A 57,671-nucleotide genomic window follows, 5' to 3' on the forward strand; every position below is an offset into this window, starting at 1 on the left:
TCCCATTCTTTCATTTACCGGTGATGATGGGACAAAATACCCCAGGAGCTTTGATTCTCCTGGGGCTTTCTTATTCTTCATTTTCTGATCTGTTTGGATTCATGGGACACCGGCTGCAATCCCGGCTGTCGCTCCTGCATATGGAATGGTCCCCTACCCGGTATGGAGACGACCCCCATTCACTTTTCGGTATGCCGCAAGGGCCTACCAGGCCGGAGGGAACCGCAAGGCGACCGTTTTTCTGGAATAAATCTCCACCATCACTTGCAGGCAGAATTTCCGTAACCGCGCTATTATTTTGTTCCCCAGCCCATGTCCAGGCATTTTTACCAGAAAGCGCCATCTCTATCCTCCTATTAACTTTACAAAAGTACGATTTTAATGCTACAACACCAACATAGCATCCCCGAAACTGAAAAAACGATACTGCTCTCTGACTGCCTCCGCATAAGCGTTCAGTACGTTCTCCCGGCCGGCCAGAGCTGACACCAGCATCACCAGGGTGGATTCCGGCAGATGGAAATTCGTAATCAGAGCATCCAAAACCCGAAAACGGTAGCCCGGATAGATAAAAATGTCTGTGTCACCACTGCCGGCCTGTACGACTCCCTTCTCATCGGCGGCGCTCTCAAGCGTACGGCAGCTGGTGGTTCCCACACAGATAACGCGGCCGCCTTCCGTTCTGGTGCGGTTTATGAGAGTTGCTGTTTCCTCCGGCACCTGATAATATTCCGAATGCATATGGTGATCCAGCACATTCTCTTCCTTTACCGGTCGGAAGGTTCCCAGCCCCACATGGAGTGTGACAAAAGCAATCCTGATTCCTTTTTCCTCAAGCTGTGCCAGCAATTCCTGCGTAAAGTGAAGGCCCGCCGTTGGCGCCGCCGCAGACCCTTCCTCTCTGGCATATACTGTCTGATAACGGTTCTTGTCCTGAAGTTTATGGGTGATATAGGGAGGAAGCGGCATTTCGCCCAGACGGTCCAGCACTTCCTCGAAAATCCCTTCATATGCAAATCGAATCAGACGATTTCCCTCTTCTGTCACTTCCAGAATTTCCGCCCCAAGCAGTCCCTCCCCAAAGGAAAGCTTTGCCCCGGGACGGCATTTTTTCCCGGGCTTTACCAGCGTCTCCCAGACATTGCCTTCCTGCCGTTTCAGCAGAAGCACTTCCACATGAGCGCCTGTATCTGCCCGCACGCCCAGAAGCCTGGCGGGAATGACTTTGGTATTGTTCAGCACCAGGCAGTCACCCGGCCGCAGAAATTCCCCAATGTCCCGGAACACACGATGAGATACCGCCCCGGTATGTTTATCCAGCACCAGAAGCCTGGAGGACGAGCGGTCCTCCAGCGGGTCCTGGGCGATCAGCTCCTGTGGCAGTTCGAAATAATAATCTGATTTTGGCATTACGCCGTCCATTACATTGATGCTCCTTCCGCAAACGCCATATAGCCGCGATATGTCTCGTATACGTCAGCCTTACTGGTGGCTTCCCAGGGAGCGTGCATATTCAGAACTGCCACTCCGCTGTCAATCACATTCATGCCGTACAGAGCCAGAATGTAAGCGATGGTTCCGCCGCCACCCACATCTACCTTGCCCAGCTCGGCAGTCTGGTACATAATTCCCCGGTCTTCCAGGACTTTGCGGAGATGAGCTATATACTCTGCATTCGCATCATTGGAGCCGGACTTTCCTCTGGATCCGGTAAATTTATTGAACACCATGCCTTTTCCGAGATAAGCGGCATTTTTCTTCTCAAAGCAGGAAGCATAAGAAGGATCATACCCTGCGCTGACATCCGAGGACAGCATACAGCTGCGGGCAAGGCATCTGCGCACGTTCAGTTCGCTGTATTCGCCGCTTAAATTCATCAGTTCCGCCACCGCATTTTCGAAGAAACGAGACTGCATGCCCGTTGCACCGACGGAGCCGATTTCTTCCTTGTCTACCAGAATGCAGCAGATTGTCCTGTCTGTATCCTTTACATCCAGCATGGCCCGCATGGAAGTGTATGCACATACTCTGTCATCCTGTCCATAGGCAAGAATCATACTGCGGTCAAATCCGGCTTCCCTTGCCTTTCCGGCGGGAACAATCTCCAGCTCCGCAGAGACAAAATCTTCTTCCTCAATATCGTAGGTCTCCTTCAGAATGTCCAGAATGCCTGCTTTCACGGCCTCTTTTGCCTTATCCTTCTGCTCATCCCCTTCTTTTTCCTTCTCACCTGCCTTTATCACAACAGGTCTGCTCCCCACAATCAAATCCAGCGCTTCACCCTCGATTACTTTTGAAGCCTTCTTCTCCAGCTGTTCACCCGCCAGATGAATCAGCAGGTCAGACACAAAGAATACAGGGTCATCTTCGTTTTCGCCCACATTCAGTTCCACTGTGGTACCGTCCTTTTTTACCACCACGCCGTGAATGGCCAGCGGCAGAGCAACCCACTGATATTTCTTCACGCCGCCGTAATAATGGGTATCCAGATAGGCAAACCCGCTGTCCTCATAAAAAGGATTCTGCTTCACATCCAGTCTGGGGCTGTCAATATGTGCTCCCAGGATATTCATACCTTCCGTCAGCGGCCTGTGGCCCATCTGAAACATCACGATGGACTTGTTCATGCATACGCTGTAAACCTTATCCCCTTTCTGAATCCGGGCGCCTTCTTCCATCAGTTTCTCCAGTTCCCGATACCCTTCCGCCTCAATGGTATTCACAATGGTGTCAATACACTCCCGCTCTGTCTTGCCGTGGTCCAGAAATTCCCGATACTCCCGGCTGATTTCTTCCATTTTCTCCAGTTGTTTTGCATCATAATTTTCCCAGGTGATTTTTCTTTCCATTTTTCTATTCCTTTCTTATTTAAAATTCCGCAACTGCCGATTTACAGTTCCTGGATTGTTCTTCTACTGGCGGAGTTCAATGCCCATCTGCTCCAGTCCATGCAGAATCTTCTTCATGGAAGCGCTGACATCCCCTTCCTCCAGCGTCCTGTCTTTTGCCCGGAATGTGATGGAATATGCCATTGACTTATATCCTTCTCTGATCTGCGCCCCTTCGTAAATATCAAACAGCTGATAGGACTCCAGGATTTTACCGCCTCTCTGGGCAATCAGCTGCTCAATGTCCCCTGCCAGAACTGACTTCGGCACCACCATGCTGATATCGCGGCTGACGGCAGGATATTTTGCAAGGCCCTCGTACTTTCGATCAAATGTGGTAAAAGGAATCACATTGGGCAGATCCAGCACCGCCACATAAGCCTTTACCCCGATTTCATAATTGTCCAGCACTTCCGGATGTACCTCTCCCAGATATCCCACAACCACATCCTCATAGCGAATCAACGCCTGACGGCCGGGATGCAGGAAAGGCTTTTCCGCTTCCGGGTCATAGACCGGCTTCTTCCGCATACCAACGCCGGTGAAGAACTCTTCTATCACACCTTTCATTGTAAAGAAATCGCCTTCCCCGTAAAAGCCCAGCGTAAACTGCATTCTCTCGTCGGGCAGTTCCGTCAGAGGCAGCTCCTTCGGCAGGTAAATATTCCCCAGTTCATACAGCCTTACATTTTTATTCCTTCTGTTATAATTGGTGGCGAGGCTGCTCAGCATTCCATTCAGCGTGACTGTTCTCATGATGGAGAAATCTTCCCCCAGGGGATTGGATATGGTAATGGCCCGGCGCAGCCTGCTGTCCCCAGGCAGCAGTAACCTGTCAAACACCTTCGGGCTTTCGAAAGAATAACTCATTCCCTGAGAGAAACCGCAGTATTCCGCAATATCCTCCGCTTTCTGCTCGATGCGCAGCTTATAGGAAAGTCTGCCTGCAGTGGCTTCTCCCGTTGGCAGAGTGGTGGGAATCCTGTCATATCCGTAAAATCTTGCCACTTCCTCCGCAATGTCCGCATCACAGTTTAAATCCTGGCGGAAATACGGAATCAGCAGATTTGTATTCCCCTCTTCGTCCTCCACGGCTTCTATCTCCAGCCGTTGGAACATTTCCAGCATTTCCTCCGGGCTGACCTGTGTTCCCAGCAGTCTGTTATACTTCTCAGGCTGAAAGAGAAGTCTCTTTCTGCTGTCCGCAGACTGCAGCGCAGGCTGAGCCACATCCACCATGCCGCCAACCACTTCGCCGCATCCCAGCTCTTCAATCAGCTGGCAGGCCCGGTTGACGGCTTCTTCGGCATTGTGAAGCTCCAGTCCCTTCTCGAATTTTCCGGAAGAATCCGTGCGAAGACCGATTCTCTTGGCCGATTTCCTGATATTGGGGCCATGAAATACAGCGGCTTCAAAGAGGACAGTGCTTACTTTGTCCGTAATCTTCGTATCTTCTCCGCCCATGATACCGCCGATTGCAACTTCCTTTTCCCCATCGCAAATCATGAGCACTTCACTGTCAAGCCTGCGCATCTGGCCGTCCAACGTCTGGAATTCGTCCCCGTCTTTCGCCCGACGCACAATAATCTTATGTCCGGCAATGGTATCCAGATCAAAAGCATGCATGGGCTGACCGTATTCCTCCATCACATAATTGGTGATGTCCACCAGATTATTGATAGGGCGGATGCCGCTGGCAGCCAGTCTGCGCTGCATCCATTTCGGCGAAGGCCCTATCTTGATATTCCTGCAGACTCTGGCACAGTACCTGGGACACAGATCCGGATCCTGCACCTCCACGCTGATATAATCATTCACATCTTCACCATTGCCTGTGGCCTTTACCACAGGGGGAACGAAGGGTTTCCTGAAAGTGGCTGCCGCCTCTCTCGCCACCCCCAGCACGCTGTAACAGTCCACGCGGTTGCTGGTAATCTCATATTCGAATACTGTGTCATGCAGCCCCAGCAGTTCCACAGCATCGTCTCCCGGCCGGGCCTCCTCCCCAAAAATGTAAATCCCTTCTTCCGGCGCTTCCGGATACATATTTCTGTCGGATCCAAGCTCTTCGATAGAGCACATCATGCCGTTTGAGGGGACTCCTCTCAGCTTTCCGGCTCTGATGGCAATCCCCTCCTCCGGAAGCGGACCGCCGTCGTGACCTCCCGCCACCTTTCCTCCATCCAGAACCACAGGAACCTTGTCGCCCACTTTTACATTGTGCGCCCCGGTCACAATCTGCACGGTCTCAGCGCCGATATTTACCTGGCATACAATGAGTTTATCCGCGTCGGGATGTGCTTCAATGGAAAGGATTTCACCCACGACAATTTTTTCCAGATTCCTGTCCCGTCTCTCGAATCCCTCAACCTTTGTGCCGGACATAGTCATCGCATCGCAGTACTCCTGATCCGTACATTCCAGTTCGGGTACATATGCTTTAATCCATGATAATGCTGTATTCATGTATCTTCATTCCTTTCTATCTTAGTTCCGCTGCCCTTCTCACAGAGCCTCTTCCATGGAAGGATTCCCGGACGCTTCCTCGTCCCTGAATCCTTCCGGGCCCTGTGAGAAGGGCTGCTGTCTTAGTTCCGCTGCCCTTCTTACATGGCCTCTTTCCACAACCCCTTTTAAAATTGCCGCAGGAAGCGTATGTCATTCTCGTAAAGCAGGCGCATGTCGTCGATTTCATATTTTAAAAGTGCAATGCGTTCCAGGCCCACGCCAAACGCAAATCCGGTGTATTCCTCCGGGTCAATGCCGCTCATTTCCAGCACATGCGGGTGTACCATGCCGCAGCCCAGAATCTCAATCCATCCGCTGCCCTTACAGAAACGGCATCCTTTTCCACCACATTTAAAGCAGGTTACATCCATCTCCGCGCTGGGCTCTGTAAAAGGGAAATGATGAGGTCTGAATTTCACCTTCGTCTCTTCTCCGAACAATGCTCTGGCAAATTCTGCCAGTGTCCCCTTCAAATCCGCAAATGTTATATGTCTGTCAATCACAAGCCCCTCAATCTGGTGGAAACAGGGAGAATGTGTGGCATCCACTTCGTCCGAGCGGAATACTCTGCCGGGGGCAATCATTCTGATGGGCAGTTTCCCCTTTTCCATCTCATGGACCTGGACACCTGATGTCTGTGTCCGCAGCAGAATGTCTCCTGTGATATAAAAGGTATCCTGTTCATCCTTAGCGGGATGATCTGCCGGAATATTCAAAGCCTCGAAATTATAATAATCCCGCTCCACTTCCGGGCCTTCCACCACTTCATATCCCATGCCCACAAAAATTCTCTCCACTTCCTCCAGCGCGATGCTGTCAGGATGTCTGTGCCCCAGTTCCCTTCTGTCGGCGGGCAGGGTCACGTCAATCACCTCGGCCTTCATTCTGGCCTCTCTCAGAGCTTTCTCAAGCTTTGCCTTCCGCTCTTCCAGCAGTTTCTCAATCTCTGTCCTGGCCTCGTTCACCATCTGGCCCACCTTCGGCCGCTCTTCCGGCTGCACATCCTTCATGGATTTCAGCAGATCAGTGAGCTCTCCCTTTTTCCCGAGAATGCTTACCCTGATCTCATTCAGTCTGTCCGTGGTATCGCAGTCCGTAATCTGTGACAACACCTTTGCTCTGATTTGCTCAAGTTTACTTTTCATGTTCTCCCTCGTTTCTGCGCTGCACATGCTGCATATATCCTGTAAGCGGAACTTCTGTTATCTGCGGCGCAGCGCCGCCGCTTTTCGTCAGATTTCTCAGTGACTCATTGTACCGTCAGGGCACAGAGCCTTCCTGCCCTCCGCACACCCCGGCAGACAGATAAACATGCCTTTTTCTGACAGTTCCTCCGCCCCGGATCTGCACAAAAAAATCCCCTGCAGTTCCGTATCCAAAACTGCAAGGGACGAAATATTCATTCCGCGGTACCACCCTGCTTCCTGCTGTCCTCTCAATTGTCGGACAGTCAGACTCTTCTTTTGCGCATAACGGACGCTCCCGGCCGATCTACTTGCGCGAACCACATTTCTCCCCTTCGAATACAGGTGGTCCTGCGTGTTCCATCAGGCGACTCCGGTGGGAAATTCGACATTCATCCGAACTTAAGGAAGCTTTCAGCCGGTAACTTCCCCTCTCTGCAAGAAAATGAATCTCTACTGTGCACCATCCATGCCTTTACCATCTACTGATACCTAATCATACTGATTTTCTCCTGAAATGTCAAGGAAAATTTTCAGGAAAGCAAAAAGCAAGCAAACAGTGGCAGCTGTATACTCAGATATCCAGCTCCGCATCCGTCGCATGGTTATAGATAAAAGTCTTTCTGGGCGGTACTTCCGTGCCCATAAGCAGCTCGGTCACCTCAGATGCCATTCTTGCATCCTCGATCTCCACCAGTTTCATCCTTCTCGTCTCAGGGTTCAAAGTAGTCTCCCAGAGCTGCTCCGCATCCATCTCTCCCAGACCCTTATATCTCTGCAAAGTAAACGGCCCCTTATGGGTCCTGCGGTATCTTTCCAGCGCCTTATCGTCATAAAGATACTGTTCCGCCCCCTTTGCCCCAAAAGCCTTATAAAGCGGCGGCATAGCGATGTATACATGTCCCTCGAAAATCAGCTCCGGCATAAAGCGGTAGAACAGGGTCAACAGCAAAGTGGAAATATGCGCTCCGTCCACATCCGCATCCGCCATGATAATAATCTTATCATAGCGCAGCTTCGAAATATCGAAGTCATTGCCATACCCTTCTGAGAATCCGCAGCCGAATGCGTTGATCATGGTCTTAATCTCCGCGTTGGCCAGCACTTTGTCAATGCTGGCTTTCTCCACATTCAGAATCTTGCCCCGAATGGGAAGGATAGCCTGGAACATGCGATTTCTCGCGGTCTTTGCGCTGCCGCCTGCGGAATCTCCCTCCACGATGAAAATCTCGCATTTGGAGGGGTCTTTCGACTCACAGTTGGCAAGCTTTCCGTTGGAATCAAAGGAGAACTTCTGCTTTGTCAGCATATTGGTGCGGGCCCGCTCTTCTGTCTTCCGGATTTTCGCCGCCTTTTCCGCACAGGAAATCACATTTTTCAGCGTCTCCAGATTCCGGTCGAAGAAATGAACAATCTCCTCCCCCGTCACCTTTGACACCACTTTCGCCGCATCCTGATTGTCCAGCTTCGTCTTCGTCTGTCCTTCAAATCTGGGGTCCGGATGCTTGATTGACACCACCGCCGTCATGCCGTTGCGCACATCAGCCCCGGTAAAGTTGGCATCCTTCTCCTTTAAAATCCCCAGCTGTCTGGCATAAGTATTGATGACATTGGTGAACATGGTCTTAAAACCGGTCAGGTGGGTTCCGCCCTCCGAATTGTATATATTGTTGCAGAATCCCAGCACATTTTCATGGAATTCATTAATGTACTGCACAGCTACTTCTACGGAAATCCCCTCGCTCTCCCCCCTGAAGTAAATGACATCATGCACCGGGTCCTGGGACTTATTCATATCCTTCACAAAGCCTGTAATGCCGTCCGGCTCGTGAAAAGTAACCGTCTCCCTGTCTTCCCGGCGCCTGTCTTCAAAAATAATCGTCAGATTGGGATTCAGATAGGCCGTCTCATGAAGCCGGCTTTTCACATCATCCTCCTTGAATCTTGTCTTGTCAAAGATGGTATCATCCGGAAGGAAATTAATGATGGTTCCCGTCTCTCTGGTCTTTCCGATGACCGGCAGCAGGCCGTTCTCAAGAGGAATCACAGGATTTCCCCTCTCGTATTTGTCCTCATAGATAAAACCGCCTGTCTTGACTGTGACAGTCAGCCTGGTGGACAATGCGTTGACCACCGAAGATCCCACTCCGTGTAACCCTCCGCTGGTCTTGTAAACCGAATTGTCAAATTTCCCCCCCGCATGGAGGGTGGTAAATACCAGCCGCTCCGCACTGATTCCTTTTTCGTGCATCCCTACCGGAATCCCTCTTCCATTGTCGGTCACCGTGGCAGAACCGTCTGCCTCCAGAGTGACGCGAATGGTATCACAGAATCCCGCCAGATGTTCATCCACGGAATTGTCTACAATCTCATATATCAGATGATTGAGACCTTTTGTGGAAACACTGCCGATATACATACCCGGACGCTTCCGCACTGCCTCAAGTCCCTCCAGCACTGTGATACTGGAGGCATCATAATTGCCTGTATTCGCCATTTGGTAAAACACTCCTTGTTTTCTATATCTCAAATTCCCGGAATTCATCGTGGATTTCCTCTTCCGAAATCCCGCCCCGGGCCATCTCGAAGCTGTTGTCCCCCAGGACCTCCGCCGCTTTCTTCTCAGGGTTCTGCTGCAGAATGTTAATCAGTTCAATAAAATCGCGGATAATTTCCCGGGGTGTAATGTGGCTCTCCGCACCCACACGATTATACTCCACCGTCAGAAAATAAACAAGATCTTCCTGCGTCATGGCCGGAGTATAGTGGTATAATCCCCCATGGATATTCAGCAGTTTCTCCACAAGAATATACATCTCCTCCTGTGTCAGCATCTGCAGACGGATAATGGGCGCCGACAAATCACGCAGGCCCTCGCCGGCAAAGTGTCCCTCCGCCAGCCTGGAGCGCAGTGCCTCATAGCTGAATACGCCTTTATATTTATCCTCAATGCACTGGGGGGTTCCTCCCATGAGGAATCCGATATGCCTGGCCTTTCCCTGCAGGACATCATTGTACATGGTCAGTATCTTTTCATAATTATTGGCCCTGGTGATGGAATTGGGTATCTTGAAAATATTCACCAGCTCGTCAATGATGACCAGCATTCCCTTATATCCTGCTCCCACCAGAAATGCCGCAAACAGCTTCAGGAAATCATACCAGGTCTCGTCCGTCACAATGAAATGAATTCCCAGGTCCTCCTTTGCCTCCTTCCGGGTAGGGTATTCTCCCCGAAACCACCGGAGTACATTGGATTTCAGCGCCGCATCATCCTCTCTGTACGCCTTCCAGTAAAGCACCACCGCTTTGGCAAATTCAAATCCGTTTACCATCCCTTCCAGAGAAGCGGCCACTTCATAGATTTCTCTCTCCACCTGTTCGTCGAAGTCTTCCCCCTCTTCAACCCCCCGCATGCGCACGGCGGTCCGGATACCGGAAATCCATTTCTCCAGCACCAAAGGCAGCGCACCACCGTCCGGCTTCGATTTGGTGGAAAGATTCTTCATCAGTTCCTTGTATGTGGCAAGGCCCTGTCCCTTTGTCCCGGCAAACCGACGTTCCGGAGACAGGTCCGCATCCACCACTGCAAATCCCTTTGCCGTTGCGTAATTTCGGATTGTCTGAAGTAGAAAGCTCTTCCCGCTGCCGTATTTGCCCACAATAAATCGGAAGGAAGCACCGCCCTCCTCAATCATCTCAATGTCGCGGAGTATCGCTGAAATTTCCTGTGTACGTCCCACCGTGATATATTCCAGTCCTGCGCGGGGCACCACACCGCCTTTCAGGGCGTTAATCAGAATATTTGCTATTCTTGCAGGTACCTGTCCGGTCATCTCAATCCCACCATTTCCTTCACTTGTTCTGCATAGTCATCATAGACTGCCGCTTCGTCATCCAGAATACTGTCCCCTGTGTAGTCCATTGCCTTCTCATTGATTCCGTCTATCAGCACCTCGACCATGATTCCGTGTTCATCTGCCAGATTCTTTATCTCTCCCTCTCCTGTCAGTATCATGGCCAGGGCTTCCAGCTCAATATCTGTCAGATTCTCTCTCAGCTCCGCCCAGCTGTCGGAGACTTCATACCGGTCCGGTTCCGGCAATGAAGCTTCCTGCACAACAGGAGTCGGCGCTGCTTCCTCCGGCACAATCAGCTTCTCCTGGATTACCAGCGCCTCCTGACGGATTTGCTCCAGACGGCCGGGATTCACCCTGACAATGGTCCTGGTCTCCTCCCTGTAAAATGCCGTCACCGCATCCGCAACCAGCTTTTCCGGGAAAATTCCTGCTTTCTCCAGCTCGTCCGCCATCACATCGCTGAGCAGACTGCGGTTCGCGGAAAGCTTGTGTCTGTACTTCGTCAGCTTCCTCAGCAGGACTTCCATTTCCTTCATCACATAGCCCACCAGCCGCTTTCCGCTCTCTGCGGTGATCACCGCGCTGAACGTCCACTGATTACCGCTGCACACATAAATTTCCCGCTGGGACAATACCACCTTCCTGTCTGCCTGCCTCCGGGACGGATAAAACAACGCATCCTGAAATGGTGTCCACACCGCCATTTTTCTGACCGGACAGAATACAAGATCATCAAAGGATTTTCCTTTCTCCGAAAAAGCCTCCCGCAGATGCTCCAGCACAGCACAAAAGCATCTCTGAATCAGGTCCTTATTATCATCGTTATAAAAAACGGAATTCTTAATATCATACTTTGAAACAGAACAAAAAAGAGCAAACTGATCGTCAGAATCCGACAGATTCGGATAATATGCGGCAAGGCCGTTCTCTTTCACAAAATCCGGAAACGACTGCTCCAGGCTGTAATAGATGTGATAATCCTTCAGCCATTTCACCACATACCTGTCCACTGTCTCATCATAGACCCTGTAGGCATCCCAGAACAGCATCAGTCTCTCCAGACCCTCCCTGGGATTGTCCACGCCGATATTATTAAGTAATTCATAGAGGTATACAAAGGCGTAAGACAAGGACAGATGCGTGATATTTCCCTGCCGGATCTGAGTCCTCCAGGTAAAATAAGTCCTGAGCTGATCATATCCCATCATCTGATAATCGGAAAAATAAGAAGAATACGGGACCTTCTTCTCGTATTCATCCTCAAAATCCTTCATCATCATTCCCTGCCGATAGAAGATTCCGGCATTTTCCCGCTGCATTTTCCTGTCGAAAAATCTGCGGCTGCCGAAATTCAGATACCGGTCCTCCCGCGCGATATCACGCATGCGATTAAAGAGCTCCCGAATCTCATCCTTCGGCCGCTCTTCCATTCTCTCCGGTATCAGGTGAGATGCCTGCAGCTGTACATCGGCATTCTCTCCCCGGACAGGAGTCGAATCATACTCTATCTCACAGTAAATATCTTCATTCAGAACCACTTCTTCCGGCGCAACAGCATGTTCTGCAGGCAGCAGAGCCTCTTCCTTCTCATCCTGTATCTGTTCGAACAGCTGAAACGCCTCATACTCCTTATCATATCGATTTCCCGTGCTCCCTGACATGGTCCCCGGCGCCCTTCTTCCGACTCACTGTTCCCGCATTTATGTTCCAAACATCTGTTCCATTGTAGCAAAAACGGATATAATAGTCAAGTCCGATCTTCAGCGCATTTTGACCGGCAGTCTCCCGGCAGCAACTAATCAGCTCCGGCCCGAAGCTGTCTCTTTCTCATAAACCCAGATATTCTTTATCTGCTTTTTAATTCTCTCATAAGCCCACTTTTCCCGACTTCTGGCCACACAATTAGAGTCATTGACATAAAAGCCCTCGGAATCATATCCGTATATCACGATGAAATGCCCACCTGCCGTAAAATCCCCCGGGCCCATGGAACAGATAATGATATCACCTCTGTCCAGAGCGGCCTTCATATTCTTTTCGGAGGTGGACGGCTGCGTCACATTGATACCATACTGCGTCGCCACATCTTCCAGCAAGGCCCATGCCGTCCCGGTTCCTGCCATATAGAAACCATTCTCCATACTGTACTCTGCTATTTTATCCGGGGTGAGTTCTTCGTTTCCCAGGAGATAATAAAGAACCATGGACAGACATGTGGGGCCACAGCCTGACAACCCCACATTGCTGTTGTCACCATATTCCGCATATCCCCATCTGGGGTCCCACTGCAGAAAGAGCGGATAGTCCTGCCCCTTTTCCAGCTCTGTCAGCTGTGGCTGCTGAACACCTCTCTGTATCTTCCCATCTTCCGTCAGATAATTGCTCACAAAATCAGCCATTTCCGGATTGTTGGCCAGCGCCTCCAGCATATCTTCCGGATAGGAATATCTGTTCTCATAGATACCCGCAATGATCTCGTCATCCGCCGCCAGTGCATTCAGCCGTTCCAGCACCTGTTTTTCAGTTCTTTTCATGGGCTTCTCCACCTCCGGCAGACCGCACAGACTTACGTAATCCACCGCCGGTTTCTGAACAGGTTCTTCCGGCTGAGAAAAGTATTCGGAATTGGGAACCGTATTTCCTTCCTCTTTCCGGATTTCTCCTTCGTTTCCCGCTATCTGGCTCACCGTCAGTCTGTTCAGCACCTGCTTTAAAGCGCTGTTGATATTCTTAACCTGCATCTCCAGCATCAGCATAAATATCATATTTAAGAACAGAAGCACACCTATAATCATCAGGGAAGTCTCTTTTTTCTTCCCCCCTGTCCTGTTTCCCCTGTATGGTGCACCGTTTCTGTTGTCTCTTCTCTCCATTCTTCTGTCGTCCCTTACCTTTCCGCTTTTGTTACTTATTTCCGCAGCAGACTTGTCATCCCGGCCGTCCCTGCCTTCTTTCTCTCTTCTTCTGACGACTTTACTCCAAAATTGTTTCAAAGCTACATCAAAACTGTATCATTCTGTAAAAAAACTGAAAAAACAATAGAAAGAACGCATTGCGAACTTTCTATTGTCATCACGCAAACTCTATGGCTTATGCAGAATCTCTTTGTCTGCGGCAATTCCGCTTTCAATAATTTCCTGTACTCTCTATCCCACAAGACGCACTGTTTCCCTTGCAATGGCCAGTTCCTCATTTGTGGGAATCACCATAACCGTGGTTCTGCAGCCGGGAACGGTAATTACAATGTCTTCTCCTCTCTTCCGGTTGGCCTCCTGGTCAAGCTCCACACCCAGATATCCCAGATATTCACACACAAAATTCCGTACCAGAGGCGCATTTTCTCCCACACCCGCAGTAAAGCAGATAACATCCACGCCATTCATGGCCGCCGTATAGGCCCCGATATATTTGGCCACATGATAGCTGAAAGTTTTCATGGTGCGGACAGCATTTTCATCTCCTCTGTGATATCCGTCCTCAAGATCGCGGAAATCAGAAGAAAGATTATCGGAGAGTCCCAATACCCCCGATTTTTTATTCAGCACTGTCATGATCTCGTCGATGCTTTTTCCTTCCTTATGAGCCAGGAACTCGATGATGGCAGGGTCGATATCACCGGAACGGGTTCCCATAATCAGTCCTTCCAGCGGGGTCAGACCCATGGAAGTATCCACACATTTCCCGTTCTTCACAGCGGAAACGCTGGCTCCATTGCCCAGATGGCACACAATAATTTTCAAGTCTTCGTAAGGTTTTCCCAACACTTCCGCAGCTCTTCTGGAAACATAGGAATGACTTGTCCCGTGAAAACCATATCTTCTGATTTTATATTTCTGATAATACGCATAGGGAAGTCCGTACATATAGGCCTCTTCCGGCATGGTCTGATGAAAAGCAGTGTCGAATACACCTGCCATAGGCGTGGAGGGCATCAGCTTCCTGCAGGCATTGATTCCAATCAGATTGGCCGGGTTGTGTAAAGGTGCAAGATCGTTGCATTCTTCCACCGCCGCCATGACTTCTTCATCAATTATCACAGACTGTGCAAACTTTTCTCCCCCGTGTACCACACGATGGCCCACAGCGCCGATTTCGTCCAGACTCCTGACCACGCCGGTCTTCGGATTGGTCAGTGCCTCCAGCACCAGACGAATGGCCTCGGTATGGTCCGGCATGGGAGTAACCGTTTTCTCCTTCTCTCCCCCGTCCGGTGTATAGGTAATCATGCTTCCTTCTATCCCGATTCTCTCGCAGAGCCCTTTGGCAAGACACTGCTCGGACTCGGAATCAATCAGCTGAAATTTCAGGGAAGAGCTCCCGCAGTTAATCACTAATACTTTCATGGTTTATATGTCCTTTCATATTTTAGTTCCGCAGCTCTTCGGTCAGTGCCATTTTTAGGAAGGAAGTTCTGCTGTTTTTAGTTCCGCAGATCTTCAACCTCTATCCTATGTCAGCTGCGCCTGTACGGCGGTCAGAGCCACCACACCCACAATGTCCTGCCAGGAACAGCCGCGGGACAGATCATTGACCGGCTTCGCAATTCCCTGAAGCATGGGCCCATAGGCTTCCGCCCCGCCCAGTCTCTGTACCAGCTTGTACCCGATATTACCGGCATCCAGGTTGGGGAATATCAGAATATTCGCCCGGCCTGCCACGGGGCTTCCGGGAGATTTGGATTTGGCGACGCCGGGAACCAATGCCGCATCCAGCTGCAGTTCTCCGTCCAGAGTCAGATGAGGATATTGTTCCTTTGCAATCCTTGTGGCCTCCACCACCTTGTCCACCATCGGATGCTTCGCACTTCCCTTCGTGGAATGGCTCAGCATGGCAATGACAGGTTTGGGGCCAATCAGGGATTTGAAGCTTCTGTAAGAAGTCTCCGCGATGGCGGCCAGCTCCTCGGCCGTGGGATCCTGATTCAGACCGCAGTCTGCAAACAGGAACGCACCGTTATCTCCCTGATCTTTAAACTGGGTATCCATAACAAAAAATGCGGAAACAAGCTTTACACCCGGAGCAGTCTTCAGAATCTGCAGTGCAGGTCTCAGCGTATCTGCTGTGGAATGACAGGCTCCGGCTACCATGCCATCCGCATCATTTGCCTTCACCATGACAATGCCGAAAGTCAGGTAATCATTCAGGAGAATCTCTCTGGCCTTCTCCTGTGTCATTCCCTTTGCCTTTCTGGTCTCATACAGAAGATTTACATATTCGTCAAGCTTAGGAGTATTGGCAGGATCTAAGATTGTCACACCGGACAGATCAACCTCCAGCCAGCCGGCACCGTCCGTAATCTTTTCCTCGTTGCCGATCATAATGATATCGGCGATTCCTTCTTCCACAATCTTAGCCGCCGCCAGCAATGTTCTCTTATCCTTCGACTCCGGCAGTACGATTGTCTTCCTGTCAAGTTTGGCCCTCTCCTTAATCTTGTCAATATATGACATATCTCTTCTCCTTTCCAGCACTTTTCTTTGTATTATTTTTTACTTAACAAATTGTATTATCCATATTATACTAAAAGAAGAAATAATGTACAAGGATAAATATGCGATTAATTGTATATTTTCAGATACACTGAATTTTTTTAATCTCTGATTTTTACTGATATTTAGCTGATGTAAATGCTTACATGGTATGTTATTTTTTTCACATTACCTTTTTATATTTTTGCACGAAATAATGATTATCATTGAGGATACGGGAATTTATATGAAAGTAAACGGAATCATTGCAGAATACAATCCTTTCCATAATGGACACAACTATCAGCTGAAAGAATCTCTCCGCCTCACCGGAGCAGATTTTACAATTGTCGTCATGAGCGGAAATTTTGTTCAGCGAGGCGCCCCTGCCCTTCTAGACAAGCATACCCGTGCGGAAATGGCCCTGCGCTGCGGCGCAGACCTGGTCCTTGAACTTCCGACGCTGTACGCAGTCTCCAGCGCGGAGTATTTCGCCGGGGGTGCCGTCACACTTCTGGATCAGCTGGGAGTCGTCACACATCTTTGCTTCGGCAGCGAATGCGGCAGGACAGAGTCACTTTGTCAGATTGCCGCCTGTCTCTCAGAAGAGCCCGCGGAATACAGTGCCGCCCTCCGACGCTGCCTGAAAAGCGGTCTCCCCTACCCTTTGGCCAGAGCCAGAGCTCTGGCGGAAGTACACACCCTGCTGCCGCAGAATTGCCTGTGCCTTCCGGAAACGGACGAATCTGTCTCCGGAAAGGGTCCTCTGCTGCCGGAAGCCTTTGATTCAATTCTTTCCTCCCCCAACAACATACTGGGAATTGAATATATCCGTGCGCTGTTGAACAGAAAAAGTTCCATGATTCCCATTACGGTAAAACGGCTTGGCGCCGGATACCATGATAAATTTATCTCCGGTTCCGATTGCCTGTGTTCAGCGCTTGCCATCCGGCAGGCATTATATAATGCTTCCCCAAAAGGGCCTCTCCTGCATATGCCGCCGGAATCTGAAATGCTTCTCCGGGCATGGCTGCGGGAATACAGGCCTGTCTGTTCCGACGCTTTTTCTTCTGCGCTGTATTATAAACTGCTGATGGAAAAAGAATCGGGATATGAGAAATATCTTGATGTGCCGGCCGAGCTGTCCAATCGAATCCGGAAGCAGCTGAACAGCTTCGCCGGCTATGAAAGCTTCTGTCATCTGCTGAAGACGAAAAATATGACTTACACAAGAATCAGCCGATGTCTGCTGCACATTCTTCTGGACCTCAAAAAGGAGGATATGATTACTGCAAAAGCACTGGATTATGTCCCTTATGCCCGGGTGCTGGGATTCCGCCGGGCGGCAGAGCCGCTCCTGGGCGCTGTCAGAAAATGCGCGTCCATCCCATTGGTGACCAAAATAGCAGACGCGGAAAAAAGCCTGTCCGCTGACGCATACAGGCTTTTGAGGCAGGATATTCAGGCCGGTGACTTCTTCCGCTGTGTTGCCTTCGAAGGTTCCGGAAAAGCTGTGGGAAGCGAGCTTTCTCTGTCACCGGTCATTGTGTAAATTATCCGCTAATTCTTGAAACTGTGTATCGGCGCGGGAATTCTTCCCTTTCGACTGACGAAAGCCTCACAGGAGAAGGAATTCACCGGCATAATCGGCGCATACCCCAGCAATCCGCCGAATTCCACGGTCTCTCCCACGCCTTTGCCGATGACCGGAATGATGCGGACTGCTGTGGTCTTCTGATTGACCATGCCGATTGCCATCTCATCTGCAATGATACCTGAGATGGTGGACGCCTTTGTATCACCGGGAATGGCGATCATATCCAGGCCCACAGAGCAGACGCAGGTCATGGCTTCCAGTTTTTCCAGTGTCAGCGCTCCTGCCTGCACCGCATTTATCATCCCCTGGTCCTCGCTGACCGGAATAAATGCGCCGCTTAAGCCTCCCACATAGGAGGAAGCCATCACCCCTCCCTTTTTCACCTGATCGTTTAAAAGTGCCAGAGCCGCCGTTGTTCCCGGTGCGCCTGCATATTCCAGTCCAATCTCACAGAGAATATCCGCCACGCTGTCGCCGACAGCAGGGGTGGGAGCCAACGATAAATCCACTATGCCGAAGGGAACCTTCAGCAATGCGGAAGCCTCCTGTGCCACAAGCTGCCCCACACGCGTCACTTTGAATGCCGTCTTCTTGATGGTCTCGCACAATATTTCAAAGCTCTCTCCGCGGACTTTTTCCAGCGCAGTTTTCACCACGCCCGGACCGCTGACTCCCACATTGATAACCTTATCCGCCTCCGTAACCCCATGGAAAGCACCTGCCATAAACGGATTGTCATCCGGCGCATTGCAGAACACCACCAGCTTTGCACAGCCAAGGGAGTCATTCTCTCTGGTATATTCCGCAGTGGAGCGGATGACTTCTCCCATCAGTCGCACCGCATCCATATTGATACCCGTCCTGGTAGAGCCCAGGTTCACCGAGCTGCACACTCTCTCCGTGGTAGAAAGCGCCAGAGGAACAGAGCGAATAAGCAGCTCATCCGCAGGTGTCATCCCCTTACTCACCAGCGCCGAGTATCCGCCGATAAAATTCACCCCCACGTCCGTGGCCACACGGTCCAGCGTCCGGGCCACAGAAGCAAAATCTTCCACGCTGTTGCACGCTGCTCCCCCCACCAGTGCTATGGGCGTCACAGATATCCTTTTATTGACAATGGGGATCCCGAATTCTCTGGATATCTCCTCCCCTGTCTTCACCAGGTCCCTGGCAGCATCGTATATTTTACGGTAAATTTTCTCATTCAACCTCTGCAGATCAGAATCAATACAATCCAGAAGGCTGATGCCCAGCGTAATCGTCCTGACATCCAGATTCTCTTCTGAAATCATTTTGTTCGTCTCTGTCACTTCATATAAATTTATCATAGATACTCCCTCTGCAATTTATCGGCTCAAATTTCACAGACTGCCTGACATGCCGGCTCTGCCCTCTATCCATCCTGCTTTCAGGCAGAGGTCAGATTCTGTGCATTTTATCGAAAATTTCTTCTTTCTGGCATTTAATCACCACGCCGATTTCTTCTCCCAATGCCGCCAGTTCATCAGCCATATCGCCAAATTGCTTCTTCATGCCGGCTGTATCCACAATCATCATCATATTGAAATATCCCTGTACAATGGTCTGGGATATGTCCAGGATATTGATTCCGTTCTCTGCCAGCCAGGTACAGACTTTCGCAATGATACCCACTGTATCCTTTCCCACCACAGTAATAATTGTTCTCTTCATCTTTTCACCCTTCCCGCGTTATCCATTATTTGTTTCCTAACTGATATGTATCACCGGACTCAGTTCACTGCGTCCCGCCACCCTGATATCAAAGTCTCCGGCCGCATAAGGATTGTCACCCATATTGATCTCCATCCGCACAGACTCAAAAGCCAGCTCCGGCAGGTTATTCTCCTTACTGAGATGCCCCAGCAGCACGGTCTGCAATTCGTCATGCAATATCCGGCTCAGAAGTCTTCCCGCATTTTCGTTGGACAGATGTCCTCTGTCCCCCAGTATCCGCTGCTTCAGATAATAGGGATAAGGGCCTACCTGCAGCATATTCACGTCATGATTTGCCTCCAGCAGCAGTGCATCCATACCCTTCAGGCATTCCACCGTATATTCGTTATAGACACCGAGATCTGTACAGACTGCCACCTTTTTGCTTCCATAGGCAATCCGGTACCCTACCGGCTGAGCCGCATCATGAGATATCCGCATGGAATTCACGGTCAGATCTTTAATGGTGAACTTCCTGTCCTCCTGTATCGTCTGGAACAGCTCCCCGTCCACTTTCCCAAGCCCTTCGCAATCCTTTATGGCCCGTATGGTGCCTTCCGTCGCATAGACAGGAATCTCGAATTTCCTGGCGATAACGCCCAGTCCCTGTATATGATCCGCATGCTCATGGGTAATTAATATTCCGTCGATGTCTTTTCCCGTGAGCCCCAGCTCTCTCAGGCCTTTCTCTATCCTCTTTCCGCTGATTCCCACGTCCACAAGCAGGTGAGCCGCCTCCGATCCCACATAAATACAGTTTCCGCTGCTTCCGCTTGCTATACTGCACAGTCTCATCTTTGTTCTCTCTTCCATGTATACTGTTCCGGTGTCAGATATAATGGCAGCCCAGCTCTGCCAGTCTCCTGTCAACCTGCAGGCAGCTCTCCTGAAAAGAACCGCCGTTGTCTATCACCAGGCTGCAGCTTTCCCGGAAACGTTCCTCCGTCAGCTGACTGGCAAAAATCCGGGATATTTTCTCGTCGCTGTACCCTCTGAACTCCTGCAGGCGCTTCCTTCTGACCACCTCATTCGCATAAATATACCACATTTCATCCACCAATGCAAGATAGCCGCCTTCAATCAACAGCGCTGCCTCCACAAAGAAGAGCTCTGTCTCTCCTCCTTCCTTCGCATGCTGCAGCTTATCCAGCAGCCAGGTCTTCACTGCCGGATGAATGATTTGATTTACCTGTTCCAGAAGAGCAGGGGATGCAAATATCCTATCCGCCATTTTCCCCCGGTCAATGGTTCCGTCTGCTCCGGTCACTTCCTGCCCCAGAAGCTTCAGCAGTCTCCCATAGGCAGGACTCCCCGGTTCCTTTACCAGATGGGCCACCTCATCCGCCAGGTAGATTTCACATCTGTAATGTTGTCTTATATAGTTCAATACTTCCGACTTTCCGGCCCCAATTCCGCCGGTAATTCCGATAAAGTACATGCTGCTCCTCCGACGTCACTTCCTACTTCGCCTCATACCAGTTCTCTCCGGTATGCAGATCCACCTCCAGCATCACAGCCAATTCCGCAGCGTTTATCATCTTCTCAGTGAGAATCTGCCGCACCTGATCCTCCTCCTCCCGATAGGTCTCAATGACCAGCTCATCATGCACCTGCAGAATCAGCCTGGATTTCAGTCCCTGCTCCCGCAGAGCCTTCCACACAGCAATCATGGCAATTTTAATAATGTCCGCCGCACTTCCCTGTATGGGAGAATTCATGGCCACTCGTTCTCCGAAGGAACGCTGCATGAAATTGGAAGAAGAAAGCTCAGGTATGGGGCGCCGTCTGCCAAACATGGTGGTGATATAGCCCTTTGCCTTCGCATCGCTGACCAGTCTGTCCAGAAATTCCTTCACACCCGGGTATGTGGCAAAATACTGTTCAATATACTCCGCCGCTTCCTTCTTGCTGATACTGAGATCCTGGCTCAGCCCAAAGGAGCTGATTCCGTATACAATGCCGAAGTTTACCGCCTTTGCATTTCTTCGCTGCAAATCAGTCACTTCTTCAAAAGGTGTATGAAACACCTTCGCCGCCGTAATCCGATGGATATCCTGATCCATATGATAAGCTTCTATCAGCTGTTCGTCTCCCGACATGTGGGCAAGTACCCGCAGCTCTATCTGCGAATAATCCGCATCCATAAAGATACAGCCTTCTTTTGGCACAAATACTTTCCGAATACGCCTGCCCAGCTCCATGCGCATGGGTATATTCTGCAGATTGGGCTCTGTAGAACTGATTCTTCCGGTAGCCGTAATGGTCTGGTTGAAATTAGTATGAATTCTCTGATCTTCCCCGATATAAGCAGCCAGACCATCTGCGTAGGTGGATTTCAGCTTCGTAAGCTGCCTGTATTCCAGGATATCCTTTACAACAGGAGCCTCCTGGGCCAGCTTTTCCAGCACATCCGCCGCTGTGGAATACCCCGTTTTGGTCTTCTTCCCTCCGGGGAGCTTCATGGTATCAAATAAAACCTCCCCAAGCTGCTTTGGCGAGTTAATGTTAAATTCCACTCCCGTCTGACTGTGAATGGCTTTCTCCAGTTCCTCTATCCCTGCCACCAGAGCGTCACCGTAGGCTTTTAATTCCTCCCTGCGCACCTCCACGCCTTCCCGCTCCATATCATACAGCACAAGAGACAGAGGCATCTCCATCTCCCGCATCAGTTTATCCATACCTGTCTCTGCCAGCTTCTTCTCCAGCACGTCCGCAGCCGCAGCCGACACATAGGCCCCATAGCAGCAATACTCGGCAAACTTATCCGGCAGTTCCGCAGCCGCCTCGGTCAGTTTCTTCTTCCCGAAGCTTTCCACCCGGCCGGGAATTATCATTTTCAGATGCTCCGAGGCAATGGTTTCCAGGTCATAATCACTTTTCAGCGGATTCAGCAGATAAGCGGCAATCAAAATGTCAAAATACCGGTCGGTATTATCTTTCTTCAGATACCGGTATTGCCCTTTGATATCAAAAGCTGCAATCCCCGCTCTTCCCGAAAGCGCCTCCAGTTCCCGGTAAAGCTGCGCCGTATCGGCATCACCTCCGCCGCAGACAGTCTCTTCGAAAAAGGACAGCTGCACATTTTGCTCTATGGGCAGCGCATACATGACGGTCTCTTCCATTGTGGAAATTGCCGCTCCCAGCGGCGTATTTCCATCCAATGCCACAAAGAGACCAACCCGCTGTCCGTCTGCGACTTTTTTCAGCTGCTTCAGGAATTCCTTCTGGTCCTTCGCTTTGCTGAAAGTTCTGGTCACATCGCCGGCCTTCTTCGCCTTCCCGCTTCCAAAACGGCCCAGCATATTTTTAAATTCCAGCTTTTTGAACAGCTCATAAGCTTCCGGCGTGAAAAAATCTTCCGCTTTTGCCGCCTCGTAATCCAGCGACACGTCACTGTCTGTTTTAATGGTAGCCAGTACCCTGCTTAAATCAGCCAGCCTGCGATTCTCTATCAGGGACTCCCGGATACTTTTTTTAGATATTTCCTCCACATGGGCATAGATATTCTCCAGGGAGCCGTATTTCACCATCAGTTCCGTAGCCGTTTTCTGCCCCACTTTCGGCACACCGGGTATATTGTCCGAAGTGTCTCCCATCAGCGCCTTTAAATCAATAAACTGAACGGGTGTCACCTGATATACCGCCGCCACATCTTCCGGATAGTAATCTTCCACTTCCGTCCTTCCCGATTTTGTTTTGGGGATTCTAATCTTGATATGCTCATCTGAAATCTGCAGCAGATCCCTGTCACCGGACACCAGAGATACCTCCATTCCGTCTGCCGCCGCCTTTTTCGCCAGCGTTCCCAGAATGTCATCCGCCTCCAGACCTGCCTTTTCCACAATGACGATATTCATGGCCTGCAGCACATTTTTCATCACCGGCAGCTGTTCTATCAGCTCCTCCGGCATGGGCTTTCTCGTACCCTTGTAGGCTTCATACATCTGATGGCGGAAAGTCGGGGCGTGCACATCAAATGCCACCGCAAGAAAATCCGGCTTCTCCTCCTCCAGAATTTTAAACATGATATTCAGAAATCCATACACGGCATTCGTGTGCAGTCCCTGCGCATTACTCAGATCCGGTACACCATAAAAAGCTCTGTGCAGAATGCTGTGGCCATCTATCAGTACAAGTTTCTTATGCTCTGCCATCCATTTACCACCTTTGTCCAACTTCCTTCAAATTTCAATACACAATTTCACAGCAATATCCAGATAACAATCCCGATCAGTATCCCTGCCGCCACAAATTCCATGGCACCTCCCAGATATAAAAAGGCACTGTGAAACCGGATTTTCCGCCTTGTCTCTTCCAGCCGCTGCCGCAGTTCGAACTGCAGGTCAAAAGCATTTCCATCCTCCAGGCGTCGAATTCCTTCCATCACCAGAAACTGGATGTCCAGCTCTTCCTCGCAGTCAGCACACTGTTCCATATGCTCATAAAACTTCTTCAGCGCAGGATAATCCAGCTTTCTCGCGATGAAATCGGGAATCAGCTTTTCGAACTGCTTGCAGTCCATACATTCCCTTCTTCCCCATATATCCAACTTGCCACCTCCCTGCGGTGTTATGCCACAATTATAACGCAATCATGGTATAGACAGCCAGTCCGGCCGTCTCCTGCCTCGAAAAGGTCATCCGCACACAGCGTTCAGCGCCTGTGCGATATCTGCAATCAGGTCATCCTTATCTTCTATGCCGCAGCTGATGCGGATTAACTCTGCAGGTACGCCTGCCTCTCTCAGCTGTTCATCAGTCATCTGGCGATGCGTACTGGATGCAGGGTTCAGGCAACAGGTCCTGGCATCTGCCACATGGGTCTCAATAGCCGCCAGCTTCAGATTCTTCATAAAAATCCCAGCGGCCTCTCTGCCGCCCTTCAATCCGAAGGAAACCACACCGCAGCTGCCATTCGGCAGATATTTCTGCGCCAGAGAATAATATCTGTCCCCCGGAAGACCGCAGTAATTAACATACGCCACCTTCTCATGTCCGGAGAGGAATTCTGCCACGGCCAGCCCGTTTTCACAATGCCGTTTCATGCGCACATGCAGACTCTCCAGTCCAAGATTTAAAATAAAGGCATTCTGCGGACTCTGAATGGAGCCGAAGTCTCTCATCAGCTGCGCGGTACATTTGGTGATAAATGCCCCTTCCTTTCCAAATCTTTCGGTATAGGTAATGCCATGATAGCTGTCATCCGGCGTACAGAGTCCGGGATACTTATCCGCATGTGCCATCCAGTCAAATCTTCCGCTGTCAACAATGGCGCCGCCCACCGCCGCACCGTGTCCATCCATATATTTTGTGGTGGAATGGGTCACAATATCCGCGCCCCACTCAAAAGGCCTGCAGTTCACAGGTGTTGCAAACGTATTGTCAATAATCAAAGGTACTCCGTGGGCGTGAGCACACCCGGCAAATTTCTCGATATCCAGTACTGTCAGGGCCGGATTGGCAATTGTCTCCCCGAACATGGCCCTGGTATTCTCTCTGAAAGCCGCGTTCAGCTCTTCCTCGGAGGCATCCGGGCTCACAAAGGTAACATCAATTCCCATCTTTTTCATGGTTACGGAAATCAGGTTAAATGTTCCGCCATAAATTGTGCTGGAAGAGACAATATGATCTCCGCAGCTGCAGATATTAAATAATGCGTAGAAGTTGGCCGCCTGTCCGCTGCTGGTCAGCATTCCGGCCGTACCGCCCTCCAGCTGGGTAATCTTGGCCGCCACATAGTCATTGGTAGGGTTCTGAAGCCTGGTATAGAAATAACCGCTGGCCTCCAGATCAAAGAGTTTCCCCATATCCTCACTGGTATCGTACTTGAAAGTAGTACTCTGAACAATGGGAATCTGCCGGGGTTCTCCGTTTCCAGGCGTGTAGCCTCCCTGTACACATATACTGTTTATCTTCATAGTCTCCTCCTTATCTCAGCAGAACTTCTTTTCCAGTATACACACTCGGAGTCGGAAATTCAACCTTTTATCGTTCTGAAATGGAAAATTGAAATGAAAATTACGGACTTCCCTTACCGGATAATACAGGAGAAAGTCAAAATAGTCGGTAGTTTTTCCCGGCAGAAAGGAGTATATTAGACAACAATGTATAAGAAAGAAGGCTACTACAATGCGCGGCAATCAGAAAATCGACATGACAAAAGGACCCATCATGAAACTGGTAATCCTGTTTGCACTCCCTATCTGCATCGGCAACATACTGCAGCAGCTCTATACCACCGTTGACACTCTGGTAATCGGCAATTTCTGCAGTTCCGTTTCCCTGGCTGCAGTGGGGACCAGCGGGCAGCCTGTGGAAGTGGTGCTGTGTATCTTTCTGGGCATCGGTACCGGTGTATCCATTCTGGTATCTCAGTATACCGGAAGCGGTGATACGGCAAGTATGCGGCGGCTCGTGGCCACAGCCGGAACCTTTATCTATGTATGCTCTGTTCCGCTGACCATTCTCGGTATTCTCTGTGGTCCGCTGATCCTGAGATTCATGCAGGCGCCCGCAGACGCCTGGGAACCTGCAGTATCCTATCTGCGCATTATTTTTCTGGGAACACTGGGAAATATGGGCTATAATATGAATGCGGGGATCCTGAGAGGGCTGGGTGACAGCAAGTCTTCGCTGTGGTTTCTCTTCCTGTCCTGCATGATCAATATCGTACTGGATGTTCTGTTTGTGGCGCTTCTGGGAATGGATGTTGCAGGTGCGGCGCTGGCCACTGTTCTGGCCATGTATGGCTCCTGGGTTTTCAGCATACTCTATATCCGGAAAAAGTATCCCGATCTGGAATATTCCGTTCTTCCCAGGCGAATGGACCGGGATATTCTGCATTCCATTGTTTTCGTCGGGCTTCCCCTGGGGTTGAACAATTCCATCTACTCCATCGGACACGTTCTGATGCAGTCCCTTGTAAATGCCCAGGGTTCCACTTTTATGGCCGCCTGTTCCGTGGCCTCAAAGGTCACCGGCATTGCCAATATTGCCATAAGCTCCTTTTCCTCCGCCGCAACTACCTTCTCAGGTCAGAATCTGGGCAGCAGTGATTACATACGCCTGAAAAAAGGCGGCATTACAATTCCTTTTTATTCAGGAATTTTCACCTGCATATTGGGATTGCTGGTCACCTTTTTCTGTCGTCCCATCCTTGGCTTTTTTACAAAAGATACAGCGGTTCTGGATATGGCGGCGATCTATATATGGGTGGTTCTTCCCTTTACCTGGACCTTTGCCGTCTTTAACTGCATTATCTGTTTTGTCAACGGTATGGGAGAGGTAAAATACCCGACCATTATAAATATCCTGATGCTGTGGGTGGTGCGTATTCCCAGCGCCTATCTCATCGGCCGCTTTATTAACGGAAATTATATTATGGCCTGTTTCCCCATCAGCTTTGTCTTTGGCATGAGCTGTATGTTTGCCTACTTCCTCACTAAAAAATGGAAAAATATCCTGCGCCTGGCTGCAGAACAATCCGACAGACAGGCCGCGGAGCAAGTTGACAGGCAGCCTTCTTCACATCTCTGAAATGCCGTCTCCTGTATTTGGCTGTACCGCACAGTAAGTGGCGTCCGCAATGAAAACAATCAATAATACCATACACAGCACAAGACGCCACTTGCCTGAAAGCCTGCGATATACTTTCTCATAGTAAGGCAGAATCAGACAGATCAGCGCGGTTCCCCCCAGGCCAAAAATCACCGCGCCCGAGAGACATACTCTTCCGTTCAGATTCAGGAAATGTCCGCTGTAATCCCACCATCTGATTCCCCAGCGAAGCTCCAGGAAATAGCTGGTCAGATACTCCAGCACAGAGCATACAAGCATTGACAGGAAAAATACTCTGAAAGGTTTCCTTCGGTATGAGCGAAAAAAGAAGCAAAGCAGAAGTCCCCCAACACCATAAATGGGAAGATAGGGACCTCTGTAGATGCCTCTGTTGATAAATGCATGATTCGTAAAAAAGAACAGAATTACCTCCCAGAGCCAGCCTGTAAAGGCCAAAAAGAAAAACAAAAGTACATAATAATCAAATTTCCGATAATCACTTTTATCTGATATCTTTTTTTCATTCATACCTGAAGTATGACCGGATTTGATTATTTTATTCCCCGGAACGACTGTATCATTGTCGTCCAGGCAAGATATGCCATGTAGTAGTAACTTTAAACAAATCTCCATCCACTTCCAGCGACAGTTCCCCGCCCTGCAGCTCGGTAAAGCTTTTCGCTATGGCAAGGCCCAGCCCGCTGCCCTCCGTATTTCTGGAAGTGTCTCCTCTCACAAAACGTTCTGTCAGTTCGGAAGTATCCACTGTAATCTCCTGAGCGGAAATGTTTTTCAGCGTGATAACCACTGTATCGTCAATGCGGAAACCATTTACATAGACTCTGGTTCCGGTGAGGGCATATTTTGCAATGTTGCCGAACAGATTTTCGAATATACGATAGGTTTTCTGATTATCCAGCGGCAGAATAATCTTCTCCTCCGTTAGATTCATCCGCACATCCAATCCTGCTTCATCGATCTTATCCGACATTTCAAATGCCACCTGTTTCACCAGATTCATAATGTCCACATCCATAATGTTCAGTGTGATATTCTGGGAATTGGCCTTGCTGAATTCAAACAAATCTTCAATCAGACTTTTCAGCCGCAGGGATTTCCGCTCCAGTATGGCCAGATATTCTCTCCGCTGTGTTTCGGTGATATCTTCCTTCAGGAGATTGACATAAGTAATGATGGCGGTGAGCGGCGTCTTCAGGTCATGAGACATATTGGTCACCAGTTCCACCTTCATCCTCTGGCTTTTCACCTCCACATCCACAGCTTTCTGGAGACCATCCTGAATTTTGAAAATCTGTTCCCGAAAAGGTTCGAATACTCCCAGGTCTTCATTGATGGTTACATTCAGATTGCCCTCCGCAATTTCATCCACTGCCTTGAGCAGAATACCGTATCTCTTCTGCAGCTGACTGATGTACTTTCGCAGCACCAGATACAATAACAGAGAATATACCAAGGTGATGGCAAAGCCTCCGTACCACAGACAGCTGATCAGGAACAGTACAATGCCGTTTACCAGCAGCAGCTTGATAATTCCCCTGTTGGCATTACGAGTCAAGTCCATGTGTGAGAATGAATTGTAGACATCCAATGCCTTTCTTTTCATATATGGAAAAAAGCTGTAAATCAGGCTTCTCTGTTTAATATATTCTCTCAATCCCAGCTCCTTCACCGCTCTGGTACATATGCCAATGTACCAGCAGCTGAAGAAAAACAGCATAAGCGCCGTCAGGTTAATGATTCCCACCAGAAGATTCGCAGCCTTAGACGGAATTCCCAGATATTCTCCAAATGCCCCCCCTGCCTGGCCGCTGGCCACATTGCCGATCAGAGCCATTATCGGCATCATTAAAAGGAATATGATAATGCCGATGCCGAAAAGCAGCTCAAAAGACAGGGCACATATTTTTTCACTTTTCCAGGGCTTTGTATGATGCGGTATGGGCAGTAACAGCCCCAGCAATGCCATGAACAGCATGCACAGGAGCAGAATCCCAGGCAATCCTATCTCATAGTAGGCATGTATATAATCATTATAATAAGATGAATAATATTGAATATCAAATTCATAGTTCGTATTGGAGGCAAATGTTCCCACATAAAAGCCGCCGTTTCTGGTATCCCATGCTTCTTTGGAAACCGCAAAGGTAATGGTACAATCCACCGGCTGTCTGATTTTCACATATTTACTCAATAAAACAGCATCCCCTGCCAGACCGGCCAGAGAGCTTTCCCGAATTGCTTCATTGGCATATTTCCGGACATAGCTCTCATTTTTTCCGCATATGGTGTCACCGATGCTTACATTGCCGAGACTGTCAAAAGTAAAGCTGAGCTGAAAATACTGTGCTTCTGCACTTCGATTCCTGTCATCCACGGACATATTGGTAAGATATTTGCCGGTAATCCGGTCCTCGATAATGTAATCATAGCTATTGTTGAGCGTTTTGAAGCCTGCCTCCAGATTTGCAAAATATGTCTCCATATTTACAATTGTCTCATTCAGACCGGAATATGCTTCTCTGTTCAGATTGTATGTGCCGCTTCCGTCTCTGTATCTTTCCAGCCAGCTGCTGTCCAGACTTCCTCCGGCAATATAGTCATTTATCAGGTTTTCATCCAGAATCCCCTGCTGTATGGCATTCTCCAGCCAGTTCTCATCCAGACTGCTCTGGGACAGGTATTCCTCAAAAGCCCTGGATTCTTCAACAAGGTTTAGCAAAATACCATATTCTGTCCTTTGCTTTTCATCCAGGATCCAACTGTATGCCTCGTCCATCTCCAGGTAAATATCAGTATAATCCAGAATTTCTTCGTGCTGAGCATTATACAGATCCCGGTAAAGCAGGTAACAGCTCTGATATAGCCACGCAATATTCGCCGTGGTCTCCAGGGGGCTTTCTTCATATTCTTTTGCCCTGGAGCGGAACACCCCGTAAAAACAGCTGAAAATCATTGCAGCTACGAGGCTTATGGCAATTCCCTGATAAAGCCATGGTCTGCTCCGGTAAGCCCTGCGGACAATTGCTTTTTCTGAACTGCTTCTTTGGATATTATTTTCTTCCGGCAGCTCCTTCTGTACCTCCATCTGTTCTTTTTCCTGATTAAAATCCATACAAACCCCCATGCCTTTCCGTCCCAGATTACAGACATGTATTTCTGCTCTTTTATACATTACATTGTCTGCTCTGTCCTTACTGTCTGTCTATTTTATATCCGACTCCCCAGACTACCTTCAGATATTTCGGATTCCTGGGATCAATTTCGATTTTCTCCCGAATATTTCTTACATGTACCATGATGGTATCTGTATTTACCGCTTTCTCATTCCAGATACGCTCATAAATTTCATCTGCCGAAAACACTCTGCCCGGATTTTTAATCAACAGTTGTACAATCTTGAATTCCATGGGGGTAAGTTTCACCGGCTCTCCGTCCACGCTTACTTCCACGGTGTCTTCGTTCAGCTCCAGTCCGCCGATGGTATAAATGTGATCCTGATTTCCGTCTTCCTTTACTGACAGATATTTGGAGTATCTGCGCAGATGTGAGTTCACTCTGGCCAGCAGCTCCAGAGGAGTGAACGGTTTTGTCACATAGTCGTCAGCCCCCATATTCAGCCCCATTATTTTATCCACTTCCTCGGACTTGGCAGACAGCATAATCACGGGGAATTCATATTCTTTTGACCTGAGCTTCATGAGCATGGTGACGCCATCCATCACCGGCATCATAATATCTACTATGGCCAGATGGATCTCCTCCCGCTCGATTATCTTCAGCCCTTCTGCTCCGTTTGCCGCCTGGAATACTTCGTATCCCTGATTCCTCAGATAAATTTCAACCCCTTCCCTTATTTCTTTATCATCCTCTACCACCAGAACATGATATTTCTGTTCCATATACTACTGCCCTCCGTTTTGTCCGCGGTTTCTGATAAAATACCGGCAATTTTTCCGGTGTCAGCTGCTTTACCCAGCCGGCAGCAGCCGTATATCCCGCTTTTTTTGTATCGCCTTTTGTGCAATAACATCATTATAATAACGAACGGCTTTTCTGGCAACTGCTTCTTCACGATAAAGACTGCTTTTTTGAAAGGCGTTTGCTGACAGTTTTTCACAGGACATACAGCCTGTATCCTCTCCCTGCAGCAGATTCAGAAATTCTGTAACCTTCCCGGCGTATTCGTCTGTGTCCTCCCCGGTAAGAAAACCATTAATTCCATCGTCCACCACATCTTCCACTCCCGTGGCCTTCACTGCGATTACAGGAGTTCCACCGGCAAAAGCCTCCAGAACTACAATTCCCTGCGTCTCTGTCCTGGATGCAAACAGAAATCCGTCCGCTGCCTTATAATAGGGAGCAATCCTTTCATTTGGAACTGTACCGGTAAAAATCACCGTGTCTTCCAGGCCAAGTTCTTCACTGCGCATTTTCAGCATATTTTTGTCCGGCCCTTCCCCAATCATCAGCATTCGAAAAGGCTTCCCGTAAAGCGACTTTACTTTTGCCAGACTTTCCAGCAGAAATGCCACATTTTTCTCCTGTGCCATCCTGGACACCGTGAGGAGAAGCGGCATTCGCTCCGCCTGGTAAAAAGCCCGGACTTCATCTCCCTGCTCCGGAGTCGCTGTAAAGGTTTTCTCATCAATCCCCGTGGGTAGAACACCTGTTTTTTCCGGGGATACTCTGCATTTTTCTGTCAGATACTGCTGCATTCCGCCTGTCGGGGCGAACACAAAATCACAATGCCGCAGAAATGTGCGTAAGTAAAGAGGCATGATTTTATCTACTCTGCCAATTCCGTGGGTATAGTATTTTACATATTGCTCATATCTGGTGTGATAGGTAAATACCAGGGGAATCTTATATTTTCCCGATAAATATACAGCGGTTCTGCCAATGAGCATGGGATGATGGACATGAATGATATCATAGGACTTTTTCCTGAATTCCCGCTCAATATTTATATCAAATGGATTCGGCAGTACAATGCCCCCGATAAAATGCTTCAAAGCCGTAGCATATCGGAATACCTGTTCCTCGCAGATTCCTGATTCTGCGGAATTTGTCAGTTCCACATCCTGCTGTTCTGTTTCCTCCGACTTTGCATAAGAAGGAGCAAAAATCGTCACTTCATGCCCCATTCTGACCAATCCGGCGGCCAGCCGTTCGATGGAAATGGGAACTCCGCCTATAATCGGCTTATAATTATTGGTCATCAACGCTACTCTCATATCTGCTTCATCCTTCCCACATCTGATTTCTCTCTGACATTGTCAGCTTTCTACTTTTATACAGCTCCCAACAGCTGAAAAATCTGATCTCCCATCACATATCCTGCACCCACAAACACAAAATTCCAGATTATAATGCCGCAGGTAGAGCTGATGATATATTTCATCAGATCCATCCTGATTACACCTGCGGGGATGGAAACGATGGTCCTGATCATGGGAATCAATTTCCCGAGAAATACCCCCATACAGCCCTTCTTCCGTATCCATTCCAGATTTTTCTCCAATACCTCTTTCTGCTTCGGAAATTTCCTGACATACGCCTTCAGAAAGAGATCGCCGCCTTTACGGCCCAGTACATACAGGATCAGACTTCCCAGCAATCCGGCTGCAACGGAAATGACCATCACCCAGAAAAAGTGAATATTTCCCCTGGCTGCCATGACACCGGATAGCGGCATGATGATTCCTGCCGGAAATCCCGGAAGATTCAGATATTCCAACAGTACGATTATAAATATGGCAACTGCTCCATATCTGGTAAAATAGTAGGTCAGAGAAGATAAATCCATAAATTGCTTCCTCCCGTTTCTTCTGTGTTGAATATAGTATATGTGAGAAAAATAAATGAAAGCTGCAGAGATTTCCCAAGAAAATCTTAAGATATTTATAAAACAACAGAAAGGAAAAGACGACTGCCCGATGAAGCAGTCGTCTGTATATAAATGACTTAATTATTGATAAGTTTGTCATCCTCGTTATTCCAGCTGTAGAGCTTTCTGATCTCTTCGCCGACCTTCTCGGAAGGATGCTCGGAGGCCAGCTTTCTCATAGCCTTGAAATGAACCTGGCGGCCTGCAGGTGACATATCAAGCAGGAATTCCTTTGCAAATGTCCCGTCCTGAATGTCGCTGAGAATCTTTTTCATGGTCTTTTTGGTCTCTTCCGTAATCAGCTTCGGTCCCGTAATATAATCGCCGTACTCCGCAGTGTTGGAAATGGAATATCTCATTCCCGCAAAACCACTCTGATAGATCAGATCCACAATCAGCTTCATCTCATGAATGCACTCGAAATAGGCATTTCTCTCGTCATATCCGGCTTCCACCAGAGTCTCAAAGCCGGCCTGCATCAAAGCGCACACACCGCCGCACAGCACCGCCTGCTCGCCGAACAGATCCGTCTCCGTCTCTGTGCGGAAAGTGGTCTCCAGAACGCCTGCCCTTGCGCCGCCGATACCAAGCGCATAAGCCAGAGCGATATCCTGTGCCTTGCCCGTTGCATCCTGCTCCACAGCGATCAGGCAGGGAACTCCTTTTCCTTCCTGATATTCGCTTCTCACGGTATGTCCCGGTCCCTTGGGTGCAATCATGGTCACATCCACATCGGCGGGAGGCACGATACAGCCGAAGTGAATATTAAATCCATGCGCAAACATCAGCATATTGCCTGCTTCCAGATTGGGCTCGATATCCTTCTTATACAAATCGGCCTGCTTTTCGTCATTGATCAGAATCATGATAATATCAGCGCGTTTTGCTGCCTCAGCCGCTGTAAATACCTCAAATCCCTGCTTTACAGCCTTGTCCCAGGATTTGGAACCCTCGTACAGGCCAATAATCACATGGCATCCCGACTCTTTCAGGTTCAGTGCGTGCGCATGTCCCTGGCTGCCATAACCGATAATCGCGATGGTTTTTCCCTCCAAAAGGGATAAATTACAATCCTCCTGATAAAAAATCTTTGCCATTTTGCTTTCCTCCAATTCGTTTTTTAGCTGAAGACTGCATGGTTACAATCCTGCAGCCGCATAAAATAGCGCATGTTGCCATGCTCTTATAACTGACAGGTCACCCTGGAGCTAATCCAAATATACAATATGTTCCGTGCCTCTTCCCATACCGGCAATTCCTGTTCTGGCCTGTTCGAGAATTTCATATCCGTCCAGCATACTGATAAAAGCGTCTATTTTCTGCTGATTTCCGGTCAATTCGATCATCAGACTTTCCGGTGCGACATCGACGATTTTAGCCCGGAAAATGTCGGTCACAGCGATAACGCTCTGTCTCTGCTCTGTGGTGGCACGCACCTTGATCAGGAGCAATTCCCGGAATACACTTACCTCTGGTTTCAGTTCTCTGATATTGCGGACATCCTCAAGCTTTGCAAGCTGCTTCTCAATCTGCTCCAGGATTACGTCATCACCGGAAGCCACAATCGTGATTCTGGTGATACAGGGATCGGCAGTGGCACCGGCGGTAATACTTTCCACATTGTAACCTCTTCTGGCAAAAAGCCCGGCTATACGGCTTAAGACGCCGGAAGTATTGTTTACCAGCAGCTGAAATACTTTTTTCTGCATCTCCATTTCACCTCTCTTTTCCTCAAAAAAGCTTTTTGTTATCATATCAAGTTCCGAAGGGAATGTCAATAACGGAAATCCCGGGCCTTTCTATTTCTGCAGTTCCTGAAACGTATAAAATTTCAGCCCCATCTCTGTGGCTTTTTCCAGAAGAAATACAAGCCTTTCCTCACTGACACTCCACGCTCCGTCCCCTATGGTGTGAGAATAGACAGGCACCACCGCTCCCTCCGCCTCGCTCATGACAGTCAGAATTTCCATGATCCGTGCTTCATATTGTTCCATGGATTCATAGTTTACATTATCCAGTGACATGGACTCCATAAATCCCCTCCGCATATAATCCTTGACATGCGGCTCGCATTTAAAGGCACCACGCACTACATTGTAATGCTGTAACAACAGCTCATTGAGTTCTTCGGTATAGGCACCGTAAGGATAGGCAAAGGTGGTAAATTCAAATCCTGCTTCTCTGAAGGCCTCTATCGGAGCAATTGCCTGTTCGTACACTTCCGCTTCCGTAGCCTCTGTCAGCTTTGCATGACTTATGGTATGGCATCCAATCTCATGCCCCCGTTCTCTGGCGGCAACACAGAACTCCGTGGGATACGCGGCATTGACAAAAAAAGTTACACTGACATCGTATTCGTCAAACAAATCGAAATACTGTTCCCAATTATCGGGGGAATAATCGTCAAATGCCAGCACAATACCCGATTGCGCTCTCTCCTGCGCTCTCAGACGGGCCCGGTACCATTTGATTCCTCCCAGTGCTGCAGCTGCGATCAGAACAAGCGCTGCAAAAGCAGCAAACATACCGATGATTTTTCTGTTCATTTTACTCACTCCGTCAGCCTTCATCGTTTTCTCCGCATTTGGATAACGCCAGAGTCCCGGTTCTGGCCACTTCCACAATACTGATGGTCTGAAGCATCTTGATCAGAAGTTTTATCTTCTCCGGCTCGTCACAGATCTGAATCATCATGAAATGCTTTGACATATCCACAATCTGTGCTTTCATAATCTCGCAGAGCTCCATAATTTCCCGACGATTGTTTTTATTATATTTTATCTTGATGAGCATCAGTTCTCTGGTGATGCACTGCTGTTCCGTAAAAGTCTTGACCTTAATTACATCCAGCTTTTTATTCAGCTGTTTTTCAATCTGTTCGATGGTTCTCTCGTCGCCGCTGCTGACAATGGTCATGCAGGATACGGTTCTGTCGTCCGTCTCTCCCACAGCCAGGCTGTCTATGTTGAAACAACGTCTGGAAAACAGTCCCGCCACCTTACACAATACACCGGAACGATTCTCCACCAATACAGAGTATATTCTTGTCTTCATTTTGCCTCCTATTCCAGTTCCGTAACTGCACACCTGCCCCACAATACCCAGTCTCTACACTAAGTCCATGGGATCAATAATACATTCCAGGATCATGGATTTGTCCTCTTTCAGGAAAATATCGATGGTTTCTTCGCATTTATCCATATCCTTCAGCCGCAGAAAGGGAATATTATACGCTGCGGAGAGCTTCTCCAAATCAGGGCTTCCTGATAAATCAATTACAGAATAGTGATCCATATAGGTAAAATGCTGATACTGACGCACCATTCCCAGGCAATTGTTTTTCAATACAACAATTTTCACCGGAATATCATGCTGACACATGGTGGCCAATTCCATCATGGACATCTGAAAGGAACCGTCCCCGCATACGGCAACCACCTGCCTTTGCGGATCCGCCACTTTGACGCCCACAGCCGCGGGAATGGAATACCCCATGGTGCCCATTCCGCCGGTGGTCAGGAATTTGCCTTTTCTCACCTTCGCATAAGTACAGGACCAGATCTGATTCTGTCCCACATCGGCCACATAGACGGCATCTTCCGCCATCCTGGTTGTCAGCTTTTCAATAAATGCCGCAGGATCCACATATGCAGAATTCGGATTGCGCGTTTTGGCCAGCGTATTGCGATATTCATTCAGCACGGCAATCCATTCTTCAAAGCTGCAGGAGAACTCCTCCTTCTCGAAGTCCAGAAAGACATGCTTTGCATCTCCTACCAGGGGGATGGTGGGGCCTGCATTTTTACCGATTTCCGCAGGGTCCACATCAATGTGTACAAGTACTTTATTCCTGGTAATCATATCCGGCTGATTCACCGCACGGTCAGCCACACGGGCACCTACCATAATCAGCAGATCCGATTCGTTCATGGCACGGTTGGCATAAGGCTGTCCGTTATTTCCCACCATTCCATAGTAAAGCGGGTGATCTGTAGGCATGACACCGATTCCCATCATAGTGGATACCACCGGAACGCCATGGTCCTCTGCGAATTTACGCAGCTCATTCTGTGCATCGCTCAGCAGAACGCCGCCACCCGCACAGATAATAGGCCTTCTGGCCTTTTTCAGTTCCGCGATAACCTTTTTAATCTGTACCACATGCCCTTTTACCGTGGGCTTATACGTGCGCAGAGAAACTTCCTCGGGATATTTGAATCTGCTGATCACCGCATTCTGGATATCAATCGGCACATCTATCAGCACAGGCCCCCTTCTGCCTGTATTTGCTATGTGGAAAGCTTCTTTAAAGATCCTGGGAATATCGTTTACATTCCTGACCAGATAACTGTATTTTACAAAAGACTCCACCGCTCCCGTAATATCGGCTTCCTGGAACACGTCGCTGCCCAGAAGTTCACTGTTCACCTGGCCAGTAATACAGATCAGGGGAATGCTGTCCGCAAAGGCCGTTGCAATTCCCGTGATCACATTCGTGGCACCCGGTCCGGATGTGACAGCACAGACTCCGGGTCTTCCTGTTATCCTGGACACACCGCTGGCCGCATGAGCCGCATTCTGTTCTGTTCGAATAAGAATTGTTCTGATCTCTGACTCCAATATGCTGTTGTAAAAAGGACAAATTGCTACTCCAGGGTATCCGAATACCGTGGTTACGCCTTCTGCTTCCAGACATTTAATGATGGCATCTGCACCTGTCATATAAATCCTCCTGATTATGTTGTCATACACGTTTTCCCGCTGTAACTGCTTTAAAGCCCCCTGAGGGCGCATTATCTGCCTGTCAGTCTCCGGGCCAGCTTTACCGCTTCGGCGGCGTCTGCAGAGTAGCCGTCTGCTCCGATTTCATCCGCATAGTCCTGCGTGATAACCGCACCGCCAATCATTATTTTTGCAGTCAGCCCTTCTCTTCCTGCATACTCGATGACTTCCTTCATTCTCCGCATGGTAGTGGTCATCAGCGCAGAGAGCGCTATAATCTGCGCATGATTTTCCCTTGCCGCTCTGATAATTTCTTCTTTCGGCACATCCTTACCGAGATCAATCACCCGAAATCCATAATTTTTCAGCATCAGCGCCACCAGATTTTTGCCGATATCATGAATATCGCCTTCCACTGTTGCGATAATTACCACAGGCTTGTCCCTGGAATCCGTTTCCCGGAGCAGAAGCGGCTCCAGAATTTCCACGGCATTTTTCATAGCTTCCCCACTGGCAATCAGCTGTGGCAGAAAATACTTTCCTTTATCAAATAACTCTCCCACCTCATTGATCGCAGGCAGCAGCACTTCATTCAGTAAAACGGACGGTTCCTCGCCCTCTGCAAGCGCTTCGCGAACCTGGTCGGGAATTCCCTTTCGATTCCCCTTCAGAACCGAATTCCGAATCGTCACTCTGATTCCCGTTTCCGACTCTGGAGATGAGAGTTCCGCCGCTTTATTCGGCGGCTTCTGCAAGACGCCCTCCCGCATCTGTCTCTGCAGCGCAGTCTCCTTTTGAACCCGTTTTTCCGCCACAGTACCTGCATATTCTATGTAACGGATATCTGCCTCTTCCTTATTCAGAAGCATATCCGTTGCCAGAGCACAGCTGACCAGAAGTTCCTGTGAAGGATTGGCAATCGCCATGGTCAGCCCCTCTCGAATGGCAAGCGTCAGAAATGCCGTATTGACATAGCTTCTCTCTGGCATTCCGAAGGAAATATTAGACAGGCCGCAGACAGAAGCCAGTCCTTTCTCTCTGCAGTATCGAATAGTCTCCAGCGTCTCCAGAGCAGCCTTTTTGCTGGCGCCCACAGTGGACACAAGCCCGTCCACAATGATATCCTCATCCTGCAATCCCAGAGAGTATGCTCTTTCCAGCACTGTCTCAATAATCTGCTTTTTCTCCTGAATATCTGTCGGCAGCCCTTTGTCGGACAGAGGAAGCAAAATAAACATGGCCCCATACTTTTTAACCAGCGGCAGCAGTATATCCATCTTCTCCTTTTCCATGGAGACGGAATTTACCAATGCCCTGCCCGGGTAATGGCGAAGCGCCGCTTCCAGTACATCCACATGACTGGAATCCAGAGAAAGAGGCAGATTTGTCACCATGCTGATTTCGTCAAGTGCCTGAAGCATAACTGCCTTTTCGTCAATGCCACTCATCCCCATATTGACATCCAGAATCCGGGCACCGCTTTTTTCCTGTTCTTCGGCAAATTGCAGCACTTTATTAAAATTGCCCTCCCGCAGCTGTGCCTGCAGAAGCTTTTTCCCGGTGGGGTTAATCCGCTCCCCCACAATGAAAAATCCATCCTCCAGTCCGAACTCCACGGTCTGCCGCTCTGAAGAAAGCATTCTGATTCCATCTGCCTTCCGCTTTATGACCGGTACCGGGCCGGTTCCGAAAGTATCATGAAGCCGCCTGATAAATTCCGGGGTCGTTCCGCAGCAGCCGCCCAGCAGAGAAGCGCCGGCCTCCACCAGCATCTTCATCTCTTCCGCAAATTCATCCGCATTCATATTGTAACAGGTATCCCCCGAATCATCCAGACAGGGAAGACCTGCGTTCGGCTTAGCGATTATGGGTACGTTTTTTTTACATGACACCATATCAGCTACAATCTGCCGCATATGAGCCGGACCTGTGGAGCAGTTCACACCTATGGCAGATGCCCCCAGGCTTTCCAGGACCACAGCGGCTGTCTTCGCATCCGTGCCGTACAATGTCCTTCCGTCCGCCTCAAAAGTCATTGTCACCATCACGGGCAGGTCACAGACTTCTTTCGCCGCAATTAATGCCGCCCTGGTTTCAGCCAGGCTCATCATGGTCTCTATTACCAGCAGATCCACACCTGCCTGTTCCATTGCGGCAATCTGTTCCTTGTAAACGGTAATCAGCTGTTCCAGCTCCAGATTTCCCATTGGTTTCAGCTGCGCTCCCGTCATTGTCAAATCACCTGCAATATATACTGGCTGCAGAGCCTCCGCAGCCGCCTGTCTTGAAATTGCAGTGAGCTTCCGAATGATATCCTCCAGCTGCCCCTCCAGTCCGTACTCAGCCAGCTTGATTCTGTTGGCGGTAAATGTGGGAGCATACAGGATGTTCGTCCCTGCCGCCACGTATTGCCTCTGTAAATCCAGCATTACATCCGGATGCTCCAGTATCCATTGCTCCGGACTCACTCCGGAGGGCATACCTGCCCTGACCAGATTGGAACCTGTGGCTCCGTCAAGATACAGATACTGTTTTGCTATATCCTTAAATTCACTTTTTGTCATATTGGTAAAGGGATCCTCTCATTCCTGAAAAAATTCATTTATTATCATACCACAGACATGAATTATTCGTAAAGGGGCGTATTTATCCAATTTAATATTAAAAACAGTTGCAAAAATATCCGGAATGTGGTAGATTTTAATAGAATTTTGTTGACAGGAATGCAGATGGAGGTTCGGGAATGTGTAAGAAAGCAAAAATGATTTTCGCGGCACTTATTGTAATGATGGCACTCACAGCCTGCGGCGAGGATCCTGCACTGACCCGGTTCCGGCAAAGTATGGATGCTTTCTGCACCAAAATCTCAGAGATAGATACTTCCATTAACGGTATAGATGCACAGTCGGATACCGCAACCACGGAACTTTTAGGGTATCTGGACGATCTGGATGCTGCATTTCGGACCTTTGCCAATCTGGATTTCCCGGATGAATTTGATTATCTGGAGGATCTGGCGAAGGAATCAAGCGAATATATGACGGAAGCGGTAAAAAGCTATCATGAGGCATATGGCAATGATTCCTATAATGAATACACCGCAGAATATGCCAGACAAAATTATTCCAGGGCCTACAAGCGGGTCCAGATTATTATCTCTTTTCTTCACGGAGAAGAACCGACAGATGCCGATCTGACCATCGAATATGAAAATGAATGATTATAAATATGATATAAAAAGCCACCTGTGTCGGTGGCTTTTTATATCATAAAGACTTCGCAGCATGAATTTTTCCGTTTCTGTCTCATTTTAACAGTCTGATTCCTCCGAGAAGGGGAATTTCACTCTCCTGCTCTCTGACTGCGTACAGAATCCCCATTATCCAGAACATGACTGCCGCAAATTCCAGCACATACGCCATAATCCCGATCACGGGAACCCGTGTCAGCATTGTCAAGATAATCAGAGTGAGATTTATTACCAGCCCCTGATTCAGATGAAAGCGGGACGCTTCTCTGTCTCCGGCCGCATATGCCGCAACCCATCCGAAAATTGTAAAATAAGCTACCACATCTGTTGTCTTTTTATCCATTTTGTTACCCTTTCCTTTCTTCTGATTTCTCATTCCTGTTACATCAGTGACTGTAACTTTCACTACAGGGTAATTCCCCACACAAATCGAAGTATATTTTTCAGAAGGAAATTACTGACAAGTATCACAATACCGGCATAAAGGTACCAGTTATGAAATTTCCAGCCCTTTATCGCCCTGATGCCGGCTCTGTGTAATCCCTGTGTCAGCATAAAGCCGCCTCCGATAATTACCATATACAAAATAAGCGGATGATACCAGACAGACAGGAGAATGTGTCCCTGCAGCAGGGCTTCTGCCGCCCTTGTGCCGCCGCAGCCCGGACAGTAAATTCCCGCTACCCTGTCAAACATGCAGGGAATACGCGGCAATATATCATTAAGCCAGCAGCGATATACAATCCATATTCCAATTCCGGTCATCCCCAGAATCAGGCCTGTCCGAAAAAGCTCTGTCTCCAAATCCCTTTGCTTTTTCATCTAATAGTACATCGATTCATTCATTATCTCCTCAATGACCTCCCATATGATCAGCACATAGAAGGCGGACATGATAATACCGCAGATCAGACCGACAATGGAGCAGACCAGTCCTGCTGTTCCCACACCGTTGCTGCTCTGTTTGTTGCCCATAATCGCACAGATCAGTCCTGCAATACCCAGAATCAATCCAGGGACACCGTAACAACAGCTGGAGCAGATAGCAAGAATGCCGCAGACAAGACCGGCTATCTGAAGACCGTTGGTCGCATTGTCCGCTGCGTAATTGGGCGGAACCTGGTAAGGGATATTTGCCGTATAATCCTGATAATTGCTGTATTGACCATTTTGGTTCTGACTGTATTGGCCATACTGAGCATCCTGGTTATTCTGACCGTACGGATTATTCTGACTGTACTGCCCGCCATACTGATTATCTGAATACTGTCCGTTCTGCTCATATTGACTGTTCTGCCCGTTTTGACTGTACTGATTGTTCTGACTGTACTGATTGTTCTCCTCCATAGAGTTTCTCCTTTTACTGTATCAATTTAGGAATCTGCTTCCATTTATTATCATCAGGCTTCATAGCTTCTCAACATTTCATTACTGTGAAACAATACATCTGAACATTGTTTTATTATATGCTTTTTTTCAACTTCCGTCAATGTCTCGTGACAAAGATTCAATAAAGATGTCTTCTTCTGCCATTTAGAACAGAAAAAGTACCGCAATCCCTAAAGATTACGGTACTTTCAAGCCTTTAGAATCCATGTCTGCAGGATGGTTTAAAATTTATCCGCCTTAGCAGCTTCCTCGATGGAGACGGCCACAGCCACAGTGGCGCCAACCATAGGGTTATTGCCCATACCGATCAGCCCCATCATCTCAACATGCGCGGGTACGGAAGAAGAGCCTGCAAACTGTGCATCGGAATGCATCCGTCCCAATGTATCCGTAAATCCATAGGAAGCAGGGCCCGCCGCCATATTGTCCGGATGCAGCGTACGTCCTGTACCGCCGCCGGAAGCAACGGAGAAGTACTTCTTTCCTGCCTCGGTTCTCTCCTTTTTGTAGGTACCTGCCACAGGATGCTGGAATCTGGTGGGGTTGGTGGAGTTACCTGTGATGGATACGTCCACATTCTCCTTCCACATGATGGCAACGCCTTCAGGTACACTGTTGGAACCATAGCAGTTTACCTTTGCGCGAAGCCCCTCTGAGTAAGGAATTCTCTCGATCTCCTTTACCTCGTTGGTATAGGGATCATACTCTGTCTCCACAAACGTGAAACCATTGATACGGGAAATGATCTTCGCGGCATCTTTTCCCAGGCCGTTCAGGATTACACGCAGCGGTTTCTGACGAACCTTGTTAGCCTTCTCCGCGATACCGATGGCGCCCTCTGCAGCTGCAAAGGACTCATGTCCTGCCAGGAAGCAGAAACAGTCTGTCTCTTCCTCCAGAAGCATTTTGCCCAGATTTCCATGTCCAAGGCCTACCTTACGGGTATCGGCCACAGAGCCGGGAATGCAGAAAGCCTGCAGACCTTCACCGATAGCGGCGGCGGCATCCGCAGCCTTGCGGCATCCCTTCTTGATAGCGATAGCCGCACCCACTGTATAAGCCCAGCATGCATTTTCAAAACAGATGGGCTGAATCTTCTTCACCTGCTCGTATACGTCCAGACCGGCATCTTTGGTAATCTTCTCCGCTTCTTCGATAGAGGAGATTCCATAGCTGTTCAGTACTTCGGTAATTTTATCAATACGTCTTTCATATGATTCAAATAAAGCCATTTTTTCCTGTCCTCCTTTATACCTTACTCTTTTCTGGGATCAATGATCTTCACAGCATCGGCAACGCGGCCATACTGGCCCTTCGCTTTCTCGTATGCGGTATTGGGGTCATCCCCCTTCTTGATGAAGTCAGTCATCTTCCCAAGACTTACGAATTCATAACCTATGATCTGATCATCCTTGTCCAGAGCAATACCGGTTACATAGCCTTCTGCCATCTCCAGATAACGGGGACCCTTCTTCAAAGTACCATACATGGTACCAACCTGGCTTCTCAGGCCCTTGCCCAAATCCTCAAGGCCGGCGCCGATGGGCAGACCTTCCTCTGAAAACGCACTCTGTGTACGTCCGTAAACGATCTGCAGGAACAGCTCTCTCATGGCAGTATTGATGGCATCGCACACAAGGTCGGTATTCAATGCTTCCATAACGGTCAGGCCGGGAAGAATCTCAGATGCCATGGCTGCAGAATGGGTCATACCGGAGCAGCCGATGGTCTCAACCAGAGCCTCCTGAATAATGCCTTCTTTTACGTTCAGAGTCAGCTTACAGGCACCCTGCTGAGGAGCACACCAGCCCACACCATGTGTCAGACCGGAAATGTCTTCCACCTTCTTCGCCTGAACCCATTTTGCTTCTTCGGGGATAGGCGCACAACCATGGTGCACACCCTGAGCGACTGTGCACATTTCTTCAACTTCCTTTGAATAAATCATGTGAAATCTCCTTTCAACTATGTATGTTATTATGAATCAATTGGGAAATTGACCTATAATATGTTCTTTTCCATTCTCTCACATTTATGACAAAAAATCCAGAGTTTCTAGTATTTTTTTACGATCTCACCGCTTTTTTTGTGAATGCTGCCCGCCGGCACCACCCCGCGCACCATGGAGGTGGGATAAATATTGGTATTCCTGCCGATGACGGTACCCGGATTCAGCACGCTGTTGCAGCCTACCTCCACATTGTCTCCCAGCATCGCTCCCATTTTCTTCAGACCGGTTTCCAGGGAAATTCCCTCTCCTTTTACCACAACCAGCGTCTTGTCGCTTTTCACATTGGATGTAATGGAGCCGGCACCCATATGCGCCTTAAAGCCAAGAATGCTGTCCCCCACATAATTGTAATGGGGTACCTGCACTTTATTGAACAGAACCACATTTTTCAGCTCCGTGGAATTCCCCACCACGGCGCCTTTTCCCACAATGGCGTTCCCGCGCACAAAAGCGCAGTGACGGATTTCCGCCTCCTCGTCTATAATCAGCGGTCCGTTCAGACAGGCCGTCGGCGCCACCTTCGCACTTTTTGCCACCCAGATATGCTCTCCTCTTTCTTCGAAAATATCTTCCGGCAGCTTTTCTCCCAGGCTGATAATAAAGTCATGAATCTTCGGAAGTACTTCCCAGGGATACACAATCCCTTCAAACAGATCCGACGCAATTGTCTCCTGGAGATTATACAATTCTGAAATTCTAATACTGTCACTCATAGTAAATCGCCTTTCTGCCCCTTATTCCTGCTCACGTAATCATCCGGCACCATTCCTTTTCCGGAAATCACACTTATCACACTTATTTTCTGTAATTTTCGGCTGTCGCCTGAAACTGTGTGTATAATGTCCTCTGATTGTTCAGCCGCTTGACATGTTCTGTCCGCCGGCCCACGAAACCGTTCAGCTTGTCCATATATTCCTTCGATGAAATATTTCCGTCCGCAACCATGGTCAGTCCCTTCTCCCAACTGGCGGTCAGCGCCGGATCCAGAAGCGCTTTGATAGAGCTTCCAACCACATCGTAAATCATCTCTCCCATCAATGTGGGAGTCAGCACCTGGGTCTTCTTATTCAAAGCCAGATATTCGATGTTCACCAGCTTTTTCAGAATCTCGGCCCTGGTGGCGCTGGTGCCGATGCCGCTTCCCTTGATCTGGGCCCGCAGCTCCTCGTCCTCAATAAACTGTCCGGCGTTCTCCATGGTGAGGATGATGCTTCCCGATGTGTATCGCTTGGGCGGAGAAGTCTCTCCCTCCTTGATTTCATAGGAGTCAACTGCCAGTTTCTCGCCCTTTTTCAGCGTTTCCAGCAGCTTCATAAATTCTCCGTCCCCTTTGATCTCCGTTTCCTCATTTTCTCCGCTGTCCTTCCGCTTTTCTTCCGGAGAAGGAGCCCTGGGAGCGGTGTTCGGCTTATCGCCGGAATCATCGGTTTTTTTCGCCATGACTTTCAGATATCCCTCCTCTGCAAGTACCTTAAAGCCGGCAAAAAATTTCTCTTCCTTTACTTTGATGCAAAGCGAAAATTTCCGATATACGGCAGGCGGATAAAAGATGCTTAAGAATCTCCGCACAATAACCTCGTACACCTTTGCTGAGAGAGGGGCAAGTCCGTTCAGGCCATTTAACCCCTGCCCTGTGGGAATGATGGCATAGTGGTCTGTTATCTGTTTATCGTTCACATATCTTGTCTTTGCGATTCCTCTGTGGCTCCCTTTCGTCAGGATTTCCGCGGCAAATGCGGCTCCGGGCTGATACCCCCGCAGTCCTCCCAGATTCTTATGTATCTCCTTCGCCACTGCTGTGGACAGTACTCTGGCGTCTGTCCTGGGATAGGTAACCATCTTTTTCTCGTACAGCTCCTGTACAATCCGCAGTGTTTCATCCGGGCTGATTTTGAACATCCTGGAGCATTCGTTCTGCAGTTCCGCCAGATTATAGAGAAGGGGCGGATTTTTATTTTCCTTCTTTCGGGAAATGCTGTCCAACAGGATATCACCCACGGGTTCCTCCTGCAGATGCGCAACCAGTTTTTCCGCATCCTCCTTCGCCTTAAAACCATTTTCCTTATAAAGCTTCGGCGACGCATACCAGGAAGAGCCTTCCACAGCCCGCCATTCTCCCGGGAACGCTTTGTCCTGCAGTATGAAGTTCCCCAGCACTCTGTAAAAAGGTGTCTTGACAAAAGAACGGATCTCCCGCTCCCTGTTCACAATAATCCCAAGAACACATGTCATAACGCGGCCTACGGAAATCACCGCGCGGTCGCGTTTCAGATAGTCCTTTACCGTTGTGCCGTACTTCAGGGTGAGGGCACGGGAAAAGTTGATTCCCATGAGATAATCCTCTTTTGCCCGCAGATATGCGGCATCACTCAGATTATCATACTCCTTCAGATCCTTTGCCTCCCGGATTCCCCGCAGAATCTCCTCTTCTGTCTGAGAGTCAATCCACACACGTCTGCGGTCTTTCCCTTTGACACCGGACATCTGCTCCACCAGCCGGTATATGTATTCTCCCTCCCGTCCCGAGTCCGTGCACACATAAATCGTAGTGACATCCGGCCGCTTCATCAGAGAGCTCACAATAGTATATTGCTTTTTGGAACTGTCGATAACCTCATATTTATATTCTTCCGGCAAAAAGGGAATCGTGTCAAAGCTCCAGCGTTTATACCTTTCGTCATAGGCGTCGGGATAGCTCATAGTGACCAGATGTCCCACGCACCAGGTGATAATGACCTGATCCGATTCCAGATAACCGTCTCTGGAAGCTGTATTCACTTTTAACGCATTTGCAAATTCCCTGGCCACACTCGGCTTTTCCGCAATAAATAAACTTTTACCCACACTGACTCCCAAACCGGATTCTTCAAACTGTCCCGACTGTTATATGATTATCTACTTCCAATATATCCCTGTGCCTTCAGGAGTTCCGCACACAGAACAGCTCCCCCTGCGGCGCCCCGCACAGTATTGTGTGACAGGCCCACAAATTTATAATCGTAAACGGTGTCCTCCCGCAGACGGCCCACACTGATGCCCATTCCGTTTTCAAAATCTACATCCAGAGCCACCTGAGGCCTGTTGTCATCCTCCAGATACTGAATGAACTGCTTCGGCGCGCTGGGCAGATTCAGACGCTGTGGCTCTCCGCTGAAAGCTCTGAGCTTCTCAATCAGCTGCTCTTTCGCGGGCTTTTTCTTAAATCTGACGAACACAGCCGCCGTATGGCCGTTCAGAACAGGCACTCTGATACACTGACAGGTAATCACAGGGCCGGCCGCCGGAACAATGACGCCGTTCTCAATCTTTCCCCAGATGCGCAGAGGTTCCTTCTCGCTTTTCTCTTCCTCCCCGCCGATATAGGGGATAATATTTCCCACCATCTCCGGCCAGTCCTGGAAAGTCTTACCCGCACCGGAAATGGCCTGATAGGTAGTAGCAATCACTTCCTCCGGCTCGAACTCCATCCAGGCCGTGAGCACAGGCGCATAGCTCTGAATGGAACAGTTGGGCTTTACCGCCACAAATCCCCTTGTCGTGCCGAGACGTTTCCTCTGGAATGCAATCACATCCATATGACCCGGATTGATCTCCGGCACCATCATGGGAACATCCGGTGTCCATCTGTGGGCGCTGTTGTTGGAAACCACAGGAGTCTCCGCTTTCGCATAATCCTCCTCAATCTTTTTGATTTCCTCCTTCGTCATGTCCACTGCACTGAATACAAAATCAACCTGAGACGCAACCGCCTCCACCTCGTTGACATTCATTACTTTCAGATTCTTTACCGCCTCCGGCATGGGCGTATCCATCTTCCACCTGCCGCCTACAGCCTCTTCATAAGTCTTTCCCGCAGAACGGGGACTGGCCGCAATTGTGGTCACTTCAAACCACGGGTGATTCTCCAGCAGAGAGATAAATCTCTGCCCTACCATACCTGTTCCGCCCAACACACCGACTTTTAATCTTTCGCTCATCTTTGTTCTCCTTATTTGAGTTCCGCGAAAGCTCATACAGACCCCTGCGCTTTCGCTGTTTTTCAGTTCTGCAAATATTTTTTATGATCCTCTATCACTTTTTTCATGGCTTCCGGACCCGGAGCGCCGAGGGTCAGTCTCTTCTCCACGCAGGTTTTCAGGGATACTGCCTCATAGATATCTTCTTCGAATTTATCACTGATTTTCTGCAGTTCTTCCAGGGAAAGTCTGTCAATGGAAGTGTCTTTTTCCACACAGTACAGCACCAGCCGACCGATAATGCCATGGGCATCCCGGAAGGGCACTCCCTTTCCCACCAGATAATCCGCCGCGTCAGTGGCATTGGTAAACCCGTTCATGGCGCTGGCAGCCATACGTTCCTTTCTGAACTTCATGGTGCGCAGCATTCCTGTGAACAATGTCAGGCAGTCTCTGACCGTATCCATGGCATCGAAGGACAGTTCTTTATCCTCCTGCATATCTTTATTATATGCCAGAGGGATTCCTTTCATGGTCGTCAGCAGCGCCGTCAGTGCGCCGTATACCCTTCCTGTCTTTCCCCGGACCAGTTCCGCGATGTCCGGATTCTTCTTCTGCGGCATAATGCTGCTTCCCGTGGAATAGGCATCATCTATCTCCACAAACTGATATTCATTGGAATTCCAGATAATAATTTCCTCACAGAACCGGCTCAGATGCATCATAATGGTGGACAATGCCGCCAGATATTCAATCAGATAGTCTCTGTCGGAGACAGAATCCATACTGTTCATGGAAGGCCCTGTGAAGTCAAGCAGTTGTGCCGTATACTCTCTGTCCAGAGGATAGGTAGTGCCTGCCAGCGCGCCTGCCCCAAGAGGGCAGTAATTCATCCTGTCATAGATATCTGCCATCCGCTGCCTGTCCCGTTTAAACATCTCAAAATAGGCCCCGTAATGATGAGCCAGCGTGGTGGGCTGCGCCTTCTGCAGATGGGTAAATCCCGGCATATAAGTCTCTGTGTTCTCTTCCATAGCTGCCAGAATGACACGGAGAAGTTCCTTCAGCAGAGTATCCGTCTCCGTCACATGCTGCCTGGTGTAAAGTCTCATATCCAGAGCCACCTGGTCGTTGCGGCTTCTTCCGGTATGCATTTTTTTCCCGGCCTCTCCGATTCGTTCAATCAGAGCCGCCTCCACAAAGCTGTGAATATCCTCGCAGCTCTCATCGATTTCCATTGTGCCCGCATCCACCGCTTCACGGATCTCCGTAAGTCCCCGGACAATGCTGTCCCTTTCCTCCTCCCCGAGGATTCCCTGTCCGGCCAGCATGGTCACATGCGCTATGCTGCCCTGAATGTCCTGATGAAAAAGGCGCCTGTCAAATCTTATGGACGCATTAAACTCATAGGCTGTCCGGTCCGTCTCCCCGGTAAATCTTCCGCCCCACAATTGTGCCATATGTTCCTTCCTTTCAAAACCTCTGTACAGCCGGCCAAATTATTGTTCCTTTTTTAACCACACTGATATTACCATAAAAAAATTTAGAATGCAACCCATGGATAAATCCTGTCTCCACTCAGATAATCAGATCCTTTATCACCTCGCCCGCAATAATCAGTCCCGCCACAGACGGCACAAAGGCAACGCTTCCACATTTCAGATGCATTCCCGGAACGAGAGGCACCTCTTCCGAATACACAACCTTCAGCTTTTCCACCCCCCGCTTTTTCAGCTCTCTCCGCATGACCCTTGCCAGCGGACATACCTTTGTGTCATAAATATCCGCAACCCGGAACAGACTTCCATCCAGTTTATTGCCGGCCCCCATACTGCTGATAATGGGAATTCCCTTTTCGGCCGCCAGCAGCGCCAGTTCTATCTTTGCCGTTACGGTATCCACGGCATCCACTATGTAGTCATATTCTTCAAAGGGAAAGTCTCCTGAAGTTTCCGGCAGGAAAAAGCATCTGTGAATTCTCACATTGACTTCCGGGTTAATCTCCAGAATCCGCTCTCTCATCACATCCACTTTATACGCCCCCACAGTCCTGCCTGTGGCAATAATCTGTCGGTTCAGGTTGCTCGGGCTTACTCTGTCACTGTCTACCAGGTCAAGAGCCCCTATGCCGCTCCGGACCAGGGCTTCACATACATATCCGCCCACGCCGCCGATGCCGAATACCGCTGCTCTGGATGCTTTCAGCTTATCCATTGCCGCGCTTCCCAGCAGCAGTTCCGTTCTGGAAAAGATTCCTTCCTTCCCCTCACTCCGGTCTGTTTCCATATCTGAACTCCTCTAATCTATTCTTCATCTGTCTCCATTTCCGGCTGCGTCTTCACAGCTGCCCCTTTCGCCAGGTGACTTCCCGGGCATGGAAGCTTTCCGGACAGCTTTCCCGCCAGCATGACTCAGGCAGTGCCTTCGGAGGCACCGGCCTGATGTCCGATATAATAAAAGCCATGACATTCGTCCAAAGATACCGGAATCAGCTTCCCTATCATGGATGCATCTCCCGGAATATGTACCACCACATTGTTGGAAAGTCTCCCTGTGACCATGGCACTGTCATTTACGTTAACCTCTTCTATCAGTGCCTCCATCACAGTTCCCTGATACCTTGCCACCTGACTGCGGGCCGTATCCTGCACAGTCTTCAGAAGGCGGTCAAAGCCTTTTTTCACCTCTTCCGCAGGAACCTGGTCTTCCATGGCAGCCGCAGGCGTTCCCGTCCGTCTGGAATAAATAAAAGTAAATGCATTATCATATTTCACAGTCCGCACCATATCAATCGTCTCTTCCAGGTCCTCCGCCGTCTCTCCCGGAAAGCCTACAATGATATCTGTCGTGATGGCAATATCCGGTATCTCCCTGCGGATACGCTGCACCAGATCAAGATACTGCTCTCTGGTATAGCGTCTGTTCATTCTCTCCAGAATTCTTGTGGAGCCGGACTGCAGCGGCAGATGCAGATGACGACAGATTTTGGAAGACTGCTTCATCACCTGAATCATCTCGTCCGACAGGTCCTTCGGATGAGATGTCATAAAACGGATGCGCTTTAGTCCTTCTATCTGCTCCACACGTCGAAGCAGCTCCGCGAAACTGACGGGCCTGTCCAGTGTTTTCCCATATGAATTCACATTCTGTCCCAGCAACATGACTTCCACCACGCCGTCTGCCACCAGTCCCCGGATTTCTCTGAGAATATCCTCCGGCTCCCTGCTCCGTTCCCTTCCCCGTACATAGGGTACAATACAGTAACTGCAGAAATTATTACAGCCAAACATGATATTAATGCCGGATTTAAATGGAAACTTGCGTTCAGCCGGCAGGTTTTCCACGATTTTATCCGTATTCTCCCAGATGTCTGTAATCATCCCCTCCGCTTCCTGAGAAGCACATAAAAGCTCGGCAAACTTGTAGATATTGTGCGTGCCGAAGATCAAATCCACAAAAGAATAACTTTTCCGAAGCTTTTCAATGACAGAGGGTTCCTGCATCATACAGCCGCAAAGCGCAATCTTCATCTTCGGATTACGACGTTTATAACCATTCAGCTCCCCCAGCCTGCCATACACTTTCTGATTGGCATTGTCCCGAACAGTACAGGTATTGTAGATAACAAAATCTGCATTTTCGTTATCTGTCCTTTCATAGCCCACCGTCTCGAGAATGCCCTCCAGCTTTTCAGAATCACGGGCGTTCATCTGACAGCCGAAGGTAGTCACGCAGGCGGTGGGAAGACGCCCGCTTTTTTGTTCAAACTTCCGAACCCATTCCCGGCATTTCGCCATAAAGTAATACTGACGGGCAGGTTCTTCTGCCGGCGGCTCTGTGCTGATATCTATTTTATTCAAATCAATTTTATTGGAAATATTTTCTTCCATATACATTTTCTCTTGACTTCTTCCCTTTCCAACATATACTGTACAAAAAGAAGCGGGTTTTTTACCGTACAGCTTTATGGCTCAAGCGGGGTGCTCGTTTCTTTTTTTATGTTTATGATATCGTATAAATACAGTTTTCTATTCTCAGAATGTCTTATCACCAGTTCTGCATAAAATGAACCAGAATATTCATCAGGAAGATCACTGCCAATATATATGGCAGGCACGCAGGCGGCAGGAAGGCCCACCTTCCCTATTCATGTAAATGGCTGAACAGATTCAGGCAGCATTGCATTCCACGCCATATCATCTGCAGCCGCTGAATATCATCATACCACGAACCTCCATTTATCTCAATTCTTTTTTCCAGGTCCATACCGCCTTATTTCTCTGCAGGCCTTTCCCGACAAAGCCAGCACACAGATCAGATTCGGCACCGCCATCAGTGCATTGCAGATATCAGAAAAATTCCAGACAACTTCCAGGGAACACATACACCCCGCAAAAGCCGCCAGCCCATAGGCAAAACGATACCAGAGATTATATTTTGATTTCCCACCCATGAGAAACTCAAAAGCTCTCTCCCCCTGATAGGCCCATCCGATAATCGTGGCAAAGGCAAAGAGTACAATGCAGACACTGACAAAGCTGCCTCCCCACTTCCCCAGCGTGGTGCGGAAAGCAGCCAGCGTCAGGGCCGTGCCGGTGAGAAGCTTCCCTTCCGCATCCACACTTCCCAGCACACCGGAGGCTGCAAAGGCCAGCCCTGTAATGGTACAGACTACCACAGTATCCAGGAATACTCCCGTCATACTGATATAGCCCTGTCTCACATAGTCCTCCGTGTCGGCGGCAGCCGTGGTGATCCCGGAAGCTCCCAGACCTGCTTCATTGGAAAAGATGCCTCTGGATACGCCCCAGCGCAGCGATTGGAAAGCAGTTACCGTAACACTTCCGAAGATCCCTCCGGATACTGCCTGAGGGTAAAAAGCCGCCGCCAGTATTCCGGCTATGGCTCCCGGCAGCCTGTCAATATGGGTCACAATCACCGCCAGCGCTCCCAGCAGATAGAAGGTTCCCATAAAAGGAACCAGAATCTGTGTCACTTTTCCGATGACGCCGATTCCTCCCAGCACCACCAGAATCGTCATTATCGTCAGAAAAAGCCCTGTATTTTCCTTTGGAATTCCGAACGAAACCCACACAGCGTCCGCAATGGAATTAGACTGGGTCATATTACCCATGCCAAAGGAAGCCGTGACCGCAAAAATGGCAAACAGCGTACCCAGCACTTTTCCTGCCCTTCTGTTCGGAAATCCATACAGACAGGTATACATTGGCCCGCCTGCAATCTCTCCTCTGTCGTTTTTTCCTCTGTATTTTACCGCCAGCATACTCTCCACCAGCTTGGTGGCCATTCCGATAAAGCTCGTGATCACCATCCAGAACAAAGCGCCCGGACCGCCGAGAACCATTGCCGTAGCTACTCCCACAATATTTCCGATGCCCAGTGTGATGGCAAGCTCTGTGGTAAGAGAAGCCAGAGAAGAGACTTTGCCGGACTCTCTCTCTCCGCTTTTCTTACCGCACTTTTTCTCCGGCTCGCTCCCGAAAGCACAGCGAAACGCATATTTTAGATTTTTGAGGGGAAGAAGATCAAGCCGAAGCATAAGATAACAGCCGGTCCCCAGCAAAAGTGCCAGCATCCACGGCCCCCAGACCAGATCGTCAAGGTATTGAATCGCTTTCTCCATATTTAGAAAACCTCTGCCGTTTTTCTAAATATATTGGTACAAGAGCATCTTTATGCAAATTCCGGAATCATTTCGTAAATCTGCCGGATTCCCACAGTCAGATCCGGATAAATATAATTGTAGTCATACTGCACTTCCGGCTCCTCCACATGTATTCCCACTTCCAGACAGGTATCCCCATAAGGCAGATAAAAAGTGATTTGGTTCTTCTCCTCCACCTGATACCCCGCAGTCTCCGGTTCCAGGTCATACAGCCACAGCATATCGCTTCCGTCTGTTATTGTAGCCAACTCTTCTTTTCTCTCCAGATACTCATTAATGTCCATATCCCCCAGCATTTCCATCAGAACATAGAAGTCATTTATACGCTCTGCACTTAAAGCTTCATAATATACCATAAAATATGTCCACAGTTCGGTCAGCATAGAATCATACATAAGATAGCGCCGCAGATAATCCCCATACCTGTCCATCCATATTTCCTGACCGTTTTCCATCTTCAGCCCATAGATAGTACCATCCTCTGCATCCGCCAGTATCTTCAACACGGAACCATTGTCATCCTTCATTTCAATATACCACAGAATGAAATTCACCCCTGCGGCATAGTCGTCACTGTATATTACATATTGTTTCCAATGGCTCACTGCATAATCTTCTTCCCAGATATTATACGGCAATAATCCACCCTCTATAAAGGTGGCCGCAATATTCTGATAGATTCCGGCATCCGAATACACATAGTCGCTTACCTCATCCGTTATTTCCAGTTCCTGGGCAGTCATATAGTAAGTTTCCTTTTCGGCCAGGCCTCCGGCAAAATTGGCCATGCGCGACGCCAGAGATTTCTCATAGGCAGTACTCATCATCTCCACATCCATACTTTCCCGCTGGCCCAGCACAACATTTCCGCACACAATATCATCCTGTATCCGGAAAATAATCTGCGGCAGGAGAAATGCTCCGGCTACCAGAGCAGTCAGCACCAGCAGCAATACTGTATAATTAAAGTAATTCCTCCTGGTTTTTCTTTTATTTGTCCCAACCCTGGTTCTACTCTCCCTCTTCACCATAAGCGCCTGTATCCCATACCTTCAACTCGTTCATTCTCCTGCTCAATTACCTTTTCTGCCGTTTCGCTCCGGATTCTTTTCTCGGAAAAATCACCTTGATAACCGTTCCCTCTCCCAATCTGCTGTCCACATTCATCGTCCCATTGTGCAGCTGTATAATTTTCTGGCACAGTGCCATTCCGATGCCGGCTCCGCCTTCCTTTCTGGAACGGGACTTATCCACCATATAAAATGCTTCCGTGATCCTGCTGATTTCCTCCGCCGGAATTCCTCTCCCGTTGTCAACTACCTTAAATTCGTAGAATCCCCGGATACAGGTTCCTTTCAGAAGAATAAAGCTTTTCTCCCCTTTATCCAGAGCCTTCACAGCATTGTCCAGCAAATTATAGAACAAAGACAATAAAAGCTCTCCATCTCCATGAAGAGTTGCTTTTTCCAAATCCACCTTTCCTCTGACCCCCCGCTGCTTCCAGATGGGACGCATGGTAATCCGGATATTCTGTTCCATTGCCTTCGTGGAAACAGGTTTGCACAGCATGGGACTCTTATCCATACTCACCAGTTCCAGCAGCTTATGGGACAGGCTCTCCAGCCGCTTTCCCTGACTGTAAATGTAAAAATAAGCCTCATGAATTTCCTCTTCCGTCAGCTTCATGGAATTCAGCATATCCGCATAACCGATAATGGAAGTCAACGGTGTCTTTAATTCATGGGCAAACGCCGCCGTAAAATCTTCCTTCTGCTTTGCCTCCAGAACTTTGACCCGCATCTGCTCCACAAGCCGGTCTGCCATTCTGTTGAAATTCCTTGCCAGTTCTCCGATTTCATCCCCACTGGCATTATGAGAGCGCAGTTCATAATCGCCGTCCGCGATTTTCCCTGCCAGCTTGTCCAGACTGCGAATCGGTTTTGTAATATATTGTGCCATCACATAGATACAAATTCCACCGGCAAACAGCAGACATATCAACGCAATGCGGTATCTGGAAAGCAGGTTCTGCCTTTCATTATAAATTGCGGTTAAATCTCTGCACATTCCCAGACAGATACTGCCGGAAGTAATGTCTGTCACCGCTGCTGTAAACATATAATATCCGTTCTGAATTCGACGGACACAATAGCCATATGTATTGTCTGCATTCAGAATGTCTGTCAGAGCGCTGACTTCCTGCGCAAATCCCATACTTTTCAGGTATTCTCCACCATAAAGATAAGTACCGTCTTCACTTACCACAAACATATGACTGCCATCCCTCTCCACATTGCCGGAGATGCTTTTCAACGTTCGGCTGACGGCATATTCTTCCCCGAATTCTTCCGTGGACTGATATCCCATCTCGAAAAGGAACAGGAACATATTGTTTTCCTTGTTCCCCTGCTCGATTTCCTTATTCAAAAGCTGAGAAAAATCTGACGAGAGCATCCAGATGCCAAAAAGGGCAAACATTACAGTGAGTAAGGCCGTGGTGGCAAGGAACAGTTTGTTCGCAAATTTCATTGTCAGAAATCCTTTCGCTTCTCCTCTCCCTCCAGGCGATAGCCGACTTTATACACAGCGGCAATTTCATTGTCCCAATTCAGCTTCTTTTTCAGTCTCTGAATATGCAAATCCACCGTTCTGCTCTGCCCCATGTATTCTCCTCCCCAGACAGTCTCATATATTGTCTCACGATACAGGGCAATATTGCGATTTCTCGCAAGCAGGAGAAGCAGGTCAAACTCCTTCATGGTAAGCGATATGGGATCCCCGTCCCGGGTTACAGAGCGGGACGCAGCATCAATTACCACATCAAATACCGTGATAAGCGTCTCTGTCTTATTATATCTGCGCAGCACCGCCTCCACTCTGGCCAGCAGCTCCACAATCTCAAATGGTTTGGTCAGATAATCATCCGCCCCCATCTTCAGTCCTTTTACTTTATTTTCCGTACTTCCCAGCGCTGTCAGAAAAATAACAGGAAGCTCCAGTGTTCTGGCATAATCCATCAGCTCATACCCGTTGATTCCGGGCAGCATTACATCCAACAGCAGAAGGTCGAACTTCTCAGTGTCCATCAGATCTGCCGCTTTTTCCCCGTCCGGAGCCCATGTACACTGATATCCTGCCCTGCGCAGGTTCATTCGTATCAGATTTGCGATTGGTTCCTCATCTTCCGCAATCAAAATTTTCAGCATAATACCCTCTCACTTTTAAGCATTTAAGTGCACTGTCCACCGTACAAATTCCAATTTCAGGCATATCCGGCGCACTGTACCTGTTTCATTGTGTACAACAAATGTATCTTTTTTGTATCTTTATATTTTACGATTTTATTAAGAATATTCTTTTCCTTTTATATCAGATTACAGGACTTTTTCCAGTATCCCCGGAAATACCGCCACCCAAAACAACAGACACGAAAAACCCAATCGACCACCATGGCAGCCCACACGCCCACAGCTCCCATTTCCATATGAACTCCGAATACCAGACTCAAACCAATGCGAAATGTAACCATGGAGAAAATCGCCATTGTCATGGTATATTTCACATCATTACAGGCCCGCAGCATATTGGGCAGCACAAAAGATGCCGGCCACAGCAGCATTGCCATACCATTATGGATCATTACAAGGATATAAGCCAGCTCTGTAGCCTCCGCCCCCAGACCGTACAGTCCCAGAATGGGATGCAGGAAGAGCAGAATCAGACTGTTCGTTACTGCTGTGGCAGCATATGTAATCAACAGAAGCTTTCTCGTATAATACCTGACCTGTGCCAGGTCTCCCGCTCCCACACACTGGCCGATGACAGTGATCATGGCCAGGTTCATCCCCTGCCCCACAATACAGCCCATACTGTCCAGACTGTTCGCCACACCGTTTGCGGCAATCTGCGCCGTACCGAAGCCTGCGATAATACTCACTACAATCACACGTCCCA

General features: G+C 48.9%; 49 protein-coding genes (2 of these 49 running past the window's edge). 4 read left to right on the forward strand and 45 right to left on the reverse strand.

Going from position 1 to position 57,671, the window contains the following annotated elements; all coding sequences use genetic code 11:
• A protein-coding gene (locus tag NSB25_RS11600; RefSeq protein WP_172455093.1) for a recombinase family protein crosses the window boundary here: on the forward strand, nt 1–24 show its 3' portion. The gene continues 1,710 nt to the left of window position 1, outside the view; the window shows 24 of its 1,734 coding nt (coding positions 1,711–1,734); the start codon falls outside the window, past its left edge; it ends in the stop codon at nt 22–24.
• Between the two features lie 360 nt (nt 25–384).
• On the opposite strand, the gene queA is transcribed toward NSB25_RS11600, so the two are convergent.
• From queA to pta, 11 genes are all read right to left on the reverse strand, one after another.
• Nucleotides 385–1,410: a tRNA preQ1(34) S-adenosylmethionine ribosyltransferase-isomerase QueA gene (gene queA, locus NSB25_RS11605; RefSeq protein WP_103239876.1), complete on the reverse strand. Its 1,026-nt coding sequence runs from the start codon at nt 1,408–1,410 to the stop codon at nt 385–387.
• 11 nt (nt 1,411–1,421) lie between these two features.
• Nucleotides 1,422–2,849 carry an aminopeptidase gene (locus NSB25_RS11610; RefSeq protein WP_103239812.1) on the reverse strand — a complete coding sequence of 476 codons (1,428 nt, stop codon included), beginning with the start codon at nt 2,847–2,849 and terminating at the stop codon, nt 1,422–1,424.
• Nucleotides 2,850–2,912: 63 nt separating this feature from the next.
• Complete coding sequence (gene pheT / locus NSB25_RS11615) at nt 2,913–5,354, reverse strand: phenylalanine--tRNA ligase subunit beta (protein WP_103239813.1); 2,442 nt, start codon at nt 5,352–5,354, stop codon at nt 2,913–2,915.
• Nucleotides 5,355–5,521: 167 nt separating this feature from the next.
• Complete coding sequence (pheS, locus tag NSB25_RS11620; RefSeq protein WP_103239877.1) at nt 5,522–6,541, reverse strand: phenylalanine--tRNA ligase subunit alpha; 1,020 nt, start codon at nt 6,539–6,541, stop codon at nt 5,522–5,524.
• Between the two features lie 96 nt (nt 6,542–6,637).
• Nucleotides 6,638–6,799: a hypothetical protein gene (locus tag NSB25_RS11625; RefSeq protein WP_172455094.1), complete on the reverse strand. Its 162-nt coding sequence runs from the start codon at nt 6,797–6,799 to the stop codon at nt 6,638–6,640.
• 355 nt (nt 6,800–7,154) lie between these two features.
• Nucleotides 7,155–9,077, reverse strand: a complete 1,923-nt coding sequence (locus tag NSB25_RS11630) for a DNA gyrase/topoisomerase IV subunit B (protein ID WP_103239878.1) — start codon at nt 9,075–9,077, stop codon at nt 7,155–7,157.
• A 22-nt stretch (nt 9,078–9,099) separates the two neighbouring features.
• Nucleotides 9,100–10,416 carry an ATP-binding protein gene (locus tag NSB25_RS11635; protein WP_103239814.1) on the reverse strand — a complete coding sequence of 439 codons (1,317 nt, stop codon included), beginning with the start codon at nt 10,414–10,416 and terminating at the stop codon, nt 9,100–9,102.
• Nucleotides 10,413–12,101 carry a TerB N-terminal domain-containing protein gene (locus NSB25_RS11640; protein WP_103239815.1) on the reverse strand — a complete coding sequence of 563 codons (1,689 nt, stop codon included), beginning with the start codon at nt 12,099–12,101 and terminating at the stop codon, nt 10,413–10,415. The genes NSB25_RS11635 and NSB25_RS11640 overlap by 4 nt, the downstream gene beginning before the upstream one ends.
• A gap of 138 nt (nt 12,102–12,239) precedes the next feature.
• Nucleotides 12,240–13,433 (reverse strand): C39 family peptidase, encoded by a 1,194-nt coding sequence (locus tag NSB25_RS11645; protein ID WP_103239816.1) that lies wholly within the window; start codon nt 13,431–13,433, stop codon nt 12,240–12,242.
• Between the two features lie 153 nt (nt 13,434–13,586).
• Nucleotides 13,587–14,783, reverse strand: a complete 1,197-nt coding sequence (locus NSB25_RS11650; protein ID WP_103239817.1) for an acetate kinase — start codon at nt 14,781–14,783, stop codon at nt 13,587–13,589.
• A gap of 105 nt (nt 14,784–14,888) precedes the next feature.
• A complete protein-coding gene (pta, locus tag NSB25_RS11655) occupies nt 14,889–15,890 on the reverse strand; it encodes a phosphate acetyltransferase (protein ID WP_103239818.1) in 1,002 nt (333 codons plus the stop codon).
• Between the two features lie 235 nt (nt 15,891–16,125).
• On the opposite strand from pta, the gene NSB25_RS11660 reads away from it, so the two are divergent.
• Nucleotides 16,126–17,460 (forward strand): tRNA(Met) cytidine acetate ligase, encoded by a 1,335-nt coding sequence (locus tag NSB25_RS11660; protein ID WP_172455095.1) that lies wholly within the window; start codon nt 16,126–16,128, stop codon nt 17,458–17,460.
• Between the two features lie 8 nt (nt 17,461–17,468).
• Here the strand turns inward: NSB25_RS11660 and NSB25_RS11665 are convergent, their stop codons facing one another.
• The 7 genes from NSB25_RS11665 to NSB25_RS11695 all read right to left on the reverse strand — a co-directional run bounded on the left by NSB25_RS11665 (nt 17,469) and on the right by NSB25_RS11695 (nt 25,156).
• A complete protein-coding gene (locus NSB25_RS11665) occupies nt 17,469–18,833 on the reverse strand; it encodes a PFL family protein (protein WP_103239820.1) in 1,365 nt (454 codons plus the stop codon).
• A 91-nt stretch (nt 18,834–18,924) separates the two neighbouring features.
• Nucleotides 18,925–19,197, reverse strand: a complete 273-nt coding sequence (locus NSB25_RS11670; RefSeq protein WP_103239821.1) for an ACT domain-containing protein — start codon at nt 19,195–19,197, stop codon at nt 18,925–18,927.
• Nucleotides 19,198–19,233: 36 nt separating this feature from the next.
• The gene (locus NSB25_RS11675) at nt 19,234–20,034 is read right to left on the reverse strand and encodes an MBL fold metallo-hydrolase (RefSeq protein ID WP_103239879.1); all 801 of its coding nucleotides are present in this window, start codon (nt 20,032–20,034) and stop codon (nt 19,234–19,236) included.
• A gap of 34 nt (nt 20,035–20,068) precedes the next feature.
• Nucleotides 20,069–20,677 carry a dephospho-CoA kinase gene (gene coaE, locus NSB25_RS11680; RefSeq protein WP_103239822.1) on the reverse strand — a complete coding sequence of 203 codons (609 nt, stop codon included), beginning with the start codon at nt 20,675–20,677 and terminating at the stop codon, nt 20,069–20,071.
• A gap of 22 nt (nt 20,678–20,699) precedes the next feature.
• Nucleotides 20,700–23,393: a DNA polymerase I gene (gene polA / locus NSB25_RS11685; RefSeq protein WP_103239823.1), complete on the reverse strand. Its 2,694-nt coding sequence runs from the start codon at nt 23,391–23,393 to the stop codon at nt 20,700–20,702.
• Between the two features lie 47 nt (nt 23,394–23,440).
• On the reverse strand, nt 23,441–23,788 hold the full coding sequence (locus NSB25_RS11690) for a zf-HC2 domain-containing protein (RefSeq protein WP_103239824.1): 348 nt from the start codon (nt 23,786–23,788) through the stop codon (nt 23,441–23,443).
• An 87-nt stretch (nt 23,789–23,875) separates the two neighbouring features.
• Complete coding sequence (locus tag NSB25_RS11695; protein ID WP_103239825.1) at nt 23,876–25,156, reverse strand: O-acetylhomoserine aminocarboxypropyltransferase/cysteine synthase family protein; 1,281 nt, start codon at nt 25,154–25,156, stop codon at nt 23,876–23,878.
• A gap of 211 nt (nt 25,157–25,367) precedes the next feature.
• Between NSB25_RS11695 and NSB25_RS11700 the strand changes: the two genes are divergently transcribed.
• A complete protein-coding gene (locus NSB25_RS11700; RefSeq protein ID WP_103239826.1) occupies nt 25,368–26,774 on the forward strand; it encodes an MATE family efflux transporter in 1,407 nt (468 codons plus the stop codon).
• Here the strand turns inward: NSB25_RS11700 and NSB25_RS11705 are convergent.
• The 11 genes from NSB25_RS11705 to NSB25_RS11755 all read right to left on the reverse strand — a co-directional run bounded on the left by NSB25_RS11705 (nt 26,763) and on the right by NSB25_RS11755 (nt 39,989).
• Entirely contained in the window at nt 26,763–27,323 is a 561-nt protein-coding gene (locus tag NSB25_RS11705) for a putative ABC transporter permease (RefSeq protein WP_172455096.1), read from the reverse strand. The two genes, NSB25_RS11700 and NSB25_RS11705, sit on opposite strands and share 12 nt — an antisense overlap.
• Nucleotides 27,324–27,372: 49 nt before the next feature.
• Nucleotides 27,373–29,928, reverse strand: a complete 2,556-nt coding sequence (locus NSB25_RS11710; protein ID WP_172455097.1) for a sensor histidine kinase — start codon at nt 29,926–29,928, stop codon at nt 27,373–27,375.
• Between the two features lie 79 nt (nt 29,929–30,007).
• Entirely contained in the window at nt 30,008–30,715 is a 708-nt protein-coding gene (locus tag NSB25_RS11715; RefSeq protein WP_103239829.1) for a response regulator transcription factor, read from the reverse strand.
• Nucleotides 30,716–30,784: 69 nt separating this feature from the next.
• Nucleotides 30,785–32,050, reverse strand: coding sequence for a glycosyltransferase (locus tag NSB25_RS11720; protein WP_103239830.1), 1,266 nt, complete (start codon nt 32,048–32,050; stop codon nt 30,785–30,787).
• 56 nt (nt 32,051–32,106) lie between these two features.
• Nucleotides 32,107–32,622: a DedA family protein gene (locus tag NSB25_RS11725; protein WP_103239831.1), complete on the reverse strand. Its 516-nt coding sequence runs from the start codon at nt 32,620–32,622 to the stop codon at nt 32,107–32,109.
• A 158-nt stretch (nt 32,623–32,780) separates the two neighbouring features.
• Nucleotides 32,781–33,800, reverse strand: coding sequence for a ketol-acid reductoisomerase (gene ilvC / locus NSB25_RS11730; protein ID WP_103239832.1), 1,020 nt, complete (start codon nt 33,798–33,800; stop codon nt 32,781–32,783).
• Between the two features lie 111 nt (nt 33,801–33,911).
• A complete protein-coding gene (gene ilvN, locus NSB25_RS11735; RefSeq protein WP_103239880.1) occupies nt 33,912–34,412 on the reverse strand; it encodes an acetolactate synthase small subunit in 501 nt (166 codons plus the stop codon).
• Nucleotides 34,413–34,502: 90 nt separating this feature from the next.
• Entirely contained in the window at nt 34,503–35,249 is a 747-nt protein-coding gene (locus NSB25_RS11740) for a polysaccharide deacetylase family protein (RefSeq protein WP_172455098.1), read from the reverse strand.
• A gap of 13 nt (nt 35,250–35,262) precedes the next feature.
• Nucleotides 35,263–35,757 (reverse strand): acetolactate synthase small subunit, encoded by a 495-nt coding sequence (gene ilvN, locus NSB25_RS11745; RefSeq protein ID WP_103239834.1) that lies wholly within the window; start codon nt 35,755–35,757, stop codon nt 35,263–35,265.
• A 54-nt stretch (nt 35,758–35,811) separates the two neighbouring features.
• Nucleotides 35,812–37,425, reverse strand: coding sequence for a biosynthetic-type acetolactate synthase large subunit (gene ilvB, locus NSB25_RS11750; RefSeq protein WP_103239881.1), 1,614 nt, complete (start codon nt 37,423–37,425; stop codon nt 35,812–35,814).
• Between the two features lie 71 nt (nt 37,426–37,496).
• Nucleotides 37,497–39,989, reverse strand: coding sequence for a homocysteine S-methyltransferase family protein (locus NSB25_RS11755; protein WP_103239835.1), 2,493 nt, complete (start codon nt 39,987–39,989; stop codon nt 37,497–37,499).
• Between the two features lie 179 nt (nt 39,990–40,168).
• Here NSB25_RS11755 and NSB25_RS11760 point away from each other — a divergent pair, with 179 nt between their 5' ends.
• Complete coding sequence (locus tag NSB25_RS11760; RefSeq protein ID WP_103239836.1) at nt 40,169–40,645, forward strand: hypothetical protein; 477 nt, start codon at nt 40,169–40,171, stop codon at nt 40,643–40,645.
• Nucleotides 40,646–40,730: 85 nt separating this feature from the next.
• On the opposite strand, the gene NSB25_RS11765 is transcribed toward NSB25_RS11760, so the two are convergent.
• The 16 genes from NSB25_RS11765 to NSB25_RS11840 form a co-directional block, all read right to left on the reverse strand.
• Entirely contained in the window at nt 40,731–41,018 is a 288-nt protein-coding gene (locus tag NSB25_RS11765; RefSeq protein WP_146040041.1) for a hypothetical protein, read from the reverse strand.
• Between the two features lie 62 nt (nt 41,019–41,080).
• Complete coding sequence (locus NSB25_RS11770; protein ID WP_103239838.1) at nt 41,081–41,497, reverse strand: DUF2752 domain-containing protein; 417 nt, start codon at nt 41,495–41,497, stop codon at nt 41,081–41,083.
• The gene (locus tag NSB25_RS11775) at nt 41,498–42,022 is read right to left on the reverse strand and encodes a DUF4190 domain-containing protein (protein ID WP_103239839.1); all 525 of its coding nucleotides are present in this window, start codon (nt 42,020–42,022) and stop codon (nt 41,498–41,500) included.
• Nucleotides 42,023–42,285: 263 nt separating this feature from the next.
• On the reverse strand, nt 42,286–43,296 hold the full coding sequence (locus tag NSB25_RS11780; RefSeq protein ID WP_103239840.1) for a GGGtGRT protein: 1,011 nt from the start codon (nt 43,294–43,296) through the stop codon (nt 42,286–42,288).
• Between the two features lie 23 nt (nt 43,297–43,319).
• Complete coding sequence (locus NSB25_RS11785) at nt 43,320–44,012, reverse strand: iron-sulfur cluster assembly scaffold protein (RefSeq protein WP_103239841.1); 693 nt, start codon at nt 44,010–44,012, stop codon at nt 43,320–43,322.
• A gap of 107 nt (nt 44,013–44,119) precedes the next feature.
• Nucleotides 44,120–44,788 carry an LbetaH domain-containing protein gene (locus NSB25_RS11790; protein ID WP_103239842.1) on the reverse strand — a complete coding sequence of 223 codons (669 nt, stop codon included), beginning with the start codon at nt 44,786–44,788 and terminating at the stop codon, nt 44,120–44,122.
• Nucleotides 44,789–44,870: 82 nt separating this feature from the next.
• Entirely contained in the window at nt 44,871–46,919 is a 2,049-nt protein-coding gene (locus tag NSB25_RS11795) for a DNA topoisomerase (RefSeq protein WP_103239882.1), read from the reverse strand.
• A gap of 47 nt (nt 46,920–46,966) precedes the next feature.
• Nucleotides 46,967–48,052, reverse strand: coding sequence for an aspartate-semialdehyde dehydrogenase (asd, locus tag NSB25_RS11800; RefSeq protein ID WP_103239843.1), 1,086 nt, complete (start codon nt 48,050–48,052; stop codon nt 46,967–46,969).
• 62 nt (nt 48,053–48,114) lie between these two features.
• Nucleotides 48,115–49,491, reverse strand: coding sequence for an argininosuccinate lyase (argH, locus tag NSB25_RS11805; protein ID WP_103239844.1), 1,377 nt, complete (start codon nt 49,489–49,491; stop codon nt 48,115–48,117).
• 118 nt (nt 49,492–49,609) lie between these two features.
• Nucleotides 49,610–50,317 carry a tRNA threonylcarbamoyladenosine dehydratase gene (locus tag NSB25_RS11810; protein ID WP_103239845.1) on the reverse strand — a complete coding sequence of 236 codons (708 nt, stop codon included), beginning with the start codon at nt 50,315–50,317 and terminating at the stop codon, nt 49,610–49,612.
• Nucleotides 50,318–50,442: 125 nt separating this feature from the next.
• A complete protein-coding gene (miaB, locus tag NSB25_RS11815) occupies nt 50,443–51,921 on the reverse strand; it encodes a tRNA (N6-isopentenyl adenosine(37)-C2)-methylthiotransferase MiaB (RefSeq protein WP_172455099.1) in 1,479 nt (492 codons plus the stop codon).
• Nucleotides 51,922–52,274: 353 nt separating this feature from the next.
• Nucleotides 52,275–53,675, reverse strand: a complete 1,401-nt coding sequence (locus NSB25_RS11820) for an alanine/glycine:cation symporter family protein (protein ID WP_103239847.1) — start codon at nt 53,673–53,675, stop codon at nt 52,275–52,277.
• Between the two features lie 50 nt (nt 53,676–53,725).
• On the reverse strand, nt 53,726–54,748 hold the full coding sequence (locus tag NSB25_RS11825; protein ID WP_103239848.1) for a hypothetical protein: 1,023 nt from the start codon (nt 54,746–54,748) through the stop codon (nt 53,726–53,728).
• A gap of 46 nt (nt 54,749–54,794) precedes the next feature.
• Nucleotides 54,795–56,246, reverse strand: coding sequence for a sensor histidine kinase (locus NSB25_RS11830; protein WP_103239849.1), 1,452 nt, complete (start codon nt 56,244–56,246; stop codon nt 54,795–54,797).
• Nucleotides 56,247–56,248: 2 nt separating this feature from the next.
• Nucleotides 56,249–56,923, reverse strand: coding sequence for a response regulator transcription factor (locus NSB25_RS11835; protein WP_103239850.1), 675 nt, complete (start codon nt 56,921–56,923; stop codon nt 56,249–56,251).
• 158 nt (nt 56,924–57,081) lie between these two features.
• On the reverse strand, nt 57,082–57,671 hold the 3' end of the coding sequence (locus tag NSB25_RS11840; RefSeq protein WP_103239851.1) for an MATE family efflux transporter. Its footprint extends 739 nt past the window's final position; 590 of the gene's 1,329 nt are visible here — the last part of the coding sequence; the start codon falls outside the window, past its right edge; the stop codon is at nt 57,082–57,084.

The sequence above is a fragment of the Acetatifactor muris genome (assembly GCF_024623325.1).
Classification (GTDB): Bacteria; Bacillota; Clostridia; order Lachnospirales; family Lachnospiraceae; genus Acetatifactor; species Acetatifactor muris.

Coding starts and splice junctions, on each gene's coding strand:
- queA (WP_103239876.1), bottom strand. CDS start 1,410: ATGCCAAAATCAGATTATTATTTCGAACTGCCACAGGAGCTGATCGCC.
- NSB25_RS11610 (WP_103239812.1), bottom strand. CDS start 2,849: ATGGAAAGAAAAATCACCTGGGAAAATTATGATGCAAAACAACTGGAG.
- pheT (WP_103239813.1), bottom strand. CDS start 5,354: ATGAATACAGCATTATCATGGATTAAAGCATATGTACCCGAACTGGAA.
- pheS (WP_103239877.1), bottom strand. CDS start 6,541: ATGAAAAGTAAACTTGAGCAAATCAGAGCAAAGGTGTTGTCACAGATT.
- NSB25_RS11625 (WP_172455094.1), bottom strand. CDS start 6,799: ATGAATATTTCGTCCCTTGCAGTTTTGGATACGGAACTGCAGGGGATT.
- NSB25_RS11630 (WP_103239878.1), bottom strand. CDS start 9,077: ATGGCGAATACAGGCAATTATGATGCCTCCAGTATCACAGTGCTGGAG.
- NSB25_RS11635 (WP_103239814.1), bottom strand. CDS start 10,416: ATGACCGGACAGGTACCTGCAAGAATAGCAAATATTCTGATTAACGCC.
- NSB25_RS11640 (WP_103239815.1), bottom strand. CDS start 12,101: ATGTCAGGGAGCACGGGAAATCGATATGATAAGGAGTATGAGGCGTTT.
- NSB25_RS11650 (WP_103239817.1), bottom strand. CDS start 14,783: ATGAAAGTATTAGTGATTAACTGCGGGAGCTCTTCCCTGAAATTTCAG.
- pta (WP_103239818.1), bottom strand. CDS start 15,890: ATGTCATATATTGACAAGATTAAGGAGAGGGCCAAACTTGACAGGAAG.
- NSB25_RS11660 (WP_172455095.1), top strand. CDS start 16,126: ATGATTATCATTGAGGATACGGGAATTTATATGAAAGTAAACGGAATC.
- NSB25_RS11665 (WP_103239820.1), bottom strand. CDS start 18,833: ATGATAAATTTATATGAAGTGACAGAGACGAACAAAATGATTTCAGAA.
- NSB25_RS11670 (WP_103239821.1), bottom strand. CDS start 19,197: ATGAAGAGAACAATTATTACTGTGGTGGGAAAGGATACAGTGGGTATC.
- NSB25_RS11675 (WP_103239879.1), bottom strand. CDS start 20,034: ATGAGACTGTGCAGTATAGCAAGCGGAAGCAGCGGAAACTGTATTTAT.
- coaE (WP_103239822.1), bottom strand. CDS start 20,677: ATGTACTTTATCGGAATTACCGGCGGAATTGGGGCCGGAAAGTCGGAA.
- polA (WP_103239823.1), bottom strand. CDS start 23,393: ATGGCAGAGCATAAGAAACTTGTACTGATAGATGGCCACAGCATTCTG.
- NSB25_RS11695 (WP_103239825.1), bottom strand. CDS start 25,156: ATGAAGATAAACAGTATATGTGTACAGGGAGGCTACACGCCTGGAAAC.
- NSB25_RS11700 (WP_103239826.1), top strand. CDS start 25,368: ATGCGCGGCAATCAGAAAATCGACATGACAAAAGGACCCATCATGAAA.
- NSB25_RS11705 (WP_172455096.1), bottom strand. CDS start 27,323: ATGAATGAAAAAAAGATATCAGATAAAAGTGATTATCGGAAATTTGAT.
- NSB25_RS11710 (WP_172455097.1), bottom strand. CDS start 29,928: ATGGATTTTAATCAGGAAAAAGAACAGATGGAGGTACAGAAGGAGCTG.
- NSB25_RS11715 (WP_103239829.1), bottom strand. CDS start 30,715: ATGGAACAGAAATATCATGTTCTGGTGGTAGAGGATGATAAAGAAATA.
- NSB25_RS11720 (WP_103239830.1), bottom strand. CDS start 32,050: ATGAGAGTAGCGTTGATGACCAATAATTATAAGCCGATTATAGGCGGA.
- NSB25_RS11725 (WP_103239831.1), bottom strand. CDS start 32,622: ATGGATTTATCTTCTCTGACCTACTATTTTACCAGATATGGAGCAGTT.
- ilvC (WP_103239832.1), bottom strand. CDS start 33,800: ATGGCAAAGATTTTTTATCAGGAGGATTGTAATTTATCCCTTTTGGAG.
- ilvN (WP_103239880.1), bottom strand. CDS start 34,412: ATGCAGAAAAAAGTATTTCAGCTGCTGGTAAACAATACTTCCGGCGTC.
- NSB25_RS11740 (WP_172455098.1), bottom strand. CDS start 35,249: ATGAACAGAAAAATCATCGGTATGTTTGCTGCTTTTGCAGCGCTTGTT.
- ilvN (WP_103239834.1), bottom strand. CDS start 35,757: ATGAAGACAAGAATATACTCTGTATTGGTGGAGAATCGTTCCGGTGTA.
- ilvB (WP_103239881.1), bottom strand. CDS start 37,425: ATGACAGGTGCAGATGCCATCATTAAATGTCTGGAAGCAGAAGGCGTA.
- NSB25_RS11755 (WP_103239835.1), bottom strand. CDS start 39,989: ATGACAAAAAGTGAATTTAAGGATATAGCAAAACAGTATCTGTATCTT.
- NSB25_RS11760 (WP_103239836.1), top strand. CDS start 40,169: ATGTGTAAGAAAGCAAAAATGATTTTCGCGGCACTTATTGTAATGATG.
- NSB25_RS11765 (WP_146040041.1), bottom strand. CDS start 41,018: ATGGATAAAAAGACAACAGATGTGGTAGCTTATTTTACAATTTTCGGA.
- NSB25_RS11770 (WP_103239838.1), bottom strand. CDS start 41,497: ATGAAAAAGCAAAGGGATTTGGAGACAGAGCTTTTTCGGACAGGCCTG.
- NSB25_RS11775 (WP_103239839.1), bottom strand. CDS start 42,022: ATGGAGGAGAACAATCAGTACAGTCAGAACAATCAGTACAGTCAAAAC.
- NSB25_RS11780 (WP_103239840.1), bottom strand. CDS start 43,296: ATGGCTTTATTTGAATCATATGAAAGACGTATTGATAAAATTACCGAA.
- NSB25_RS11785 (WP_103239841.1), bottom strand. CDS start 44,012: ATGATTTATTCAAAGGAAGTTGAAGAAATGTGCACAGTCGCTCAGGGT.
- NSB25_RS11790 (WP_103239842.1), bottom strand. CDS start 44,788: ATGAGTGACAGTATTAGAATTTCAGAATTGTATAATCTCCAGGAGACA.
- asd (WP_103239843.1), bottom strand. CDS start 48,052: ATGAGCGAAAGATTAAAAGTCGGTGTGTTGGGCGGAACAGGTATGGTA.
- argH (WP_103239844.1), bottom strand. CDS start 49,491: ATGGCACAATTGTGGGGCGGAAGATTTACCGGGGAGACGGACCGGACA.
- NSB25_RS11810 (WP_103239845.1), bottom strand. CDS start 50,317: ATGGAAACAGACCGGAGTGAGGGGAAGGAAGGAATCTTTTCCAGAACG.
- miaB (WP_172455099.1), bottom strand. CDS start 51,921: ATGGAAGAAAATATTTCCAATAAAATTGATTTGAATAAAATAGATATC.
- NSB25_RS11820 (WP_103239847.1), bottom strand. CDS start 53,675: ATGGAGAAAGCGATTCAATACCTTGACGATCTGGTCTGGGGGCCGTGG.
- NSB25_RS11825 (WP_103239848.1), bottom strand. CDS start 54,748: ATGGTGAAGAGGGAGAGTAGAACCAGGGTTGGGACAAATAAAAGAAAA.
- NSB25_RS11830 (WP_103239849.1), bottom strand. CDS start 56,246: ATGAAATTTGCGAACAAACTGTTCCTTGCCACCACGGCCTTACTCACT.
- NSB25_RS11835 (WP_103239850.1), bottom strand. CDS start 56,923: ATGCTGAAAATTTTGATTGCGGAAGATGAGGAACCAATCGCAAATCTG.